Here is a 57,671-nt window from a genome sequence, read left to right on the forward strand (position 1 = left end):
GTGGCGACGATGACCTTGCGCTTCGTGCTCGGCGCAACCGCACGATCCTGCTCGGCAGGCGTAAGGTTGCCATGGAGAGGAAGCAGATCGAATTCGAAGCGTCTGGTCAGCGGCTCACATGCAGTGATTGCGCGTCGAATCTCAACGGCGCCCGGAAGGAAGACCAGCATGTGGCCAGAGCTCTCTCTTGCTACTCGCTCGATGGCATTGGCGACCTGTTGTTCCAACGGTGCCGGTGAGTAGGGAAGATATTGGACGTCGAGTGGGAAGAGACGACCTTCAGACTTCAGCACCGGAGCATCGCCGAGGAAGCGTGCGATGGGCGCGGTATCTAGCGTAGCGGACATGACCAGCAGCTTAAGGTCAGGTCTCGTGGTCTGTTGCAGCCGTCGCAGGAGCGCGAGGGCGAGGTCGGTTTCGAGGTGCCGTTCGTGGAACTCGTCGAGGATCACGAGGGAGACACCACGCAACTCGCGATCCGTGAGCAGACGCCGCGTGAGCACGCCCTCGGTGAGAAAGCGCAAGCGAGTCTTCGGTCCAGCGACCTGCTCGAAGCGCACCTGGTAACCGACGGTCTCGCCCGGCTCCTCACCCAGTTCGTGGGCCACTCGCCGGGCGGCTAGCCGGGCAGCAATGCGTCTCGGTTCCAGTACGAGAATTTCGCCGGAGAGGTGCCTCAGAAGGGCCGGCGGCACACGCGTCGTCTTGCCAGCTCCGGGGGCGGCCTCGAGCACGACATTCTGCGCGCGCGCGAGCGTCGCTACGATCTCATCGAGCAGTGCGTCGATGGGAAGGGAGGGCCTGCGGCTCACAGTGTTATCCGAGTAGCGCGAGCTGTTCGTCGAGGTCCGAGATGAGGTCCTCGATGTCTTCGGCTCCCACCGAGACACGCAGCATGTCTCGCGGAATCTCGCGCTGGGCCAGGTATTCGGGAGGAACGCTCGCGTGGGACATTGTGGCTGGAAGGCTGATGGTCGATGTCACGCTGCCGAAGCTCACGGCAATTTTGAATAGCTTGAGCCCTTCCGCAAGCTGCTTCGCGCGTTCGAACGTGCCGACCCGCACGGCGAGCAGAGCGCCAAAGCCCGGGTACGTGACGCTTGTGACTGAACTGTGTCCGCGAAGGTGTTCCGCGACCGCGGCTGCATTCTTTTGCTGGGCATCCATGCGGAGCTTCAGCGTCTTCAATCCGCGCAGCAAAAGGAAGCTCTCGAAGGGCGCGAGGGCGTTGCCCTCGGCGTTCTGCAGGAAGTAGATCTTCTTCGCGAGCTCCTCGTCCTTCACTACGACAACGCCGGCGGTCACATCGCTGTGCCCGCTCAGGTACTTCGTCGCGGAGTGGATGACGATGTCTACGCCAAGCTCCAGCGGACGCTGCAGGTACGGCGTCATCGCACTCCCGTCCACCGCCATCAACAAGCCGTTCTCGTGCGCGAACGTCGCGAGCGATTTCAGGTCAAGCAGGCGCAGCAGGGGATTGGTTGGCGACTCGACGTAGAGCAACTTTGTCGCAGGAGTAATGGCCGCGCGCAGCCGTTCGACATCGAGGCCCTCGGATAGCTTGACCGTCACACCCACCCGGTCGATGACGCGACCAAATAGCCGAGTGGTGCCGCCGTAGAGATCCCAGTCCGCAAGGATCTCGTCGCCTGTGCTGAGCAGGCGCAACACACACGTGATGGCCGCGACCCCACTGGCGAAGGCGAAGGCACGCGTTCCACCTTCGAGTGCGGCGAGGTGGTCCTCGAGCACTTTGCGCGTGGGATTGCCGCTGCGCGAATATTCGAACGGGCCGGAACTGTCTACATGCTCCTGCTCGAACGTGGCCGTCTGGTAGATCGGCGTGACGACGGGGTGATTCGCATCGCCCGGGGCTGGATCATAATGAAGGAGCCTGGTCCCGAACTTCATCTTGTCAAACGTCACTTCGCGCCCCCGAAGGTCGCCTCGAAGGCCTGCTCGAAGTCGGCGATGAGGTCCTTGGGGGCCTCTAGGCCGACAGATAGGCGAATGAGACGGTCACTGATACCCAAAGCTTCTCGTTGCTCAGTCGTCAAGTCGCAGTGGGAGGCCGTCGCAGGGTTCGTCGCCAGCGTTTCGACGCTGCCGAGGCTCTCGGCACAGGTGCAGAGCTTGAGCGCATCCATGAAGTGCAGCGAGTCCGCTGTGCTGGCATCGAGCTCAAAGGAGAGCATGCCGCCGAAGCCCTTTTGCTGTTGCTCAGCCAGCTTCTTCTGCGAGAAGGAATCGAGGCCAGGATAGTTCACCTTCACCACGCGTGGATGGTCTTCGAGCCACTTCGCGATGATCGCCGCGTGCTTGCAATGTGCCTCAAGGCGGATCGGAAGTGTCTTCACGCCCTGCAGCGCCAGCCATGAGTCGAACGGCGTCTGGATGCTGCCAATGGTCTTGCGAACGAGACGCAGGCGCTCGGTCAGCGTCTCGTCGTGCGTGGCCAACGATCCACCAATAGTTGCGTTGTGGCCGTCGATGTACTTCGTTGTCGACATCATGGAGACGTCGGCGCCGAGTTCCAGAACGTTCTGCAGCAGCGGCGTCAGGAAGGTGTTATCCACCGCAACCAGGATGTTGCCACGGGCGTGGGCCAGATCGGAGATGGCCTTGATATCCGCGATCTTCAGCGTGGGATTCGCCGGGCTCTCCAGAAAGATGAGCCGCGTGTTGGGTTTCAGAGCCGCCTCCACACCGGCAGCTGTGGAGGTGTCCGCATAGTCGTACTCAATGCCGAAGTGGCGCAGCACCTGGTAGAAGAGGCGCATCGTGCCGCCATAGATCACGTCGGATAGGATGACGTGATCGCCGGCTCCCAGCACAGCCATACAGAGCGTGTGAATCGCACTCATGCCGGAGCGGAAGCAGAGCGCGTGCTTGGTGCCTTCGATGGCTGCAATGGCCTGCTCCAAGGCATTGACGGTGGGGTTCGCGCCACGGGAGTAGCCGTACCCTTTGGTGACACCGACGCTCTCATGGATGTAGGTTGCTGTCTGGTGAATCGGGAAAAGGATCGAGTTCGACTGTTTCTCGTAGCTCCGGTTGGAGTGAATGACGAGCGTCGACGGTGCAAAATCTGGCCGATCGGACATCCGGCTCTCCTTCGAACAGGGTGACCGCGGACATACGCCTGGGCTGAACGATTCAGCCTGCGTCGCATGCTCCGAGGGGTCTTTGTTGAGGATACTCTCTTGGGGCGGGTTGAGGCACGATCCTCACTTCGTCGGAGAAGCCATCGGCAACCCCGTGGCGGGAGTGTGCTCCGGATCGGCATCGAGGTTGGGCCGGATCTCGGCTCCGCTTGAGGATGCAGCTGGCACGTGGACGTTCCAGCCATCGACCGTGACGAGCGGCCTTGTGCCCTGTAGCAACGATCCGTCTACGTTGATCGTCACCGTCTCCGTTTCACCAGGGAGCAGTGTGATGTAGTTCTCCGACGCAAAGGCTGGAAGCACCCGCTTGCCGCTGTCCAGCCTACGAAGCTGCACATGCGTCATGAGGGCGATATTCGAGCCGGGGTTGCGGAGGACCACCACAACCTTGCCGTCTTCTCGCCGTGCGAATGTGGTAACGGTGGCCGGGGGCATTTCGTTCAAGCCAGTGAGGTCGTTCGCATCTTTCGTCCCACGCCAATACAGGTTTGTGGAGAGCGACTCGCCATCATGCGACGTGAGCTTCAGCTTGAGGAACACCACGGACGAGCTGCTCGAGGGCAGAGGCAATACGCCCAGATCGACGACCGACGATGGATTCGCCGCGACTTCGAAGCTTCGCTCCTCCAGCTTTTCCCCGGACAGGCTATAGAAGGCAACAGTGGCCTTTGCGTCGGTGAGCAGCGCCGGCAGGTTATTGATCACCTGGAGATGGTCATTGTCCTCGTTCCACTGGATGTGTACGGGTTCGGAGGCCTTCTGCACCGCATACAGAGAGGCATTGGGCTCCAGGTCGTAGTGATAAAGCTGCCATACGAAGCTGGGCTGCGCAGGGTTGCTCATCCAGGTGATCACGCCCGTCTCCGGAGCGAACATTTTCGCGTTGCGGCCTTCGTACATCGCGCGGAAGGCCTCATAGTTCGCAAGCTGTCCCTTGCGCACAAAGTCCGCCAGATTGCGTATTGTGCCGTAGCGCTTCGCAATCTCTGCCGGATAGAGGTCGCCGTGCTGTGCACCGCGTGCCAGGTCATGCTCGGCCCAGTCGTCGTTGATCGTCTCCCAATCCTTCTGGGGCATCATCCCGCGGACAGACTCCAGCGTGGGGATCGAGACGCTGCCGGTTTCCGTCTTGAAGGCCTCCTTGTAGTCATAGAAGGCTTTTGGCGCGCGCCAGTAGTAAGGCCCGCCGGAGTTCACGCCGCGTCCCTCTGTGGAACTTGGCTGATAGAGCCGCGTGGGCTCCAGTTCGGCCATCAGCTTCCGGATTCCCGCGTCGATCGCGGGCGGAGGATAGCCCTCGTTGCGTGCGCACCACAATGCGATCGCCGGATGGTTGCGGTAGCGCAGGATCTTGTCGCGAACATTGGCGAGATAGGAGTCCACATCGTCAGGATTTGGTCCATCGCTCGGGTTCGGCTGGAAGAACTCGTCCCACAGCAGAATGCCGTACTGGTCGCAGAGCTCATAGAAGTCCTCACTGGTGCTCTGGCCCACCCAGTTGCGGATCATGTTCATGTGCGCCAGAGCATGCATGCGGATCTTCGCTTCGAGCCTCGCGTGGGTGTCGCGCTTCAGCGCCTCATCGAAGCCCCAGTCGCCCCCGCGGATAAAGACGCGTACACCGTTCACCGCAATGGTCAGGTTCGGCGAATCGGGCACGCTGTAGGTGATCTTTCGAATGCCGAAGGGGATCGTCGTCTCATCGGAGGTCACTCCATGAGCGCGGAAGACCAAGTGCAGGTGATACATATTCTGCGGGCCGTAGCCGTTCGGCCACCACAGCCGTGGGTTGGTGACATGCAGCGCCTGCGCCTGCGCACTGGAGAGCGACACCGTCTTGCTCGATCCAGCCGCGATGCTGACCGGCAGCGTGAAGCGTGCTCCCTCGAACGTGCCTTCAAGCGTTCCTGTCAGGGTCGTATCGGAATGATTGTGCAGCGTCGTCTTGATCGTAACCTCTGCGCTATCCGTGCGTGGCAGAGGAAGGTCCGTAGTGACAAGCGGGTCTTCGATCTCAATGGGCCCTGTCGCCGACAGCGTCACTTTTTGCCAGATACCGGTGTCGCGGTCGCGGATGCCGGGGATCCAGTCCCAGCCGATGGTTGCAAGGAAGGTCGGTCCATCGCTCGCCGTGATGCCCCCATTCTTGCCGACGCCGTTCGCGATGGTGTGCTCGATGGGGTCGCCAGGGTGAGGTTCGGGTGCCACGAGTACTGCAATCGTCGCGACTCCGCCGGCCCTCACGTGCTTCGTCACGTCGAAATGTCCGCGCCGGAACGCGCCGAGCGTGGTGCCGACTTGCGCTCCGTTTACCCAGATCTGCGCACGGTAGTTGATTCCGTCAAAGTTCAGCCATACATGCCGCTGGGCGTAGGCGACGGGTACTCGAACAGTCGTTCTGTACCACCACGAGGTGCGCGCCAGGGACTCTGGGATGATGTTAGGGCGGTTATTCTCGCCATACAGCGGCTCAGGATAGACACCGTCGCGGACCAGATTGGCGAGCACTGTGCCAGGGACAGTAGCGGAGTGCCATGTGCTTGCGTCGAATCCCGCTCTTGAAATCGCCGCGCCATCGGACACGACTCTGCCCGCATCCGCGAGCTTCCAACCCGCCGCGAGCTCAATCGCGCCGTCCTTCTGCGCAGTGGCGCTTGGGGTGAAGTGGAGGGACAAGAGGACGAGGGCCAACAGGAGAGTCGAGCGTCGCAGCTGTTGTAGGGGCTTCATAGCTATGCGCGCCATCCTAACAGCGTCGGCAGCGTTTCGCTCGCTTGTCCTATCCCGTGCTGTGTAGAATGCCGTGGCGGATCGAAGCGCACCAATCTCCCCCTCAGGTTCAACAAGACCACCGGCGCGGGCGAGGTGCAGGCGGGAATTAATAGCGAGATGCAACAAAGGAGAGAATCATGGTGACTCGAAGGAGTTTTCTGCAGACAGTGGCGACGGGAACGGCAGGGGCGGCGCTCAGTACCTCCGCACGGAGCTATGCGCAGATCATGGGCAGCAATGAGCGCGTAAACTTCGCGGTCATTGGTCTCAACGGGCGCGCCTATGCGCACCTGTCCTCGCTGAAGGCGAACGAGGACAAGGCGCACATCGCATACGTGTGCGATGTCGAAAGCAACATCCTCGCAAAGTACGCAGGCGCTGCGGAAAAGAAGATGGGGTACGCGCCGAAGACCGAAAAGGACTTCCGTAAGATTCTGGCGAACAAGGACGTGGACGCGATCACCATCGCGACGCCCGATCACTGGCACGCTCCCATGGCAATCGCGGGCGTGCAGGCAGGGAAGCATGTGTACGTCGAGAAGCCCTGTAGCCACAACCCTGCCGAGGGCGCCATGCTGGTTGCAGCGCAGAAGAAGACCGGAAAGCTGGTGCAACAAGGGTCACAGCAGCGTTCTTCGCCACACACCATCGAGATCGTAAAGAGGATTCACGCCGGCGAGTTTGGTCGAGCCTATTATGCGAAGGCCTGGTACAGCAACGTGCGTAAGTCGATCGGCATCGGCAAGCCAGCTCCTGTACCTGCCACGCTGGACTGGGATCTGTGGCAGGGGCCCGCGCCGCGCCAGCAGTACAAGGACAATGTCCAGCCCTACAACTGGCACTGGTTCCGCACGTGGGGCACAGGCGAAACGCTAAACAACGGTACTCACGAGGTGGACGTCTGCCGCTGGGCTCTGGATGTCGATTTCCCGAAGAAGGTAAACGCCCTCGGTGGGCGATACCACTTCAAGGACGACTGGCAGTTCTACGACACGCTGGTTACCAACTTCGCATACGACGACAAAATGATCGACTGGGAATGCAAGTGCTGCCAGGGGATGAAGATCTATGGCCGCGACCGCGGTTCGGCCATCATGGGCACGCAAGGCACGGTGATCGTCGATCGTGATGGCTATGAGATCTACGACCTGAACGGCAAAAAGACCAGTGAGTTTCGCGCGAAGAAGGAAGCTACCTCCTCAGCCGACACGATTGGTGCGGACTCGATGACGGACCTGCACTTCGCCAATCTCATCGCCGGGATTCGCACCGGAGAACCGCTGCATGCGCCTGTCAGCATCGGCTATGTCGCTGTGACGATGCTGCAGCTCTCGAACATCGCGTGGGAGGTTGGACGCGAGCTGCACCTCGACTCAAGCGACGGAAAGATTCTCAACGATCCCGAGGCCATGAAGGGCTGGGGTCGGGAGTACGAGAAGGGGTGGGCGCCGCACGTCTAGCGCTTTCTATCGAGCCGCAGAAGGCAGGGCATCGCGTACCCGAAAGGGACCACGTGATGCCCTTTACTTTTCTCTCCTGTGACGCGACTCATTCCATGTTCACGCTAATTGCCTTGACACTCATAAATTCCCTTTGCTACTGTGCTCGCCGATTTCAAAAGGTCTGGGAGGACGTCGTGTGCTCAGACCCGTCTGACCGATTTGTTGCAGCTACAAACGAAGTCAGGCGTATGGGCTGTTGCTATGGAGGGCATTATGTACAGATTTCGCAAACTGGCAGTCTCGGTCCTGGCGTTCGTCATGATCGCCCTACCAGCAGGGCTTCTCGCACAGGCTGTCAGCGGCACCATCGTCGGTACAGTGACGGACCCGACCGGTGCTGCGATTGGCAACGCAAAGATCAGCATCACCCGGGTTGGACAGGACTCCGTCTACAACACGATTACGAACGATAGCGGCAACTTCACGCAGCCGACTCTGCCATCGGGCGTCTACACCGTGACCATCGTCGCCAACGGCTTCAAGAAGGAGAGCCGCGAGAACATCACGGTCGACACCAACGTTACGGTACGCGTGGACGTAGCCATGGCGACCGGAAGCGTGACTGAGACGGTAACGGTAACGGAAGCACCTCCTCAGCTGCAGACAGACCGCGCTGACATCTCTGCGACTATCGAAGCGAAACAGATCGCAGACCTTCCACTCTCCAGCGGCAACAGCTTCCAGTCACTCCTGAATACCGTGCCTGGCATGGCTCCAGTGGTGTTCAACAACTCCCAGTTCTTCAATGCGAACAATGACCTGTCAACAAACGCCAACGGCCAGTCTTCGTACGTGAACCTCTACCAGATCGAAGGCATCGACGACGATCAACGTACAGGCATTCACATCATTCTCGTCCCACCGGCAGCTGCGATTCAGAACGTGGACATTACGACCAATAACTTTGAGGCGGAGTTCGGCCGCGCTGTCGGTACGGTCGTCAACGTCACGTTGAAGTCGGGAACCAACAACTTCCACGGCAACGTCTTCCAGCAGATGGAGAATAATGGTGTCAACGCGCGCAACTACTTTGCCAAGGGCCCCAATGGTCGTCTCGTATACAACTACACGGGCGGTTCGGTCGGGGGACGGATCCTGCGCGACAAGCTATTTTTCTTCGGAGATGTGCTGCGCGTTTCGGACCATGAAGAATCGACACAGACGGCCACTATCCCTTACTACAACGTCGTAAACAATGCGATCGACCTCAGCGCGTATTCCGGTCAGATCTATGATCCGAACACCGGCGACACGGTGGATTGCTCCGGCTCGGCGACCAACAACAGCTGCGGCTCGGGACGTACGGCGTTCGCGAACAACCAGATTCCCCTGACAAATGGGGGCATCAGCACGGTGGGGTTGACTGTCCTGAAAGACCTGGATGCGATTGCGCGTAATCCTGCAATGAACCTTGCGGCCTCGACGTACGCTGCCGGCGCTACCGCCAACAACTTCCAGCAGAACTCGCCGTTCCATAAGGACATCTGGAGCTACGACATCACGTCGGATTACGTCATCAGCACAAAGGATCACCTCCGCGGGCGCTTTAGCCACCAGTTGATCAATACCTACCAGGCGCCGCTGTTCGGCGCGTTCCTGGGCGGACCCGCAAGCAGCGGCTTCGAGGCTACCGGCACAGCGACGGCGTACAGCACGGGAGGCAACTACGATCACACGTTTTCACCCACGCTGTTGACTGAGGTTCGCGTCGGCGTCGCCCATCTGCGGAACTCGGCGACACAGAACGACTATGGCGCGAACGACGCCCGTACGCTGGGAATTCCAGGTAATGGGCCGAACGGAACAGACAACACGCCGACATCGAGCGGCCAGATAGCGATCGTAGTCAATAACAACGCCACGAACTTCGCCCAGCCGCTGATCGGGTACTCGCCGTCGCTTCCATGGCTCCGTGCCGAGTCCAACATCGATGTAGCGAATAACTGGACCAAGATCCTGGGCAACCACACGTTGAAGGCGGGTGCCGATATCCGCCGCGTGCGCGACGATCTTTTGCAGGGCAATAATAACGCGGCGGCCGGGCAGTTCTACTTCAGCGAGAATCAAACTTCGACTCAGGGGGCAGCCTCCTACAAGGGATCGGTGACTGGCCAGGCAAACGATGTGGCCAGCATTTTGTTCGACGTGCCGTATAACGTCGGCCAGGATACGAACAGCACCTTTCCGGCGTACCGGCAGACATGGCTGTTCTTTTTCGTCTCCGATAAATGGCAGGCGACGCCCAAGCTGACAGTCGACTTCGGCTTGCGCTGGGAACTCTATCCGGCGGCGACACCTCGCAAGGCCGGTGGCTTTGTCAACTACGATCCCACGACGAATAACCTCGTAGTCGCCGGCTTGAATGGCAACCCCTCAAACATCGGCATGCAGACGGACTATAAGAATTTTGCGCCGCGCGTTGGCCTCTCCTATCGCGTGCGGGAGAGCACCGTAGTGCGCGCCGGTTTTGGCGTCAGCTACGTGCCGTTCGTCGATAACTCATATGCGTATAACTACCCGATCAAGACCAGCAGCAACTACAACAATGTGCCGACATACGGCGCGGCTCTGAACCCGGCAGGTGGCCTGGTGAACTTCGTCACCGGTGTTCCCGCAACCCCCACGGCGTCGTTCGGGAGCAATGGAACTCTGTTCGAAACCGCAGCAAACGGCACCATTGGTTTGGCGGCCCTATATATTCCGAAAAACTTCATGAATGCGTATGTGGCGTCATGGAACGCGGCGGTTCAGCAGGCGATGGGGCCGGACATGTCGCTGCAGATCGCGTACGTGGCCAACAAAGGTACGCGCATTGACGTGGCACAGAACATCAACCAACCGCGCATCTACGGCCAGTCTGGATCCTACGATCCCCTCTTCCTCGAGTTCGGCAAGTCGGCCGCGGTGACCCAATACTTCCTCGGCTATTCGACCAATTACGAGTCGCTCCAGGTGCAGCTTACCAAGCGGTTTACGCACGGCCTTTCCTTCACGTCCGCATTTACCTGGGGGAAAGCCATGGACTGGGGGACAGGCGCTCAGGATGGCAATGTTCTGTTCTGGGCCGGCCCCCAGCGTCGTAACTATGCCCTTGCGGACTTCGATCGCAGCCGAAACTTCGAACAGACCGTGACCTACGAACTGCCTGCCGGCCACGGTCATCGGTACTTCAGCTCTGGACCCATGCAGTATGTGCTCGGTGGATGGAGGACCTCTGCGGTACTCTCGGGACTGTCTGGCACGCCGTTCACAATCTCAACCTCCAGTCCAACCCCGGGTACAACGCAGACTGTCAACCAGATCGGGCCGTATGCGGTGTCTCATCAGACGATCGGTGGCAATGTGTCCTCGTACCCAACATGGTTCAATCCGGCGGCATTTGCAGCGCCAACGGCCTGCGTCGCCTATTCCACCGCGAATCCAAATGCGTGCGTGCTAGGCAATACCGGTCGCAATCAGTTCCGGGGTCCTGGGTACTTCTACGACAGCCTCTCTCTGTTCAAGGCGTTCCCGATCTGGCGTGAATCGGCTTTGGAACTGCGTGCCGATGCCTTCAACCTGACCAACACCCCAGCATTCGGGAACCCGGGCGCATCCCTGGGGTCGAACCTGGGTAAGATCACCAGCACGCTGGGTTCCGGCGTTGGAAACGTCAACGGTGTCGGCGGTCCACGGGTGCTACAGGCCGGGGTCAAACTCACTTTCTAATGGGAACGGCTATGGTCTGGTCGGTTTCGTTTCTTGCCGAGGATGCATGTGCATCCTCGGCCTCACCGTGTGAGCATAGGAAGGGGAGTGTGGACAATGGGCTTCAACCGGCGGCAGTTTGTGGGAGCGGGAATGGGTGCAGCAGCGACTTGGGCGATGCCACGCGCGTGGGCAGCAGCGGCCCCCTTCCACGTAGGTGTCATCTCCGACGAGATCTCGCAGGACTTCGATCACGCATGCTATGTCATTGCGAAGCAGTTCGGACTGCACTACGTCGAGCTTCGTGAGATGTGGGGCAAGAACCTCCAGACCGTCTCCGACGCGGAGATTGCGGAGGCGAAGAAGATCCTCGCAAAATATGAGCTCAGCGTTACCGACATCGGCAGCCCACTCTATAAGGTCAACTTCCCGGGCGCGCCGCACTCGCAGTATTCCTCCAAGGAGGACATGCATGGCGCCGACGAGAAGAACTTCAAACAGCAGGACGAAGTGCTGGAGCGGTCAATCTCACTGGCGAAGCAGTTCGGTACCGACAAGGTGCGTTGCTTCGACTTCTGGCGGTTGGACGATCAGAAGCCTTATCGAGAGGGCATCAATGATGTGCTCCGCCAGGCTGCAGAGAAGTCAGGCAAACAGGGCATCATGCTGGTGCTTGAGAACGAGTACGCCTGCAATACTGCGACCGGCCGTGAGGCCGCGGCAACGATGACCGCAATGCAAACACCACATCTGGCCCTCAACTGGGATCCAGGCAACGCGGTGATGCGCGGCGAACTCGATGCCTTCCCGGGAGGCTGGGAAGCGATTCCGAAGAACCGCATCCATCATTGCCACGTGAAGAATGCGCAGAAGGATGCCAACGGTAAGATGCAGTGGGCTCCGGTAGATGTCGGCTACATCGACTGGGCTGCGCAGTTCCGCGCACTGAAGGCCGCGGGCTACAAGAATGCGACGAACCTCGAGACCCATTGGAAGGATGGCAAGTCTCCGGAGTCATCCACCATTCGAAGCTGGGAAGGCATGAAGAAGAGTCTCGAGGCTGCGGGCATTACCGTGTAATGAGGTCGCAGTGGGGTAGCTGTCGTTGGCTACACCGCTGCGATCTCGCTGAGCTTTACTGGACGTCGCTCGGCCAGCGAGAGCTGCGCAGCCATCGCCATTACCACCGGCATGCGACCATCGTGCCCATTGACCGAGGTCGGTTTGTCCTCGCGAACTGCCTGGACGAAGCTGCTCAACTCGTTCGTGAAGCTGGCTGTATAACGATCCATAAAGAAGTTCAGTGGGAGATCGCGGTACACCTTGCTCGTCCCGCTGACCACCGCCTCGTTTGGATAACAATTGTCCGTCGCAACCTTGCCGGCTGAGCCAAGAATCTCGACGCGCTGATCGTAGCCGTAGACCGCCTTCCGGCTGTTATCGATGGTGCCGATGACGCCCTTGCGAAAGTGCAGCACCAGCAGCGCCGTGTCGATATCGCCAGCCTCACCGATCGCAGGATCGACTCGCACGCTGCCGGCTGCATAGATGCTTTCCACCTCGTCTCCGATGAGGAAGCGAGCCATATCGAAGTCGTGGATGGTCATGTCCCGGAACATACCGCCTGAGACCTTCACATATTCGATGGGCGGCGGCGCCGGATCACGGCTGATGATGTGTATCAGGCTGGGCGTTCCAATCTCGCCACTCACTACCGCCTCACGCACTCGCGCGAAGTTGGCATCGAAGCGGCGATTGAAGCCGATCTGCAACTTCACGCCTGCGTCCTCGACAGCAGCGAGGGCTCGATCGATTTGGCCGAGCTCTAATGCTATCGGCTTCTCGCAGAAGATGTGTTTGCCCGCCGTTGCGGCCTCGGCAATGAGTTGCGCGTGCGTGTCGGTCGACGAACAGATGAGCACCGCATCGATGTTTGGATCTGCCAGCAACGCAGCGCTTGAGTCCGGCACTGAGGAAATCTCATAGCGGGCCGCGACCTCTTCTGCCGAGGCTCGATAGGCGTCAGTGATGGCGACGACGCGCGCCTGCGGCAACCGGAAGGCGATGGATTCGGCGTGTACGCGGCCGATGCGGCCGGCGCCGATGATTCCGATACGTAGAGGATCTTGATCCAAGGGGCCAGGGCCTTTCTCGTCCTGTTGCTTCGACTGCTATGCGAGCGCAGACTCGACGTCGCGCAAGAACTTGAGGTTCCGAGCAGCACTCTCTCTTGGGGCCCCCATGCCGGGTAGTACATCCTGCTCGACGACGATGTAGCCGGCATATTCGCGGGCGCGAAGCCACTTGAGGAGCGTCGTGAAATCCACCGATCCCTTGCCTAACTCACAGAAGACCCCATGCTGCAGGGACGTGAAGTAATCCCACCGTTCCCGACGAGCGCGCGCGGCAACTTCAGCCGAGCAGTCCTTCGCGTGCACGTACCAGACGCGATCGGCGAAGCGGTTAAGGAACGTCACCATGTCTGCCCCATGCTCACCCGCTCCGAAGACGAAGTGGCCCGTGTCGAAAACCAGACCCAGCAGCTTCGGATCGGTTCGCTCGAGCAGTGCGGCGATCTCCGCAGGCGTCTCCACGTATCCCGCGCAATGATGATGGAAGACGGTGCGTACACCGGTCTCGTTGAGGACTGCCTGTGCGACGTGCTCTGCACCGCGAGCGAACGTATCCCATTCGCTCGCCGAGAGCCCATCCTCTGGGGATATCCGGCCAGCTCGCTGCGTACGTTTCGACACCGTCCCGTTATTGTCGGCGAGCACAAGATACGGCGACGGTGACGTAGCCACAGCGGCGAGCAGCTTCGCGGTCTTGACGGCGTATGAGACGCCAGCCTCCTGCGCAGACTCGTCCTTCAGCGCGACAGGCACAAACGCACCCAGCATCGTGAGGTCACGCCTCGCAAGTTCTTCACGAAGGGGCACGGGCTCTGTTGGCATGAAGCCCCAGTCTCCGAGCTCCGTGCCCGTGTAGCCGCAATTCGCAAGCTCATCGAGCATCTGTGGGAAGCGAATGGGCTCGGCGCTCCTGGCTTCTTCAAACTCCAGAATTCCCCAGGAGCAGGGAGCGTTGCCAATCAGGAAAGGTTTCATTGCTCGTCTTCCGCCCCCGCTGCCACGAAGGGAGTGCTGTTATTGAAGAAACAGCGCTCGCGTTTACGAGCCTCTTCGTAGCTGGCGCGGGCTTGCTGAACGCCAGGCATCGTGGAGACTTCCGGGACGGCCACGTCCCACCATGAGTCGTAGCCTGGTACGCCGCGCGTGCCTTCGGTCTCGATCACCACAACCGTAGAGTGCGTCGAAGCCTTGGCCGCAGTGAGGGCATCCTTGAGCCCTGTAATTGTGGCGACCTTTACGGCCGCGACCCCGAGGCTGCGAGCATTCGCGACGTAGTCCACGATGAAGTTATCGCCATCCAGCGCTCCGGTCTCCGTGCGCTTCTTCACTGTGGTGCCAAAACCTTCCATGCCCAACGAACGGCTGAGGCTGCCGATGGAGCCGAAGCCCTTGTTGTCCACGAGCACGACGATGATCTTGATACCCTCTTGCGCGGCGGTCACGAGCTCGCTTGGCATCATCAGATAGGTTGCATCGCCCACCCAGACGAAGACATCGCGCGTCAGGTCGGCAAGGCGCGCGCCTAGACCGCCGGGGAGCTCATAGCCCATGCAGGAGTAGCCATATTCCATGTGATAGCTGTTGGGCGTGCGTGCGCGCCACAGCTTATGCAGATCACCGGGCTGACTCCCCGCTGCAGAAACGATCATGTCCCGCTCGCCGGCGACATCCCAGATCGCGCCGATCACCGCGCTCTGGGTGGGCTTACCTTCGCTCTCGAGATAGAGCAGACGCTCTTCTTCTTTTTGCCAGTCGGCAAGTAGCACTGCGCACTCCGACGCATAGCTGCTATAGACCGTGTAGTCCGTCAGTGCTGAAGCAAGCTTCTCGAGGCCAATGCGCGCATCAGCCACAAGAGGAAGTGCCGACACTTTATATGCATCGAACTCCGCAACGTTGAGATTGATGAAGCGTACGTCCGGGTTCTGGAATGCTGTCATCGACGCTGTCGTGAAATCTGAATAACGCGTGCCAATGCCAAGGATGACATCCGCCTTCGCAGCGATGCGGTTCGCCGCGAGTGTCCCCGTCGCGCCAATTGCACCAAGGTTTTGCGGATGATCCCATGCGAGCGAACCTTTGCCCGCCTGCGTTTCGCAGATGGGGATGCCAGTCTGCGCGGCGAAAATCGCGAGCTGTTGCGAAGCTTCGCTCATCAGCACGCCACCACCGGCGATGATCAACGGGCGCTTCGCGCTGCCTAAAACATCGATAGCGCGTCGCAGCGATACCGCGTCGGGCTCGGGCCGACGGATCGTCCACACGCGACGCTCGAACATCTCCTCGGGATAGTCGAATGCCTCCGCTTGTACATCCTGTGGTAGCGAAAGCGTGACAGTGCCGCAGTCCGCGGGCGAAGTGAGAACGCGCATCGCCTCCCGCAGAGCGGTGATAATTTGCTCCGGACGAGTAATGCGATCCCAGTAGCGGCTCACGGGCTTGAAGCAATCGTTGACGCTGATGTCCTGCGAGAATGGAGACTCGAGCTGCTGCAGCACCGGCGCGACCTTGCGCGTAGCGAAAATGTCGCCAGGAAGCAGCAATACCGGGAGTCGATTGATCGTTGCCAGCGCGGCACCTGTGATCATGTTGGTCGCCCCGGGCCCGATCGACGAGGTGCAGGCGAACGTCCGCATCCGGTTGCTCGCCTTCGCGTAGCCACACGCGAGATGCACTCCCGACTGTTCATTGCGGACCGGATAATAGCGGAAGTCCGGGTTCTCCTGCAGCGCCTGCGCGACACCGGCGATATTTCCGTGCCCGAAGATGCCGAGCATGCCGGCAAAGAATTGGTGCTGTTGGCCATCGCGCTCGACATACTGATTCTTGAGATAGGCCACCAATGCTTGCGCCGTCGTGAGGCGTCGCGTGCTCATCGCTTACCTCCTGGATACAACGTCTTGGGTGTGTTAAGCGCTGCATCGAAGCCATCGAAGGCAGACTGCGCATCCAGGTCGCCATGGATGATCGAGCCTGCAGCGCGTGCGATGATGACAGGGTCACCCTCGCCAGGGAAGAGCACATTGCGGCCTACCATCGCGCCGCGCACGTTGTAGCCTGCGTCCATGGCACTGCGGAGTTGCTCCAGGAACGGCTGCGGATTCCCAGCGGATTCTCCACCCAGGAGAAGAATGGGCAGCGTGGTGGCGCGAGCCACGGTCGCGAAGTCGTCGGTGTAAGGAAGTTTCAGCCAGAGATTGCGGCTGCAATCGCCGAGCGCGCTGGACACGCCCACAAGTCGCGCCACAGCCTCCGCGCTCTTCGTGACGTGATAGCCCCTTTCGGTCTTCGCGACGGGCAGCGGTTCGAGAAACATCGGCAGGTTGAGGGCATTACACGCCGTAATGGCTGCCGAACATGCCATCATCGTCCTCAACGATGTTGGTTCGTTGAGATCCACACGCATCAGCACCTTTGCGCCATCGAGTTTCCACTGCACGCAGGTTGCCGGCGAGGGGCCTGTCCTCGGGTCATCCAGCTCCCATGCGGAGCCTGCGAGACCGCCGCGATTGAGGCTCGCAATAAGGAGCTTGTTCTCGAGCAGCAATGGCAGATCAGCCTCGCGACGCAAAGCATCCACAAGCAGCAGGTCTTCAAGGACATCCATCGATGCCATGACCCCATCGACGCCATCGATCACCAGCACGCGAAGGACGCGCGCAAGGTACTCACGGCGATCCGCCATCCCAAGTACGTTTGCACCGATGTTCGACACATAACGTGCGGGATGATCCGCCGCGATGATGTTTAGTTTGCCATCCAACGTGAGCTTTTCGCGGCGCTTGCGACGATCGGCCTGTTCGAGTGCGAGCGAAGGCCTCTCTACGCGCGCGTCGATGAGAGCGTGGAGGAGAGTGTCGGGGAAGAAGGTTGTGCTTGAGAAGGTCATTCGAGGACAGGGGTCGCTTTCTGCTCGCGGATCATCGTCTCCACCTCGGCCAGCGTCGGCATCGCCTCCGAGCACGGCACGCGGCTCACAACGATCGCCGCCGCGGCATTGCCGTAGTGCAGGCAGTCTGTTAGCGACTTGCCGTTGATGTAGGCGTAGAGGAAGCCTGAGGCGAAGCCATCGCCAGCGCCTATGGTCGTTGCCACCTGCACGCGGTATGGAGGAAGGTAGGCGTCTCCATGCTTCGTGAGGATGCGCGTTCCTTCGTCCCCGAGCTTGGACACGAGCACCGGAACGCCAATCTTTCGGATCTTCACGATGGCGCGATCGAGATCGTCCTCGCCCGCGGAGAGCTTCAGCTCGCCCTGGTTGCCGATGAGCATGTCGACGTAGGGAAGCGCAAGGCGGATGGCGAGACCGGCTTCTGCGGGACTACGCCACGACATCGAGCGAAAGTCGACGTCGAGTACGACTGTCGCGCCGGAAGTCTTCGCAGACTCCATCGCGCGGTACGCACTCTCGCGCGATGGCGAGGCACACAGAGCCGTGCCATTGAAGACGAACATCTTGGCGGAGCCTGCGAAGCGAAGATCGTCTTCAGTGGCATCGAGCCGCGTGTCTGCAGCATCGTGACGATAGAAGACCTGCGGAAAGCTGTCTGGCGGCGTCACTTCAGTGAGGCATAGCGAAGGCAGGTATCCGGGGGCGGTCTGAACATGCGAGATGTCCACGCCTTCGTTCGCGAGAAAGCCCTTGAGGAAGCCACTGAGTGCGTCGCTGCCGAGACAACTGATCATCCCCACCTGCGCGCCCAGCCGCGACAGGCCAACGGCCATGTTTGCGCTCGAGCCACCAAGGTAACGCGAGAACGTGCGCACCTCGGGAAGGGGCACATTGAACTGATCTGAGTAGAGGTCATAGCCGATGCGGCCAAGAATCACGACGTCCATCCGGGCGACTCCTTACTTCCATGCGGTGCTTCAGGCGGTCGGACGAGATCTATCGGACTAACGGCACGCGAGGATCCTTTTCGGTCCAGTGTTCGCGCACCCAGGCGTGATCGGGATCGTCCGAGGCTGCCATGGAGCGCGCCGATCCCGAGAGGACGTTGAGGTAGTACACGTTGTAGCCATGCCCGGCGGAAACCGGGTGATAACCCTCGGGAACGATCACCAACTCACCGTCGCGTACTGTGATCGTCTCGTCCAAACTTCCGTCGGCGGTGTACACCCGCTGGATGGCAAAGCCGCCAGGCTTCTCGATCTTGTAGTAATAGATCTCATCCAGGTCCACCTCTGCGGGTGGGTTGTGCACGTCATGCTTATGCGGTGGGAAACTCGACCAGTTGCCCGACGGCGTGTAGACCTCGCAGACGAGTAGGCGCTGCGCAGAAAACTGCGGTGGGATGATCGAGTTAATCTGCCGTGTGGCATTGCCTCCGCCGCGGATCTCCACGGCGCAGTCTTCCGGCTTGATGTGGCGCGCAGAGAAGCGCTGCTCCGCCTCGCAGTAGCAGAAGGCTATATCGCAATCAGTCCTCGCGGCGACAGTGTATTCGGTTCCGGGGGGAAGGTAGAGCGCATGCGGCATGCCGCCGAAGACGGTCGTCCGACCGCCGATGCCAGCAAAGCTACCTTCGCTGCTCACGACGTCGCAGGCCCCCCCGAGCATCACCATGCAGAGTTCGCGGCCATGGAGGAGTTCTTGGAAGCAGGCGCCTGGGGCCAGACGGCGCACGGCGAAGGAGATGTGCTCGAAGCCAAAATCGGCCGCGTGATCTGTGAAGGCTTCGGGTTTCAGATGGAGATTCATGTTCACTCGGCCGGAGTTACGTTACCGGTTACGCGGACGACTATAAATGTGCCGCAGGGAAGACTGTCAACTCCATCGTGTGAATTTATGCAGCAAGGTTTCGGGAGGCCGGGCCGAGATACAAAAGACTTCGGGCCAGACCTGATCCCGCAAGCAATCCGTTTTCTATGCGGATCATGAAAGCCCTCATGAACGGCGGCTTGGGCAGAGAGCTCTCGCTATTTGAAAGACGACGGGTTCTTCGGGATGACGAAAGATATACAGCCCGTTGGGTCGTCACCGGTTGTTCGACTCGGGGCTGCCTCTCAGGGTGGCTCCCGTGGTTCGCCGCAGTCCTATGTGCCCTGCACAAGATGCGTAACCGATAGCGCCGATCAAGTCGCGGGGGGCATCAGGCAGAGGTCCTCAGAGGCCTAAGAGGACCCATCCGAAGACAAAGCGTCAGCCGAAGGCTCGTCCTTGTGGGATGATGTCGTCAGGAATCGACATGGCGGTACGGCTCAAGGACATCGCACGCGACCTCGGCATCTCGACGGTCACAGTCTCCAAGGTATTGCGCGGCAACTCCGACGTTGGCGACAAGACGCGCGCACGCGTATTGAAACGCATGAAGGAGCTGAACTATCAGCCCAACATGCTGGCCCGCGGCCTCGCCAGCGGCAAGACCTACACGGTAGGCCTGGTGGTGCCGGACCTTGTGCATCCCTTTTTTGCGGAGTTTGCAAAGTCCCTCTCCGGCGAATTGCGCAAGACGCACCGCGCGCTGCTGCTGGCCTCCAGCGAAGAAGACCCACAGATCGAGATGCAGGAGATTCGCACGCTGTTGCAGCGCGGCGTGGATGTGCTGATCATTGCCTCCTGCCAGGCCAACCTGCGCAACTTCTATGAGCTCGGCGACAACCGTACGCCGTACTTGCTTTTCGACCGCAACTTTCCGCACCTCGCGGCGAACTTCATCGGCAACGATGACGTGGTGGTGGGTGAAATGGCGACGCGCCACCTCATCGAGCTCGGCCGCAAACGCATCGCGCATGTCGGTGCGCGTTACAGCAGCCCGGCGTTCGACCGCCTGCGCGGCTACCGCAATGCCCTCGAGGCTGCGGGGCTGCCAGCAGATGAGGAACTGGTGGTCACCCGCGATCGCGTCGAGGAGGCCGGGGACTTGGTCGGCAACGCCATGATGCGCGATCTGCTGAAGCTCAAATCACGTCCGGACGCAGTCTTCTGCTACAACGACACCACTGCCATCGGAGCAATCGAAGCCGTGCTGGATGCGGGCCTCCGCGTACCGGAAGACGTCGCGATCATCGGCTGCGGCAACCTTCGCTACGCTGGGTACCTTAAGGTTCCGCTGAGCGCCATCGACCAGAACACCGCGGAGCTTGGCAAGCGCGCCGCGCAGTTGGCCGTGGAGCTGGCAGAGAAGCCGCAGGCCGAGCTCAAATGTATGATGATCCCGCCGAAGCTGGTGGCGCGTGAGTCCACCATTGGCAAGCGTCGCAAGCGGACTCCGCTGAACGGATAGCCTTCCCTCCGCTAATCGAGCATGATCGGCACTCCGCCGCGGTCGCTGGAGATATAAGCAGCTTCCACAAGCGCCATCGTCTTGTAGGCGGACTCGAAGTGCGTAGGGAGCTCCTTTGCGGAGCCCTCCACATACGCCTGCAGCGATCCCATCGATCCGATGAAGGCGTCGGGAAACCAGTTGCCGCGGACCGGTACCTCGCGCCAGGGATTGTCCGGCCCGCGTAGCGCGAAGCGCAGGCGGTCGGGCTTGCCCACGGGATAGTCCAGGTTCACTCCCATATCGATGCGGATCGCGCCGTTCGTGCCTTCCCACTGTGCAAAGCTGTGATGAGACTCGGCAGGGAAGTCATGCGCATGGTTCGTGGCGATGAAGACACGCTTATCGTCGCCATAGTCCAGGATCATCGTCGTCTTGGTCGGTGCGAGGTGCTCGCACTGCGGGTTCTTCACGGTCTTTGCGTAGACGCTTCGCGGCTCCCCAAACCAGGACCGCACGAGATCGAGGTAGTGGATCGAGTGGTAGAGGATTTCCAGCCGGGGTGCAGTGGAAAGAAACGTCCATAGGTGCCATGGCGTGTAGGTGCGGACCTGCACCTCCATGTCGTGTAGCCTGCCGAGCACACCGTTTTCTGCCAATGCGACCGCGCCAAGATTGTTCGGCGCGAAGCGGAGCTGGAAGTTCACCGCTGCGATCAGCCCCTTGCTGCGGCACAGATCTCGGATCGCGCGGGCCTCGGCGATCGTCTCTCCCATGGGCTTTTGGATCAGAACGACCGCGCCATCGGGCAGCTGCTGGAGGATGGGGAGCAACTGCGAGGCAGGGACTGCGATGTCGAAGACGCCATCCTTTGGTGCGAAGCGCACCATCTCCCCGAGCGAATCGAAGCTGTGGGGAATGGAGAACCTTGCCGCCACTTCCGTCGCTTTGCCCGGCTGCTGGTCACTGATCGCGATCACCGGAAATCCCGCCTTGGTGTAAGCCGGGAGGTGGGCGGATTGAATGATGCCGCCGGCGCCGACGATGCAGATGGGGCGAGGATTCAGGGGTAAAGGAGGCTGAGCGGCGGAGGCAATCTTCTCCAGGGTCGCGAGGTCTAGTTTGTTCAAAGAGTCCGGCATTGGTGGGTTCTCTGGGAGCCCTCGGCGAGGGCACTCCCATATATACACGCGTTGACCGGAAAAACTAAAGCGCTGCAGTAAGCGCATCGCACCACGTAGACGCGAAGGAAACGCCATTAGCTCACCAAGAGAACCCTCTTTGGTGCGTCTCCACGTTTCATCGGATGAAGATGGTTTGCCAATTCTGCGGGGAAAGCCCATTTGGGCGCGTATCGTAAGGACTGTCGCAAGTTGCGGCCCGCAATGGGTCGCCGGTACATTGATTTGGGCGGCAGTTGGGCCGGGAATCAGTCTGTTTGCGTGATATTCTTATTCGGACACTGAGTGAAGTGGACGAGAGCTTAAAAGAACTAGGAGCAAGAACCTGCCGTGCTGGCACCTGCAAAGAAAACAGACATCATTACGAAGTTTCGCACGCACGATTCGGACACTGGAAGTCCGGAAGTGCAGATCGCGATCCTTTCCGAGCGTATCGGCGAGCTGACCGAGCATTTCAAGACCCACAAGAAGGATCATGGCTCGCGCCGCGGCCTGCTTATGCTGGTCTCCAAGCGCCGTCGCCTGCTGGATTACCTGAAGCGTAACGATCCGGACCGCTACCGCGAAGTGATCGGCAAGCTGGGTATCCGCAAGTAAGGTCACAAGGCGCTCGACCGGCGATTTTGCCGACCTGAGGAGTACAGCCGAGTTGATTTCATCCACCTTTATTCGTCGGAGGGGGCCCCTCGTGGGAACCTCTGCGCATTGCGGCGCTCATCCAGGCGCCGCTGCGGTGAATGTCGTCCACTCCCTGATGCCTCGCGGCGGTCAACTCATCGCGCGCATTTCCTTCCATCCCCCGGCCCCGGCTGATCGCTAGATCGCCGGGGCTTTTGTCGTAAGCGCAACGGAAGCGGAGATTGTCTCCGCGCGCGACGACACCAACCAGTTTCCGAATCGACGACAGAACAAAAGAGCAGAGGAATCACTCCGATGAAGCAGGATGTAATCGTAGAGCTTGCCGGCGGCAAGCAGATCAAGTTTGAGACGGGGCGCATTGCCAAGCAGGCGAGCGGCGCCGCCTACACCACGAGCGGCGACAATGCCGTACTGGCCACAGCGGTGGCTTCCGCTGACCCCAAAGAAGGAATCGACTTCTTCCCCCTCACGGTCGAGTACCGCGAGTTCACCTATGCCGGCGGACGTATCCCTGGCGGTTTCATCAAGCGTGAGGGTCGTCCCAGCGAGAAGGAAGTTCTCACCTCGCGCCAGATCGACCGGCCCATCCGTCCCTTGTTCCCCGAGGGTTTCCGCAACGAGACGCAAGTCGTCGCGTTCGTGTACTCGGCTGACAAGGAAAATGATCCGGACGTCCTGGGCATCAACGGCGCGAGCTGCGCGCTGGCTCTCTCGGACATCCCGTTCCACGGCCCCGTGGGCGCCGTGCGCATCGGCATCGTGAACGACGAGTTCATCGTGAACCCGACCTACGCAGAGCGCCTCGCGTCGACGCTGAACATCATGGTCGTCGGCACCAAGGACGGCATCACGATGATCGAGTCCGGCGCGAAGGAGATCACGGAAGACCGCGTGGTCGACGCGATCGAGTTCGCTCATGAGCAGATCAAGAAGATCTGCGCTGCCATCGAAGACCTGGTCTCCCGGGCCGGCAAGGCCAAGCGCCTTGTCTCTCCCGTGGAGAAGGACGAGATCTACGCCAAGGAGCTTCGCGCCAAGGTCGGTGAGAAGCTGGCCGACGCGCTGAACACCAAGAAATACCCCAAGTTCGACAGCTACGCCAAGGTCAAGGAGATCAAGGACGCGCTCAAGGCTGAGCTGCCGGCCGACGACAAGGACGCTGGCAAGAAGCTCTCGAAGTACTTCGAGCTCCTGCGCGAGGACATCTTCCGCGAGCAGGTCCTCAACGACCGTATCCGCCCCGACCACCGCGCGTTCGATGAGATCCGCCCGATCTCGATCGAGCTGGGCGTCCTCCCCCGTGTGCACGGTTCGGCGCTCTTCACCCGCGGCGAGACGCAGGCCATGGTCTCCGCCACGCTGGGTACCTCCGACGACTCACAGCGCATGGAGAGCTACGAGGGCGAGCAGAAGCGCGCCTTCATGCTGCACTATAACTTCCCGCCGTTCAGCGTTGGCGAGGTTGGCCGTATGACCGGTGTCGGCCGTCGCGAGATTGGTCACGGTGCGCTGGCATGGCGCGCGATCGAGGCAGTGCTTCCTGCGCCTGCGGACAATCCTTATACCCTCCGCGTGGTCTCGGACATCCTCGAGTCCAACGGTTCGTCGTCGATGGCTACGGTCTGCGGCGCTTCGCTTTCGCTGATGTCTGCGGGCATCGCGCTCAAGGGCTCGGTTGCCGGTGTGGCGATGGGCCTGGTGAAGGAGGGCGACAAGTACGCCATCCTTACCGATATCGCAGGCGCCGAAGATCACTACGGCGACATGGACTTCAAGGTGGCCGGCACGCGCAAGGGCATCACCGCCCTGCAGATGGACATCAAGATCATGGGCATCACGCCGCAGATCATGCGTGAGGCGCTCGCTCAGGCGAAGGAAGGCCGTATCTTCCTGCTCGACAAGATGGACGCCGAGATCTCGGGTGCAGCGACGGAGACCAGCAAGTACGCTCCTCGCATCCATACCATGCAGATCCCGACGGATAAGATCCGCGACCTGATCGGGCCTGGCGGCAAGGTCATCCGCGGCATCGTGGAGTCCACCGGCGCCAAGATTGACGTTGAGGATTCCGGTCGTGTCTCGATCGCGAGCTCGGACCCCGAAAACATGGCGAAGGCCATCCAGATGGTCTCCGATATCACGGCGGTGCCCGAAGTCGGCAAGACCTACCTCGGTAAGGTCGTTCGTCTGGCAGAGTTCGGCGCATTCGTCGAGATCTTCCCTGGCACCGACGGCCTGCTGCACGTCTCTGAGATCGCGGAGCATCGCGTCAAGGACGTCAAGGACGAGCTCCGCGAGGGCGATCAGGTCCTCGTCAAGGTGCTCGCCATCGAAGGCAACCGCATCAAACTCAGCCGCAAGGCTGTGCTTCGCGAGCAGCGCGCCAAGCTCGGTCTCCCGGAGGTTCCGGAGCAGGCTGGTAGCGGCGGCGGCGGTCGTGAACGTGAGCGCGTCGAGCGTGGTCCGCAGGCCAAGACGGAGCGTCCCAAGTTTGATGAGACGATCACCATTGACGGTGGAGACGACTTCGACGACGAAGACGATGATGACTTCGAGGGTGATGACGAAGGCGATGCCGAGGAGACGGGTGATGAGCCCGCGACGACTGAAGGCCAGCCTGTCGAAGGTACTGCTGCAGCCGCCGCTGAGGCACAGCGCGTACGCCGCCGCCGTCGCGGTCGCCGCTCCGGCCCCGGTGGTGGTGGCCGTGGCCCAGCACCAGCCGGCGGAACCCGCTAAGATCTACCGCATCCAACCGTGAGCTCTCGGGTTTGCTGTTGGTAAGCGTGAGACTTTGCAATAGGAAAAGCCGCGCCTTCGGGCGCGGCTTTTCATCTTTTGGGTAGGCTGATCGACAGCGGGTTACGTCCTAAGAGGCATGGAACCGGCGTGCGACCTACGACATAAGGTAGACCGGACGTTGCAGAGCGGGAAGGTGGGAGCGATCGATCGAGGGCATATACGCGTAGCTTGGGTGGGACGGTGGTGGCCCTTCGCGGGGCTGTGTCTTCTCGGCTCGATCCGGTGGTTGCTCGACGACCATTGGTCGACTGCGGGATCCACACTGGTCTCACGCTCTGCGGGATCTGGTGTCGCCGCACTGCTGGTTCTGGCGTTCGCGCGGCTGCAAAGACGGCGCTTGAGCTCGTCTTCGCAGGATCATTCGTTCGGACGAAGCGCGCTTGGAGGTTTGCTGATGCTCACGGGCCCAGCCATCTCTCTGGTCCTGCTGCCGCGCGAGATGGACTCTGGTGCGCTGATGATCGCGCTCTCCATCACTCCGGTTGCCGCCGGTGTGGCGTGCGTTGCGCTCGGCGATGCCGGAGAAGTGCTGGCCGGTTTCCTATGGCCCGGGCTCACGGCCATGGCCGGTATGCTGCTGATCCTGCCGCAACCTTCCTTCGCTGATCCCACAGCGGATGTGGCGATGTTTCTTGCGCCCGTGCTGACTGGAGTCGGCGCCGCGCTTCTACCACACCGGAGTCCTAGGATCGAGGATGCCCCGCAGGGCTGGCGCTTTGACTCGGCGACTGTCGCAGCAGCGTTATCTGCGGCGGCACTATTTTTCGGAATCATCGCCCTGGCGCGCTCCGGCGTGGCTGATGTGCGGGCACTCTTCTCGCCCTTGGCGGCCACACTCGATGGCCTGATGGCATGGCTGGCCGTGATCACCGTCCTCAAGCTGGGCGCCATGCGCTTCTCCGCGAACACCGCTCTGGTGCCGCTGGTTGTCCTACTCGAAGGTATCTTCTTGATGCGTCCCGACCTCACCCGGCGCACCGAGATCGGGCTCCTTCTCCTGCTGATCGCCGGGGTCACCCTGCTCATTCGCGGCGAACCGGACGAAGCCGAGGCCTCGATGCTGGACCTCGGTTGAGTCCGGCAGCACGAACACGCGATGCGCTTCTCACAGCCTCGCGGTTACACTTTCGAGAGAATGGCAGTGACGATGTACATCGTGGTCGAGGGCGAAGACCCTGGCTACAACACCTTTGTGAACGGCCGCGCAATCGCACGCTATGAAGGTGCGCTGGAGCGCATGGCGCTTAATCTTGGTGTGAAGCCACTCCTGGAGTTCTTCTCGGCGGACGAGAACTCGATGCAGCTTTTGCTGGAAGAGGGTGCAGGCAATGCCGACCTGCTCGATCGCCTGCCACCTCCACAGTGGTACCGCCCCGAAGACGGCCTCGCGAGCGTCGTGGCGCTTAGGGTAGCCCTTGAGGAGGACATGCACCAGCTGGGCAGCGAAGGCCCCTCGGTGCTGGACGAACTGCTCGAGTACGAAATCGTTCTGAAGAAGACGGCCCAACGCGGGTTGCGTTGGCATCTGGCTGTGAGCTGGAGGTAGTACTCCTGCTGCTCCGGTCAGGGGAGATCATCGACCTGTCAGCGTGGTAGCATCAGGCGGCATTCTTCTGGAGCCCCCTGATGCATCTTTCCCGCCGCCCCTTGTTGATACTGCTTGGCCTGCTTGCCGCGCCTCTCATCGCGTCCGCGGCGCAGAAGCCCATCGCAACGGTCACCCCCGACGGCTCAGGTAAGTTCAAGACCGTCCAGGCGGCTGTTGATTCAGCTACCGATGCCGGGCTCGTTCTGCAGATTTGCTCCCGGGACCTACCGCGAGAAGATCCGGATCACCAAGAGTGGCATCGAGCTGCGCGGTATGGGGAAGAAGCCCGACGATGTCGTGTTGGTTTGGGATGACTCCGCAAAGTCCGCCGGGGGCACGGGCAAGAGCTACAGCGTGCAAGTCACCGGTGACGACTTCCGTGCCGAGAACCTGACTATCCAGAACGATTGGGAGAAAAACGGACGCGTCGATGAGGGCTCGCAGGCTGTGGCCCTGTCCATCAGCGGCGACCGCGAAGTGCTCCGGCATGTCCATCTGCTGGGCTATCAGGACACGCTGTATGCCGCTAGCAATACTTGCCACGCGGAGGCCGATGCGACTGCGGCTCAGGCTTCCGGCAAGCCTTGCCATGCCGCTCGGCAACTCTTCCAGAATTGCTACATCGAAGGTCACGTCGATTTCATCTTCGGCGACGCGAAGGCGGTCTTCGACCACTGCGAGCTACACGGCATGACGCACACCGTCGTCGCTCTTACAGCTCAGAGCCGACTCTATCCGCTTGAAGACTCCGGGTACCTCTTCCTGCACGGCAAGGTCACCGCGGACGTCGCCGTGGACAAGCTATCGTTCGGTCGTCCCTGGCGTGCCTACGCTCGGGTGTACTTCGTGGACACCACGGTGAGCGGCACGGTGATTGAGCCGGAAGGGTGGATCGAGTGGGGCGGGCGCCTCGCGACCAGCGACTACGCAGAGTTCAACACCCGCGACTCGGATGGTTCGGTCGTTATGACTGACAAGCGCCTGCCGCCATCTCGCCAACTGACGAAGGCCGAGGCCGCGAAGCTGACGGTCGACTCCTGGCTTGCAGGGGACGATGGTTGGAAGCCGGACACGAAGTAACCCCAGGCAGGTAGTTCGCGAACGAGAAACGAGCCGCGTCCGGGACGCGGCTCGTTTCTTCTTATCTACGCTTGAAGCTTACTGTGCCGGAGCGCCAGCGCTCGCAATGTTCGCATCGCTGCCGGGCCCGAGGCCCAGCTTGATGATCGCCCGCGAATCGGGCATGATCTTCGTCTGCCAGCCGTTGTCCGACTGCAGCTTCTGCATGGCGGAGATGGAGGCCGCGTCCCACTTGCCTGTCGGCTCGCCGGTCAGGTAGCCATTCTTGATCAGTGCAGTCTGGATCTGGGTGGCACGCTCGGGATCCATAGAGACCTGCGCGAGGTGGCCGTGCGGATTCTTGGTGTCAATCGTAACGCCGTGCGAACCCTTCTTCATGCTGGTGCGGCGGACCGTAGCGCCAGTGTGCGAGCTTGGGCTCTTGGTCGCATGGCTTGCCGTGCGACCGTGTGCAACTGCTGGCTTGGCAGCTGGATGAGCGTGGGGCTTGGCCGCAAGTGCGGGAAGAGAACCGAGGAGGGAAGCAGCGCAAACTATCAGGGGGAGGGAACGACGCATGAATCTTCCTTTGCTGAGGAGATGTGTCGTGCCGATGACGCGTCAGCCAGGGGCCCGGGCACCGGCGAGAAATTCTCGCCGTGAACTTGAGGTTAATAGAAACGCGGTGTGGAGGCAACGGGTAAAGCCGAACTTGGCGCCTCCGTGGCAGGGCCGGCGCCAGCTTTGGGACGGCGTCAGAATTGGCCATCGCGATCTCCAAAGACGACATGCCCGCCGGAGATGGCGCCGGCGGGCGTGGAAGCCATTTCAAGTCTGCATCTTGGAGTCGGCTTATGGCAGCGTTCCACCGACATAGCCATTACCAGCCTCTGGGTGTCTAACATCGCGCACGACGAAAACCACATCGTCACCCGACTTCAGAGAGTTAACCACGGCTTTATAGCTGGCGTCGTCAGTGACGGCGTGCCGGTTGATCTCAGTCACGATCTCGCCGCGACCCAGGTTGATCTCGTCTGCGAACGAGCCAGGACGAACGGTGGTAACCGTGACGCCGCCTTTCACTCCCAGCTTGCTCGCGATCTGGGGTGTAATGGCCTGCACCTTGATCCCAAGCTTGTTTTCACCAGCATCGGACTCGGTGGGCGGCGCGGCTTGATCCGCCGCACTGGTCAGGTCGGTGTAGAGCTTGGTGCGGTCGACGATACCCACGTCGATGGTAAGCCGTTTGCCGTCACGCTGGACGCCCAGCTTGACGGTCGTGCCGGGACGCCGCGCCGAGACGATTGCCACCAACTCATCGCCATTCTTCACGGTCTGGCCGTCTACTGAAACGATGACATCCTGGGGCTGGATTCCAGCCTTCGCCGAGGGCCCGTCGGGAACCACGCTTGACACGAGCACGCCGCCCGAAGCCGAGCCGTACATCCGAGTCACCGCGGAGGACTGCACGCTCTGGAACTGGATGCCGATCGATCCGCGCGTCACCTTGTGATCTGGACTGATCAGCATGTTATACACGCCGATCACGATGTTCGATGGCATGGCGAAGCCGACGCCCTCCGAGCCCATCGACTGGGTGTAAATGGCCGTGTTGACGCCAATGACCTCGCCCGCCATGTTCACGAGCGGGCCACCCGAGTTGCCGGGATTGATGGCGGCGTCGGTCTGAACGAACTTCTGGAACTGCGACTGCGAAACGCCAGTCTCGCTGGCCTCGTCGATGGACCGGTTCTTGGCCGAGACGATGCCGGCAGATACTGTCTGCGAGAGGCCGAACGGGCTTCCGATGGCGAGAACCCAGTCCCCCACCTGAGCCGCGTCCGAATTGCCCAGCTTCACCGTCGGTAGCGGGGTTTTGGTGTCGATCTTGATGACGGCGATGTCGGTGTCGGGGTCGACGCCGACCACCGTGGCAGGGCGGCCAGGATCGCCGGGAATGTCGCTGTCGGGATCGCTGGCCAGCTTCACATAGATATGATCGGCCTTGTCCACGACGTGGTTGTTGGTGATGATGTAGCCGCGAGGATCGACGATAAAGCCCGAACCCAGGGCACGCCGGGGGCCACTATCCGGGCTGCTGTCTTCACCGCCGCCGTTCCCACCGCCGCCAAAGAAGCGGTTGAGGAAGTCCTGCATGTCATTGCCGTTGCCAGCGCTTCCACTGTCGTCATTATTGTTGTTGGGCTGGCCGCGGTGGGCGTGGGGATTCGCCGACTTCTTGGGCAGCGACTCGGTGTTGATGTTCACCACCGCCGGCCCCACCTGCTTCACGATCGACGAGAACCCGTTGGAAAGCTGTACCGGGTTCGGAATCGTCAACGGACGGGCGTCGGTCGAGTCGACCTTCTGGCCACTCGCGCTCACGCGGCCGGTCAATGCGGAGCCCGCGAGGATGCCGACGGTCAGTGCAGACAGCACGGCAAACGTCGTGCTGAGGCGGCCGGAACGGATGTGGCCGAGAAGACGGCCGGGCAGATTCTTCGACGACTGCTGCGATTCCATAGCTTCGTTCATTCCTCGGGTGCGGGAGCTGGCCCGGCACCGGTGCTTCAAGCCTGGGATGACGGATCTGGCGCTACTGACAATAAACACATTGCCTTGCGCTTAGGTAGACGCGTCTGGTGGGGAAAAGATGCGACCGAACTGACGGCCCATGGTTTCCCGTGGGCTTCCACGGCGAGTTGCCGTGCGTTACGTCGTGCTAGCCCCACACAATTAGGATACAAGGGTTTGGAGCTAAGGATTGGCTGCGAAGTTGGCCTGTTCCGGATGCATCTTTGGACCGAGTTGGGCCAAGAGGATCCCCGCGAGGATGAGCCCGGCCCCGAGGAGCGACCGCGGGCCCAACCGCTCGCCCAGAAAGAGCAACGAGGCGAGCCAGGCAAATACCGGTTCCAGCGTGAGGATCAGCGCGGTATGCGTCGCAGGCAGGCGCTGTTGCGCGTAGCTCTGCACCGTGAAGGCGACCGCCGTTCCCAGCAGTGCGGTGATGGCGAGGGCCGCGATAACGGTCGCGTTCAGGTGCAGCACTGGCCGGCCGCCCAGCGGCAGCGTTACGAGCATGGCCAGCGCGCAGAATCCCACCTGCAGCGTACCCAGCGTCCGGGCACCCACTTTTGTCGCAGCCCGCGCGAGAGTCAGCAGATGGAAGGCGAAGGCCACCGCGCAGCCCAACGTCAGCCACTCGCCCAGGCCCAGCCCGCGCACGACATCCGCCCCCGAACCGGCCGGGATCGTCAGCATCGCAAGTCCCAGGAACGCGAGGCCTGCTCCGGCAAAAGCCGCCCATCCGGGTTTGGGATCACCATTGTGCGCGATACCCGGCACGGCACTGAGCAGGGGGACCAACACCACGACGAGTCCGGTGATGAATCCAGACTTCGACGGCGTCGTGTACTTCAGTCCGACGGTCTGGAACTGATAGCCGAGCGTCATCAACAAACCTGCTGCAAGGCCATAAGCCAGCGCGGGCCGGCCTGCGCGACGAAACAGGCCACGTAAGCTCGCATGGTTGATTGCAGCCAGCACCAGCGCTGCCAAGGCCATACGCGTAAGGTTGAACGCCAACGGGGTGGCGTACGCCAGAGCTGCCTTTACGACCGGAAACGTAGCGCCCCACACCAGCACGACGCCGACCAGCAGCAGATGGGCGGTCAGTTCATGCGAGCGGCCAGAGCGGCTGGTCTCAGAGCTCAATGCGCGACTCCGGCACCCTGCGGAGCGACCGACTGCGACGCGATATAAACCGTGTTGCCGCCCACCACCGTCCGCAGCACCCTCGTATGCAGGATCTCCTGGAGCGATGCCTTGGTAAGGTCGTGATCGAGGACAACCATGTCGGCAAGGAAGCCCGGCTCAAACCTTCCCTTCGTCTTGTCGCGGAACTCCGCATAGGCCGAAGCCTGCGTGTACGCGTAGATCGCCTGCTGGATCGTGAGGCGCTCCTGCGGCTCGAAGGTCTGCGTCCCCGCCTCGTTCTGACGTGTGATTGCCGAGTACAGCCCTCGCATGGGATCGATAGATTCGACAGGGTAGTCCGTGCCGAAAGCGAGCGTCACACCATGGTCCAGAAAGCTCTTCCACGCATAGGCATACTTCACCCGTTCCGGCCCCAGTCGCTGTCCGGCCCACGCCATATCCGTCAGTAAATGCGACGGCTGCATGGAGGCGATGACACCTAGATCGTGGAAGCGCTGGAAGGCATCTGGCAGCACCACCTGCGCGTGCTCGATGCGGAAGCGGAAGTCGCGAGGCGTGGGCGGAGCCAGAGCCCTGGTCACAACTTCCGCGTCGGGGTTCTTTGGCAATGGCGGTGTGTTCGCAGGCGCACCAGCCTGCTCGGCCGCCGCGAAGGCATCCAGGGCCATCTCATTGGCCCGGTCCCCGATCGCGTGGAAGCCCAGCTGGAAGCCTTGCGCCGCACGTTCCGCCGCCAGCGCGTTGAGCTTGTCCTGCTCGTAGCGTGGGATGCCTCCGTTGTTTGCCTCATCCGTGTATGGAGCGGCGAGCGCCGCGGTCCTCGATCCCAGCGAACCATCCATGAAGGCTTTCAGCTGCGTGAGATGCAGCAGGGGATCGTTCGAGTCATGGCTCGCGCGCCGTTGCTCCAACGCGCCCAGTGGTGTGTCGAAGGCCATCCACTCCGCGAAGCGCAGCGGTAGCTTGTGCTCCTTCTCCATCGCCTCCAGCACCAGCCAGTCGTCCCAGTCGGAGAAATCCTGCACCGAGGTGACTCCGTGCGATAGAGCGTCTTCGATCGCAAGCTCCAAGGCTTTGCGACGCGTGGCAAAGTCCGGTGGAGGGATCTTCGCCTCGACTGCCGCTCGTGCTGGGCCCTCACGCAGAATTCCCGTCGGATGGCCTTGTGCATCGCGATCAATCTTGCCACCCTTAGGATCAGGGGTGCTGTCGTCGATGCCGGCGATCCTCAATGCCACGGTATTTACTACGGCGATGTGGCCGTCCGTGCGCTCGAGGTATGCAGGATGGTCGCCGGTGACCGCATCAAGATCTTGACGCGTGGGGAGCGTCTTAGACGCCCACGTAGTGTGGTCCCAGCCGCCACCCCGCACCCACACCCCAGGCGCAAGATGAGCGACATAGGTACGAATCTTGTCTTGCATTGCCGCCAGTGACGGAACGTTATCGAGATCTACGGTTAGCTTCTGCTGTCCTGCGCCGGCCATGTGCGTGTGGGCATCGTTGAAACCCGGCATGGCGAAGGCGCCTTGCAGGTCGATCACCTTCGTGTTCGGCCCCTTGTGCGCGAGCACATGCTCATCGCTACCTGCAGCGAGAACCTCGCCGGCAAAGACGGCAAGACCGCTCACCCGCGCTGGAACTACCGAGCGATCGTCCTCGCGCAGATGGGCGCCGGTAAGCATATTGCCGTGTACGAAGATGACGTCGGCCTGCGGGCCAGACTGTGCGAGGCCGCTGGAAGTTAAAGCGAATGCAGCCGCCACGGTCGCCACGGAGAACAGGGAATAGGTCTTCACAGGAAGACAGTGTACCGGCCGCCCGGAGCGGACGGGCAGCCGGTACAAGCCATAAGGCCTTATTGCTGCGTCAGCTCTGTCTGCTTGGACATCTGCGCCGTGCGTTCCAGCTTGTCCCAGTTGAAGGGCTTCCCATCGATTGCGCGCTTCATCGTCTTCAACAGCACCCAGGAGAACAGTTGGCGGTACGTGAATCGCTGTACCCAGATGTGTACCAGCAGCCAGCCGTCACCGCGGCTCGCGGGATGCTTGCGCTCCAGAGCAAACGCCAGCGCAGAAGCGGTGAAGTCGATCAGCATGAACGCGCCGAAGAACGTTAGCAGCTTCACAAGATCCGCGTTCGAGGCAGCCTCGGGATGAAAGTGCTTGTCGATGAAGTAGTGCACGATGCCCGCCACGAACATCAGGTCGATCAGCGGCGAGACCAGCGGCAGGATGATCTGGAAGATGACAATGTTGGGCAGTGCGAACAGCCCCATCGCGCGGCGATTGCGGATGGCCGCACGGTGCTTCCATACCGCCTGCAGGATTCCGAACGACCAGCGGAATCGCTGCCGCGCGAGCTGATTCGCCGTGACCGGCGCCTCAGTGAATGCCAGCGCCTGATCCTCATAGATCACTGCATACTTCTGCTCCAGCAGATTCATGGTGAGGTCGGCATCCTCGGCGACCGTGTCGGGGTGGTAGCAGCCGCCGGCTTTCACGGCTGCGGTGCGCCAGGCTCCAATCGCTCCTGGCACCACCATCACCACGTCGAAGAGATCGAGCGCGCGGCGTTCGAAGTTCTGGCTCGTGATGTACTCGAGTGCTTGCCAGCGGGTCCACAGGTTCACCCGGTTGCCCACTTTGGCGTTGCCCGCGACCGCGCCAATGTTGGGGTTTGCGAAATGGCAGACGAGGCGGCTGATCGCATCGTGCGCGATGACGCCATCGGCATCGATGCCGACGTACACCTCTTCGTCGACGAAGCCGAGGGCGTAGTTCAACGCCTCGGCCTTGCCGCCGTTCGGCTTGGTCAGCAGCGTAACCTTGCCTTCGGCAATCTCCTTCGCATAGGTGGTGGCTACGATCTCGGAGGTGGCATCCTTGGAGCCATCGTCGATAACGAGGATGCGGATGTTCTTGTAGTTCGACATCATCACCGAGCGCACCGTGCGTGCGATGACCTTCTCTTCGTTATAGGCGGGGATCAGCACTGCAACCCGCGGTTGGTAATCCGGGGTCGAGAAGTCCTTGCGCTTGCGGAACCGGTCGATGATGGCGCACAGGCCGATGATCACCAGCCGCATGCTCATCAGCAGGTCTCCAACGAAGAAGACATCGATGACGAAGTGGTTGAAGAAGCCGATGAAGAAGAACGCAACCGAGTCGATGGCTGCCTGGTACCGCTGGTGCGGCTTGAGCGGAGGCATCACCTCATCGCGCGTTTTGCCGATGAGTTCAGAGACCGGAACAATCTCGTACCCATGTGAGCGCAGCGCCTGGATCAGCACTGGCAACGCAGCTACAGTGGCGGAGCGATCGCCGCCGCCGTCATGCATCAGCAGGATCGATCCACGTGTCCAGGGTTTCTGGTCGAATACGCTGATCTGCTGAAATACCGAATCGACGATTTCCTGCGGACTCTTCTTTGGGTGCTCGTTCCAGTCGTCCGTGTCAATCTTGTCGCCGACGATGACATAGCCGAGCAGGTTTTCAATGCGATCGACCGGCGCCGCCTGGTCGTTGGTATCGGGCTCCTGGTCAATGGAGTACGGGGGCCGGAAGTACACCGGATTGACCCCTAACTTCGCCGCGAAGAGACGCTCGGTGATGTTGAGCTGCAGATCCACCTGACGGTCGGAGATTTCGCTGATGTCCGGGTGCGTGAAGGTGTGGTTGCCAATCTCATGGCCTTCGCGGAACACGCGCTGCATCACGCTGACGTGATCCTCGGCCTCCTCGCCGATCATGAAGAACGTGCCCTTCACGTTGTACTGCTTCAGGATGTCGAGGATCTTGGGTGTCCAGGTTGGATCCGGACCGTCGTCGAAGGTGATGGCGATCTTCTTCGGATGGTAGCCATACTGCGTCAGCGTGTACGGCAGCGGGTAGGAATCCATCTTCTCCGAAACCACACTGAGGTACGGCTGAGGAATCGTCGCGTCATCGTCCATCACAATCGTGCGATGGCCGTTGCGAGGGCGTCCGGTTACACGCAGGATGTCGCCGTCGCCCTCGGTGTCCACGTCGAGTCCCGGTGAGATGTCAGCGAGGTCCTTGCTGGGGTCCGCCTTCAGGGGCTTATCCCAGATGTGCCACAGGGTTTCGTCTTCTGATCCGAGTCGCCAGAGTGCGAACGTTTCGAGCCCAAGCGCGCGGGCCACGCGCATCTGGTTCAACGCGGTAACAGCATCGAGGAACCATACCTCGTGCCGGATGTGCGCGTCTTCGTCGTCATAGGCGAAGTGCGGATTCAGCGAAGCGTCGTCGAGCTCAATCTGCGCCTCGGAGTCGGAGGCAGCCTGCCAGGCGTCCTGCGGCGTCAGCATGGACGCGCCCAGCGGCGTAGGCTTCTCAGCGGGCGCGGGCTTGCGGCGCTTGTGTTTGGGATCGACCGGTGGCGGCAGGTGCATCTGGCTCGTCCAGTCGTAGCCATAGCTGCCGATGGAGCAGATCAGCTTCTCGCGCGGCACAATCTTCATCGCCGACTTGAGGTTGCTCTCGAACCAATCTTGCCCAGCGATCGCGCCAGCATCCGTGCCGTACTGGTGCTGGCCGTAATTCATCAGCACGACGCCGTCCGCATTGGCCGAAAGCAGCGCGAGGTTGTAGTCCGCGTCCTCGACCGGAACGGTGACGTAGAGCCGCAGATTGCGTTGGTGAAAGTCCGCGTAGAGCGCCTGCACCAGCGCATTAAAGCCCGGTTGAGCCTCAGCAGGGATGTCCTGAAATCCGAGCGTAAGGCCACGGTAGAGCGTGTTGGTCTTCAGAAACGCATCGATTTGGCTGATGAAGGTCGCGCGGGCGTTGGGATCGTTGAGAAAGGCTCCCAGCGACGACTCGAAGTTCCCGGTGGAAAAGTTGTAGTTGTTCACCAGGGGGAAGATTTCGGTGTCTTCCTTCGCCCCCAGGATCGTTTTTGCAACCTTATTCTCGCGATCCACGCCGTGCACGCCGGCACTGTCCACCACGGCGAACGGCACATTGTCCGAGTTGTAGGCAGTCAGCGTTCCATCGCTCGAGAGGACATGCAGCCACTCGGGGAAAAGAAGATCGATCTGCCGGACGTGCGCCTTCAGCGACGCATAGCTGGCCGGATCCGCGTCGGTGTAAAAGGCGGCTCTCAATCCCTCGCCCGCATTCAGAACGACGTCGGAAGGCTTGAGATCGCTCTTGCGGTGCGCGCTATGGTTCAGCTTCTCGTTGCGCCGCACTTCAGGCGCCGGCGGGGTGTAGATTGCGCGGTACTTCTTGGTCGCAGAGCGAAGATCCAGCCCCTGCAACGGCCTCGTGCGCAAAACGCCAATGACAAACAGGACTCCCAGCACTGAGAGAAACAGCGCGAAGGCATCGAACACTTTCCGCAGACGCTTCCAGCGCTTGCGTTGCGGATCGTAAAAGACTTGCTTGTTCATTCAGAGGAATTATCTCAGGCGGCGGGTCGGTTCCCTTGAGTTGTTGATGGCATTGGAACCGCTTCGACCAACGGCCAGTATGATGCAGGGGAATGAGCGCGGGGTTACAACGGCGATTTCCGGTGGTGTCGGTGGTTTGCGCCTTGCTGGCCGGGCTGGGAGTGCGAGCCGCCTTCTTGCACTGGCGCCCTGAGGTCAGCGGCGACACGCTAGTCTACAGCGAGATCGCGCAGAACGTCCTCAAGTATCATCTCTACGGCCGGACCAACGGCACGCTCCATGCGACGTGGATCCGCCTCCCTGGCTATCCACTCTTCCTTGCCGGTTGCTTCTTGCTCTTCGACATGGAGAGTGACAACCCGGTCCTGTGGGTCAATGTCGTCCTGGACCTTCTCACGTGCCTGCTGATTGGAGCGCTCGCTCAGCGGCTGGGAGGGAGGCGTGTTGGCTTGATCGCGTTGTGGCTGGCGGCGCTATGTCCGTTTACGGCGAACTACTGTGCCGCGGCACTGACCGAGACCCCAAGCCTGCTCTGCGTGGCGCTGGCGTTCTATGGTTTGGCCCGATACCTGGCTGTGGACCCTCAGGATCGTCGCGCCGCCTATCTATGGGCGGCTATCGTTGGCGCGGCGTTATCTTTCGCAGTTCTTCTTCGGCCGGAGCAGGGTTTATTGAGCGCAGCGGTCGTGCCGGCCATGCTCTGGGCGGGATGGCGTTCGCGGATCGAACAGACAGGGTCAGGCTTCCGGCGAGCTTTGCGAACTGCAGGCCCGGCCGTGCTGGCCTGCATGATCGTTGCGCTTCCATTGCTGGCCTGGGGCGTGCGAAACGACCTCGTCATGGGCCGATTCCAGCCTCTGGCGCCGAAATCGGCCACCGATCCCGGCGAGCCGGTGCCAACGGGTTTCAACCACTGGTATCGGACCTGGGGCATCGACTTCAAATCGACGTATGACATCTATTGGAACTACGACGGTGCGCCTCTGGCGTTCCGCGATGTGCCGCCTCGCGCGATGGACGACGCACAGCAGCGCGCGCAGACGGAACAGGCATTCGCCGACTACAACACCGTTCAGTTCGCCCGTCCGCAGTTCGAGGCACAGTTCGAACGCATCGCCGAGGAGCGCGAGCACGCCCATCCGGTGCGGTCGTTTCTCCTGCTTCCCATGGCCCGTGTCGCCAACATGTGGCTGCGCCCTCGCACGGAGCTGATGAGTGTTCCGCTGAACTGGTGGGCGTGGCGCGCCCATCCTAAAGCGTCTGCTCTTGAAGCGGGCTACGCGTTGCTGAATCTCGCCTTCCTGGTATTGGCCGCAGGCGGCATCTGGTCGCAGAGGCGCGACATGGAGCCTGTCCGCTGGGCCATGCTGGGCTTCCTCCTGCTGCGTTCGGCGTTGTTGCTAACGCTGGACAACTCCGAGCCACGCTACACGCTGGAGTGCTTTCCTGTGCTAATCGTCTTCGCTGCGCTGGCCCTACGCGGAAGATTAGCGAAGGTTTCGCCCGACGCTGGTGTTTAGTGCGCCACCGTCTTCGTGCTCTTGTCGGTCTTCATCGCAAAAGCGCCCATATCGATCTTGGAGTTCATCTTGATGTTCGAATACGTGGCCGTGCGGTAGTCGCCTTCGGGCATATGGAATATCTGCTTCAACGAGACGCCGCGGGTGAGGTCGATCCATAGCGTGACCTTGTCGAAGTTGGCTGCGACCTTCGGGTCCTTCGGGATCAGTTCCAGCTTCTCGGTCTTCACGCCGTCGATGGTCTCGGGGCCGTCGTCGGTCACGTTCCAGTTAGCGACGAGGTCTTTGCCGCTTCCACCGAAGCCCAGCGTCAGGAAGCTGTCGGTCTGGCTTCCCGTGGCTTTGAACTCCTCGATCTGGTTTTGGGCAGGGTAGTAAACCTTCAGTACATTGTTCGAGAACTGGATCACCTGCGGCTTCGCGCTCGATCCCTGCTCGCTGAAGACCGCGCCCATGCTGGTCTGGCCTCCCTTGCGCGCAACATAGATTGCCCCGTTCTCCACGGTCGAGACGGAGTGAATCACCTTCGCGTAGAACTCCTGGTGCACATCCGCCCGCACGCTTTGGAAGCTGGCGCTGGCCTTGTCCATCTGGGCGAGGACGCTCTGGAGCTGACCCTGGGCGTGGGCTGCGGATGACATCGTCACAGCAAACAAAGTGCAGACAATCGAACGAAGACGCATGATCAGACTTGCTCCTTGCGCGCAGATGACAGGCTGCGCGTACCCGGGCCCCGAAGGTGAAGCCCGCTGAGAGTTAGATGGCGTTTTCAGGAAAATGTCGTCCTGAGTTATGGCGACCGAGAAGCTCTAGCTGGGCGACCGAAGGACTGTAGCGTCGTAAGCGACCAGCATCCCGTGGGTATTGAGGACAGGCTGATAGCCCGTAAGCGTGACAGGAGCGCCGGCGAGGGGCTGGATCACACGGAGAAGCTCGGCACGGATTGCCGCATCATCGGTTGCATGGTGAAGGGCCTCTTTGCGAACCTCGTAGACAAATTTTGCCTGCGATCCTTCCACCCCTGCCGGGCGCACGAGAACTTCATTGGTGGCGAAGAGTGTGTCCGGCGCGGGCTTGTCCTTGTAGTCGATGAAGCGCGGCGTGATGAAGATAAACGCCAGAATCAGCGTCACCATCACGTCGTAGTGGAAGCTGCCACGCGGGTAGGTCCAGAAGATGTAGCGCTTGATCAGCCCCATTACGCTGTGCCTCCACGCTTTCGGCCGAAGGTCTCCGGCTCGATGACTGTCTGGCCGCCCATGTACGGCACCAGCGCCTCCGGCACCATTACCGAGCCATCTGCCTGCTGGTAGTTCTCAAGGATTGCGAGATACGTGCGGCCCACCGCCAGTCCGCTGCCGTTGAGCGTATGCACCAGCTCGGCCTTCTTGGCTCCCGCGGGGCGATAGCGGATATTCGCGCGCCTCGCCTGGAAGGCCTCGAAGTTCGAGCACGAGCTGATCTCGCGGTACGTGTTCTGCCCAGGCAGCCACACCTCAAGGTCATACGTCTTGGCGGATGCGAAGCCCATGTCACCGGTGCACAACAACATGCGGCGGTAGGGAAGTCCCAGCCGCTCGAGCACCGACTCCGCGTGAGTGGTCAGCTTCTCATGCTCGTCGTAGCTGGTTTCCGGCGTGGCGAACTTTACCAGCTCGACCTTCTGAAACTGATGCTGACGGACCATGCCGCGGACATCCTTGCCGTAGCTGCCGGCCTCGCTGCGGAAGCACGAAGTGTACGCACAGAAGCTGATCGGACCGTTGCTCAGGTCGATTGTCTCGTCGCGGAAGAGATTGGTGACGGGCACTTCTGCCGTGGGGATCATCCACAAATTGCGTTGATAAGAAAGCACCCCACGAGGCACGGTTAGTTGGAACCAATCGGCAGACTCCAGTTCAATTACGACTCCGAGTGGCGCAATTTCCTTGACAATAAAAGTGCCGTTTTGTCCTTGTGCGAAGACCCTCTCGCCAATTTGGGGAAGATGATTTCTATCCTGCTCGAAGCTATCCGTTGGGATCTTGAATAGATCTTCTTCAAACTTCGGTAGTTGCCCTGTGCCAAACAGAGAGTCAGAGTTGACCATTACCGGCGGCATCACCTCGGCATAGCCATTCTCGCGGGTGTGCAGGTCGAGCATGAAGTTTGCAAGCGCACGCTCTAGCCGCGCTCCAGCGCCGAATTGCACCACGAACCGAGAACCGGAGATCTTGGCCGCACGCTCGAAGTCCAGGATGCCAAGTGCCTCGCCGAGAGCAATGTGATCCTTGGGCTCGAAGTCGAACTTTCTCGGCTCGCCCCACGTCTTTTCGATCTTGTTTTCGTGCTCGCTGGAGCCGACAGGAACGCTGTCGCTGGGCAGGTTGGGGATCGCCTCCAGGAGCGTGCGCATCTTGGCATCCGCGGCGTTGGCCGCAGCCTCCAGCGACTCCAGCTTGTCCTTGAGCGACGCCGTCTCCAGGGAGATCGCAGCAACGTCCTTGCCTTCACGCTTCAGCTGCCCGAACTGCTGCGAAAGTGCGTTGCGCTGGGCCTTAACTGTCTCGGACTCGGTGATGGCCGCGCGGCGCTCGCGGTCGAACGCCGCGAAGCCCGCCAGCAGATCAGGGTCGGTGCCGCGCTGGCGCAGCTTTTCTTCCACAAGCGGGAGGTTCGCCCGCACAAAGGCTAAATCGAGCATACGAAATTATTCTAGCTTGGGTGAAAGCTCTGGCTACAGAACCGCCAGAGATAGCTGTGTAGTTTCATCGAGGAACTGCCAATGCGTCTGCCTTACGTCGTCGCGATCGCGAGCGTCGTCTTTGTGTGCTTCGTCGCCGTCCCGCCAAGTCATTCACAGAGTCCGATACAGTCGTCGGCTTCTCCCTCAGGCGCGGCGCCCATTCGCGCAGTGATGGCCATCAAGGCAATCACTGCCGATCCGGTGCTGCACGACTACTGGAATGGCCTTCGTCTAAGCCTGCTCAAGAGCTGGGAACCATTGCTCTCGAAAGCGGTCAACCCGGCGACGAACAGAAGCGGCGATTCCACCATTCGCGTCACCGTCCATTCGGACGGCGAGATTCGGTCGATGATACTGATCTCGTCATCGCACGACGATGATCTCAACCGCTCCTGCTGGGGCGCCATCACGAGCCTTGGCCAGCTTCCGGCGCTCCCCGGAACTTTTAGCGGTACGGAGGCGACCTTCGAGGTTCGATTCACATTGAACGAGCCCGATGCCACGCCGCACCGATGACTGTACAGTGCCCATCACCTGCCGCATACAATGAGACATGTGATGAGTGAATCGAAAGACCTGAAAGCAGTGAAGCGCGCCCTCCTCTCCGTTACCGACAAGACCGGCCTCGTGGAGTTTGCCGCGACCCTTGCCAGGCATGGCGTAGAGCTGGTCTCGACCGGCGGAACGGCAAAGGCCCTGCGCGACGCCGGCTTGAGCGTGCAGGACATCTCGGAGCTGACGGGCTTTCCCGAGATGCTCGATGGCCGCGTGAAGACGCTGCACCCGAAGGTCCACGGCGGCCTTCTGCACCGCCGCAGCGACCCGGCCCACGTGGCCGCGGTCAATGAACACCAGATCCTGCCCATCGACATGGTCGTCGTCAATCTCTACGCCTTCGAGCAGACGGCAGCGAAGCCCGGCGTCAAGTTCGAGGAACTGATCGAGAACATCGACATCGGCGGTCCGTCGATGCTGCGTTCGGCGGCCAAGAACTTCGAGGACGTGGCCGTGGTGCCCGACCCGAAGGACTACGCTGACCTAGCCGCCGAACTGGACGCGAACTCGGGCTCCTTGAGCGCTGCGACGCGCTGGAAGCTTGCCCGCAAAGCCTTTGCGACGACCGCGGCCTATGATTCTGCCATCGCCACCACGCTGGACAGCTTGCCAGCCGATCCCGGCAGCATTGAAAAGACCGCCGACCTGCCCTCGACCCTTCGCATCGTGGCCCCGCGCAAGAGTTCGCTGCGTTACGGCGAAAATCCTCATCAGGCAGCCGCGCTCTACAGCGACGGGACGGCCCTGGGAATCGCGAATGCGATGCAGTTGCAGGGCAAGGAGCTCAGCTACAACAATCTTGTCGATCTCGATGCGTGCTGGGCGCTGGCTTCGGAGTTCGAGGCGACGGCGGTCGCGATCATCAAGCACACCAACCCGTGCGGCGTGGGGCAGGGAACCACCGTTGCGGAAGCCTACGCCCGTGCGCTCGAGGCGGATCCAGTCTCGGCCTTTGGTGGCGTGATCGGCGTGAATCGCATCGTGGACGGCGCAGCGGCTACGGAAATGGTCAAGCTGTTCGTCGAGGCCATTGTCGCCCCGGGCTTCACAGACGAAGCGAAAGCAGCCTTTGCCGCCAAGAAGAACCTCCGTCTCCTGGAGCTAAAGCCTGCCCCAATCGCCGACCGCATCAAGCAGATTTCAGGCGGTTTCCTCGTTCAAAACGAGGATTTCCACCCCGTGACGGCTGCAGACGTGAAGATTGTCACCGAGCGTCACCCGACCAAAGACGAGCTTGAGGCGATGCTATTCGCTTGGAAGGTTTGCAAGCACGTGAAGTCCAACGCCATCGTCTACGCTCGTCTGAAGGATGGCTTCGGCCAGTCGGTGGGTATCGGTGCGGGTCAGATGAGTCGCGTGGATGCCGCCCGTTTCGGCGCGATGAAGGCTGCGCTGCCTCTGGAGGGCACGGTCGCCGCGTCGGACGCCTTCTTCCCGTTCCCCGACGGTCTCGAGACCGTTGCGAACGCTGGGGCAACGGCGGTGATCCAGCCTGGAGGCTCGGTCCGAGACGCGGAGGTGATCGAGGCGGCGAACAAGCTCGGTGTGGCGATGGTGCTCACGGGCGTGCGCCACTTCCGCCACGGCTGAGTCCATGTGCCCAGGAACCGGGCACCGGAATGCGCTTCAATCCGTTTCCGCTGAGAGAAATACCTAATTGGCGGAAGGTTGTCGTCAGCCAGCATCCCTGCCCGATGGTGTACCGTCTAAAGAACAGCGAGTGCCGCATGCGAGCCCTGCCGGCTGGCGGCCCTTCGTCCGGTGCGCCGGTGCGGAGTCTGCCGGTAGCGTCTGCGGTGTCCCTGCTGGACAGGACCCCATCGATGACCCTTCCCCTCCGTGCGCCGCGACCCGCCTTCTCTCTTTTCCAGCCGATCATGGTGGGCGGATGCCTGCTGCTGGCTGCTTGCCTTGCCTCCGCGCCAACGGCGCAGGCGCAGGTCGCGCCTGCCGATGCTCCCAACCACACCTCGTCCTACTACCACTACGGGCTGGCGAGGATGTACGAAGACCAGGCCGCCGCCACTGGACGGCAGGACCTCGCGACTCAGGCGATCGAGCAGTACAAGCTTGCGCTGGACGCGGATCCCGACTCCCGCACATTGCAGGATGGCCTGGCGAATCTCTACTTCCGACTGGGGCGCATTCGCGAAGCGGTCTCCGCAGCGCAGGATCAGGTAAACAAGCACCCCGAGGACGTTGACGCCCACCAGCTTCTGGGCCGCGTCTTCCTCCGTTCGCTTGGTGACGGACAGGGCGCTCAGTCTGCCCAGATGCTGGCTGCAGCGATCAAGGAGTACGAGACGATCGCGAAGCTGAAGCCCAAAGACCTCGAGACGCACGTCCTGCTGGGCCAACTGTATGGCCTCAATCACGACACGCTTAAGGCGGAGGGGGAGTTCAAGGCAGCGCAGGAGATCGACGGATCGAACGAGGATGTCGTCTTGAACCTTGCGCGGCTCTATTCCGAACAGGGCGAAAACGACAAGGCAGCTCAGCTGATCGCCACGGTGCCCGAAGACGATCGCAGCGTGCGGATGGACTTCGCACTCGCGGGCCTTTACGACCAGCTCCACCAACCGAAGAAGGCGGTAGAAGCCTACAAAGCCGCGCTGAGCCAGGATCCGGACAACACGGACGCCAAGCGGGGTCTCGCCCAGGCGCTTCTCTCGTCCGGTCAGAATGACGATGCCGCAAAGGTCTACGCCGACATTCTGAAGTCGAACCCCGAGGACGCGCAGGCTCTGATCCGCGAAGCCGATGTGCAGCGGCAAAACGGTCACTACGAGCAGGCGCTCGCGACCCTCAAGAAGGCGCAGGCCATCGCCAGCGACAACCTCGAACTCAACTACAACCTGGCGCTGGTCTATGACGCGCTGGGACGCTACGACGAGGCCGCCGCGACCCTGAAGCAGATGCTGAAGGCTACGGTCTCCCCGGATGGAAAGTACGCCGATCAGGATGCGAACAATCGTTCGCTCTTCCTCGATCGTCTCGGGATCGTGAGCCGCGAGTCCGGCAACACCGACGCCGCTGTGGAGGCCTACCGTCAGATGGTCGCTTTGGGCGGTGACTACCGCGCCCGTGGCTACGATGGCATCGTGTCGGCCTATCGCGATGCGCACCAGTGGAACAAGGCCCTGGCTGCCGCGGCCGAAGCCGCGACGGCCCTGCCAGACAACCATGATGTCCAGCTCACCTACGCCAGCCAATTGGCCGATACGGGTAAGCTGGACGAAGCACTTAAGCTCGCCAATGCGCAGCTCAATGGCACACCCTCGGATCGCGAGGTCTACTTCACGATCGCGGACATCAACTCTCGCGCACGGCACTTTAAGGACGCCGAGGCCGCGCTGAGCAAGGTGGAGACGTTATCAACCAAGCCTTCGGAGAAGGTCTTCCTCAGCGACTACCGCGCGAACCTGGCGGAGAAACAGAAGCTCTACGATCAGGCCGAGTTGGACTACCGCAAGGGCCTGGCCATCGATCCCAACAATGCCTCTATCGCCAACGACTACGGCTACATGCTCGCTGATCGTGGCAAGCAGCTGGACGAAGCGATCACGATGCTCAAGAAGGCAGTCGATTACGATCCGCAGAATGGTGCCTTTCTCGACTCGCTGGCATGGGCCTACTTCAAGCAGGGCCAATACGCACTCGCCGAGGACTACGAGCGTAAGGCAGTTCTTCGCCTGGGAACCGATCCTACGCTGCATGATCACCTGGGCGAGATCTATGCGCGTAGCGGCAAGCTGCAGCAGGCCATTGCCGAGTGGCAAAAGGCACTGGACTTCTACTCAACCTCACTGCTCCCCGAGGCCGACCCCGCTGACGTGGCCAAGGTGCAGAAGAAGCTTGAAGGTGCACGTGTGCGCCAGGCCCACGCCGTCAACCCAGGCAAGTAAATCGCTTCGACAGGTAGGCACAGGGTGGGCTCAGGCCCGCCCTGTTTGCTTTTCGCACGAGGCATGATCCTGGGCCGACTCCTTCGCCAAGGCTCAACTAAACTCAAAGGAAGCATGAGCAAGCATCTCTATCACTGCAGCGTCCATGGCGAAGAGGCGCTCCGGCTCTCGGTGCGCGAATTTCCAGCTCCGGCCGGGGACGTCCGTTACGCCTTCGAGCGCGATCGCGAGCGGGTTGTACACTCTCGGGCCTTCCGCCGCCTTGCGGGCAAGACGCAGGTCTTCACCAGCCGGGCTTCGGACCACTTCCGCAGCCGGCTCACGCACACCATCGAGGTGGCGCAGGTGGCGCGCCGCGTGGCTGCCGTGCTCAATCTCAATCTCGATCTCACCGAGACGCTGGCGCTGGTGCATGATATCGGGCATCCGCCCTTCGGCCACGCCGGCGAGCGCGCTCTCGATCGCTGCCTGCAGCAGCATGGCTTGCGCTTCGATCACAATTTTCATGCGCTCCGCATCGTCGAGCGCTTCGAGCAGCGCTATGCAGGCCATCGCGGCCTCAACCTGACGCTGGGCACGCGCGAAGGCATCATCAAGCACTCACGGGACTACTCTCCAGCCGCGCATCCTGAGCTTGCCGAGTACTTCCTGGGGCAGCGTCCTCCATTGGAGGCGCAGTTGATCGACCTTGCGGACGAGATCGCCTATCTCACTGCGGATCTCGACGACGGCGTCGAGTCGGGACTGCTTGAGATCGGCCACATCCGCGAGCACGTCAGCATCCTGAACCGCTCCTATGCCGCGGTCGAGAAGGCGCATCCCGGAGCAGAGGAGCGTTACATCTTCCACGATGCTTTGCAGGCGATGCAGAAGACGCTGGCTGTGGATTTGATCGAGTCGATCGCTGCCAGGGTGGCGGAGAGCGGAGCGGAGACGCTCGAGGACATACGCAATCTTCCGGAGCGGATCGCTGTGTTCTCAGCGCAGGCTGAGGCCGAGCGGCTCGAAGAGAAGAAGTATCTCTACGACACGCTGTATACCTGCGAGGCGCTGGAGCAGGAGCATCGCAAGGCCGAGGAGGTCGTGACGGAGCTCTTTGAATTCTGGATGGCGTATCCCGAGGAACTGCCCGGCAGCTATCTCCCCGACATCGAGAGCGAGGGACTGCCGCGCACCATCGCCGACTACATTGCAGGCATGACGGACAACTTCATCCTGATGCAGTTCGCGAGCGTGCGCCGCTTCGTGCGCTCCGGCCGACTCTTTTAGCTTCAGCGGCTTCTTACCGGCTCTTCGCAGCCTGCTTCAACTTCTCCAGTGCGAACGGAGACATCTTGCTGAGCGACAGCACGAACTCGGCGGCGCCCATGCGTGCGGCCTCCTTGGGCATGCCGTAGACTACGCAGCTTTCCTCATCCTGTGCGATGGTGGTGGCTCCGCTTTGGCGCATGGCAAGCATGCCGCGTGCTCCATCCGACCCCATCCCTGTAAGGAGCACGCCGACAGCATGCTTCTTGAGCACTTCGGCGACCGAGGTGAACAGCACATCCACTGAAGGCCTGCTGAAGCACACCGGAGGTCCCTGCATCACGCGGACGCGTGGGATGCGCGATCCCGCTTCTACGATCATGTGGAAGTCGCCCGGAGCGATCAGCGCGCGGCCGGGGAGCAGCTCGTCGCCGTTCACGGCCTCCTTCACCTGGAAGGCGCACTCCTGATTGAGACGCTCTGCGAAATGCTTGGTGAAGACCGGCGGCATGTGCTGCACGATTACGATCGGCGGCACGTCTGCTGGTAACGACCCAAGGAATTCGGTGAGGGCAGGTGGCCCTCCGGTCGAGGCTCCGATCGCGAGCACCGTGCCGGGAGCGCATGAGGTGACGGGGAGCGTGTCTGACGCAGGAGTCAACCGGACGGGCATCAGCCCGGCCTGCGCGGGTCGCGTATCGTCGCGACGGGTCCGAATGTGCGCCGCCGCAGCCGAGCGAATCTTGTTGCCGAGGATCAGCTTAAGATCGCCAACGGAGTTGGGGCCGTCGGGCTTGGCAAGGATCTCCACCGCACCGGCGCGAAGGGCCTCCAGTGTCGTGTTCGAGTTCGTTGCTGCCAGCGACGTGATCATCACCACGGGCATGGGGCGGAACTGCATCAGCTTCTTGAGGAACGCGAGCCCATTCATCCGCGGCATCTCGATATCAAGCGTGATGACGTCGGGATTGAGCTGCAGGATCTTGTCGCGGGCAACGTAAGGGTCAGCCGCCGTGCCCACAACCTCGATCTGCTTCTCGTCAGCGAGTGCCGCGGTCAACAACTTGCGCACGAGCGCGGAGTCGTCGACGATCAGCACGCGAATGGGGCCACCTGGGATCATTCCGCCCTCAGACTGCAGGAAGCCGATAGCAGGCCTCCCTCCACTTCCATCAACACACACGTTGCGTTGTCGCCGGTCCGGCCCAGGCTCTCGTGATGATCAAGAATGCAGATCTGCGGCGCGGTAAGCGCGCAGTAGCGTTCCGGGACCAGGGCGCTCAGCGTCGAGCCGGCGACCATGTTGGTCAGCTCGCAGGCCAGTTCCTCCTGCCGGGTCAACGTAGGCTCGTCCTCACCATAAAAGGACATGCACAAGAGCCGAAGAGCCGCGCGGTCGACCGCAATGCTAAAGGTGCCCTCAGCAGCACCGCTGCACCGCAGCCTGCAAACGATGGGGTTGTCATGCAGCTTGCCCTCCGTTGTAGCGACTGTCACCTCGGAGAAGAACATCGTCTCCAGGACATTGCTCGAAGATGCGAGGAGCGCTTGATCCATATCAGTCGTTGTCATCGGAGGCCTCCCACATCAGACGTGCTACTTCGAGTTCGAGCGCTTCAGGTGAGAAGGGCTTGGCGATATATCCTTTGGCTCCGAGAGACTGCATCTGCGCTTTTCGCTCTGCGCTCGAATCGGTGGAGACGATGATGACCGGAATCTTGCGGCTGGTTTCGCTCTTGGCGAGCTCACCGACGAACACGGCGCCATCCATGACCGGCATGTTGATGTCGCTGAAGATGACATCGACCTGTTGTTTTTCCAGCTTCTCGAGCGCGTCGAGGCCGTTTTCGGCTTCAACGACAGTTCCGATATCCATGCTCGTCATTGAGAGCGCACGGCGGAGGAAGTTCCGCATGGCCTTCGAATCGTCGACTATGAGAATGTCACGCACATTGGGCTCCTTTCTTGGCTGCTTCTGTTGAGGGTGCCCCCAGGACAACTTCGAATCGTCCGGCTGTTCTGAGGAAGATCTGTCCGGTGGCCAACTCCATGCGTACCGTTCGGGAGCTTTCTCCGCCGGTCTCTTCATGGCGTACCAGGACACCGGCCCGCCACAGAATCTTCTTGGCGGCAAGCTGGTTTCGCTTGCCGATGTTGAAGTATTCGCTGGACATCACCTGTGCTCCCCCAGCCACGGTCACGATCAGCCGCTGCTTGCTCGCACCCATTCGGTAGGCGCGATGGAAGAGTTCGGGGATGCCGGTGTCGGCAAACATAAAGGGGTTGCGCTGCGCCTTCTCGGCATCGATGGTGGAATCGGGCAGGAGATAGTGCAACAGGCCTCCTACCTTGGTTACTGGGTCATAGACAGCGATGGCGATACAGGAGCCCAAAGCATATGTAATGATGGTTGCTTGCGGGTCTTGGCTTAGCTGACAATCCCCGATCCCGACGACAAGTTGACTCACGCAGCGCTCCTTCGTGCCGGTCCTGAAGAACTAAGAGTTCCCGGCCTGCGATAGATGGCCGGACGCACATATTCCAGCGAATGCTTGATGCGATTCAGGCTCTCGGAGTGCCCGATAAAGAGATATCCGCCCGGCTCGAGCTGCTGCGCAAGGTTGCTGACCACCTGCTCCTGCGTTGCAGCGTTGAAATAGATCATCACGTTTCGGCAGAAGATCAGCGGGAACAGAGTTGTCATTCCCTGCAGAGGCTCGTTGAGGTTCATGCGGCGGAACTGCACCATCGAGCGGATCTCAGGCTTCACGCGGAATTGCTCTTCCATCTTCCCCCTGCCGCGCAGGAAGTAGCGCTGCATCGTGGGCATGGGGATGCCCTTCATGTGATCCAGCGAGTAAGTCGCCCCTTGAGCCCTTTCCAGAATGCGGGTAGAGATGTCGGACGCCAGGATCTTGAGCGCAGGTCCGCGACCGTCGAAGTAGTCCTTTACCGAAAACGCGATCGTGTAGGGCTCTTCACCGCTGGAGCAGGCCGCGCTCCAGATATCGATCTGCGAACGATTGGCCAATGCCGGCAGGATCGTGGAGTGCAGAAAGTCGAAGTGTTGCTGCTCGCGGAAGAAGCTCGTGTGATTCGTGGTGAGCGAGTCGATCATCGTCACGAGTGCCTGCTCGGTTTTGTCGCCGACCACGTGATCGTAATATGCCGCGTAGCTGGCAATACCGAGCTTGCGCATGATCTTTCCCAGGCGCGAAGCCACGAGCTCCTCTTTGCCGGGTTCAATGTCAAGCCCGCAATAGTCGAAGGCGAGCTTGCGGATGCGATCAAAGTCGCGTGGCGTCAGCGACGAGCGGGTGGGAGTGACCTGGAGTGGGGCGACGAGGGTGCTCATGCGGCAAGGTCCTCGAATCCGTTCTGCGAGAAGATGCCGGCGACGTCAAGGATAAGGCCGATGCGACCGTCGCCAAGGATTGCCGAACCAGCAAGCCCACGAACATTCTTGAAGGCCTCATCGAGACTTTTGATGACCACCTCCTGGCGGCCCAGCAGGTCGTCGACGAAGAGGCAGAAGCGCTTTCCGGCGAAGTCGCACACTACCAGCAGACCGTCCGTGATGTTCTCGCTCTTGGGCTCGATGTAGAACCGTTTGTGCAGACGCACCAGGGGCAGCAGGGTTCCGCGCATCAGAATCATCTCGTCCTGGCCCTGCACCGTGAACAGCATGTCGGCGGTTGGACGGCACATCTCCCGTACGCTGAACAGCGGGATGATGTAGCGGTGATCGCCGACCACGATCACCAGGCCCTCGATGATCGCGAGCGTGAGGGGCAGGTGGATGTAGAAGGTTGTGCCATGGCCGAGTACCGACTCGATTTCGATGCGTCCGCGCAGGTGTTCTACGTGCTGCCGGACGACGTCCATGCCAACGCCACGGCCGCTGATATCGGTGATCTTCTCTGCTGTAGAGAAGCCCGGAGCAAAGATGAGGTGGAAGATCTCCTGCTCGGACATGGGTTGGTTTTCGTCGACCAGGCCACGCTCGATTGCCTTGCGCCGAATCCTCTCCGGGTCGAGTCCACGGCCATCATCCGAAATCGACACCACGATCTGTCCTGCCTCGTGCTCGGCGGAGATGCATAGCGTGGCCGTCTCCGCCTTGCCCGCTGCGATACGATCCAGCGGTGGTTCGATACCGTGGTCCAATGCGTTCCGGATCATATGGAGGAGTGGGTCGGCAAGTTCTTCGGCAATGGTCTTGTCGAGCTCGGTCGCTTCGCCCTTCAGCTCCAGGTTGACCTTCTTACCGTTGCGGCGCGAGAGATCGCGCACCATCTTGGCATTCTTCTGGAACAGCGGACCGATGGGCATCATGCGCATGCTCATCGCGCAACGCTGTACTTCGGTGGTGATGCGAGCGAGCTGGGCCAGCTCTCCGGCCATGCGTGCCTCGACCGTCGCTGAGGCGCGGGAGAGGTTCATCAGGATCGACTGCGCGATCACCATCTCGCCGACCATGTCCATCAGCTTGTCCAGCTTGGAGGTCTCGACCCGCACCGAGGTGCTCGCGACGTCGGTGCGTGTCGGCTCTGGCGGGGGGGCTGCGGCAGCAGGCGCGGCTTTGACGGGAGGCGCGGGAGCCGCAACTGGGGCTTGCAGCGTGATCGCCTTGGGCGCTGCGACCTCCTGGGCAATCACGGCTGGTTCTTTGGCCGGGAGCTCTGGGCGGACAGAAGCGGCAATCTGCTCGTCTTCCTCATCCTGGTCCAGGGTGAACGCCACAGCCTCTTCGGCCTCAGGCTCTTCCTCTTCGGTCTCTGGCTCCACTTCAACCACGGGTAGTGCAATCGAGGGCTCGGCGACGGCAACCGCAACGGGCGCCGATTCAGGAGTTGCTTCGGATGCAGCCTTGGCGGTAGCAACGGCCCTGCGTCCGGAAAGTACTTCTTCATTCAGATGGCGCACCGACGCGAGCAGAGTAGCGTTGTCTCGCACGGCCGGAAGAGCAGAGCCGGCCAGTCGTGCCTGCACGACCGAGACCTCTTCCTTCAGATACTCAGCTGCTTCCAGCACCAGATCGACGATCTGTGAGTCTACGGAGACGCGCGCGTTCCGGGCGTGGTCCAGCAGCGTCTCCACTTCGTGTGCCACTGCCTGAACCCCACCGAGACCGAGAAAGCCGGCGAGACCCTTGATCGAATGGAACGAGCGAAAGACCGCATGGATCGCGTCGGTGAGGGTGGGTTCTTTCTCCAGCTGCAGAATGAGTTCCTCGATGGACACCAGGTGCTCGTCTGCTTCGAGAACAAAGTCGTTGAGCAGCTCGGCGTCTTCCTCGAACGCGCCGTGAACTACTGCCTCAGCGACAGCAGGAGGTGGTGCTGGGGGGGAGAGAATAGCCTGCAGGGTAGAAGCGCCTGTGCGGGCCTCATCGTCGTCGAGTTTCTTCGCCTTGGCGAGCTTTACCAGCCGCTCGAGTTCCGCGACCAGCTCGGGTGCGCTGGTCTTGCGCGCCTCTTCGAGGATCGACGTGATCGTCTTGGCGCGGAAGGCCGCGGCACCCTTCAGCATGACCTGCAGGGCCAGATCGTCGATCGACTGCAAGATCGCAGCGCTCTCCGGATTTGATTGCGTTTCCATCATCCTCGCCTGGGGCATCCTTTGCTTGGGTAAAGCTATGGCCGTTGAACCGCGCCGTTAGTTCGAGAAGTTCAGGCCGACCACGGAGTCCGTGCGGAAGACCTCATGAATGTCGAGCAGAAGCTTCACCTTGTTGTGCACCTTGGCGATGCCCTTGAGGTACGGAGTGGGGTTGCCATTGCCGAAGTCGGGGCTCTCTTCGATGTCTTCCTGTGCGATCGTGAGCACTTCGCTGACGCCGTCGGCGATGGCGCCGATGAGGCGGTCACCATTGGCTCCCCGCGTGCGCACCACGATGATGCAAGTGCGGTAGGTGTACTCCTGTGGCGTGAGCAGAAACTTGAGCGACAGATCGACGACAGGGATCACCTGGCCGCGGAGGTTGATGACGCCTTTGATGTGAGAGGGCATCTTCGGTACTGCAGTGACTTCCTGCATGCCGATGATTTCCTTGATAGCCAGTACCTGAATTCCAAACTCCTCTTTACCGAGCGAGAAGATCAGGTGCTTGTCGGCGGAGCCGCGATGTGCAGCGGCAGCGCTTGAGCCTGTGGTTTGAGTCGTTTGAATCTCCATAATCACCTCATGGTTGGTAGGGTCGGAGTGAACTTTGCGCTGGTTGAAGGTCAACGGGCAGCGGATTGACTATCGGCTGTCGAGGGGGTCTGCATTAGTGCAAATCCATTCCTCGACACATCTGTGGTTCCGAAAAACGGGCGCTGGAGAATTCCTAAAACTCAGTGAAACTCGAGTTGTCATCGTCATCCATTGGGAAGTACGCCGAGCTCGAAGGTGAGGCTGCGGCCGGTCGAAGCTGGGCTGCGGGCTTCAGCATCGACCCTGCAGGCTTCAGCAGTGGCTTCACCGCGGCGGGCGTGAACCTCGCCTTTGGCTTGTGATGCACCGTCGAAGGGGAGATTCGCATCGGCTTCCTGTCTTCGGAGGCGGCGCTTCCTACCATCGCCCCCAGGGCATTTGCCGCGTGGGTCAGGGCATCGGACTGGGCGGTCAGTTCCGCAGCGGCAGCAGCACTCTCCTCGGCGTTGGCGGCGCTCTTCTGCGTGCCCTGTTCCATCTTCTGGATAGCAGTTCGGATCTGGTCAACGCCTCGGCCTTGTTCTTCGCTCGAGGTGCAGATCTCCTCAACGATCTTTCGCATTTCGCCAAAGACAATGTTCACCTTCTGCCCGGCTTCCACCAGGGACCCGATCTTGGCTTTGCCCATGTCCGAGTTGCTGAGCGAAGCCTCGATGAGGGTGCTGATCTCTGCGGCTGCGGCGGAGCAACGCTGTGCGAGGTTCCGCACCTCCTCGGCAACGACCGCGAAGCCCATGCCGGCCTCGCCAGCGCGTGCGGCTTCCACCGCGGCATTCAAGGCGAGGATGTTCGTCTGGAAGGCGATCTTGTCGATCACCTGCAACGTCTTGGCGATCTGGCTGCTCGATTCGCCGATGGCATTCATCGCCTCGACGCTCTCCGCAACAGCGGCGTTGGTCAGTTCCGTACTCTGTACCGCCTGCGCGACAAGGCCACTGGCGTTGTGGGAGTTCTCGACATTGCGCCGTGCCATCGAATTGACCTGCTCTGCCGAAGCTGACGTTTCCTCGATCATGGCCGCCTGCTCGGAGCTCTCGCGGGCTAGGGACTGGCTCGAGGAAGAAACCTCGTTGGCCGCCTGCGAGACCTGCGAGGCGCCGTCATTGAGTTCCGTCACAACTTGGCGAAGGTGACTGTCCAGGCCGCGGATCACAAAGATCACCACGACGCCGACGATGCCACCGAGCACGAACAGTACCAGGATGATCCAATAGGAGTGCGTAATGCTCTGCTGGGCCTCGTCGTTGACCTTGCTCATGACCCCGTGCTCGTAGTCGAGGAGGTCGGTGCCCGCGTCGTCCACCTTCTTCAGCGCAGCGCGCAGCTCGGTGTTGTAAACGGTGTAGGACTCATCGGCCTCTCCGGCGCGCGCCGCGGCGAGGAAATGGAGGTAGATGGCCTCGCTGTCGTGTTCCGCCGCCTCAACCGCCTCCACCTTCCGTTTACCGCCCTCGCTCAGACCCTGGGCGCGCATGTCGGCGATCGCCTTGTTTATGTCCGCCTGGTCCTTGGCGTAGTCAGTGACGTAGCCCTCCACCGCGGCCAGGTCGTGTGACGCCGTCCGCATCTGTATCGCTCGGGCCAGGGAGAGGAACTCCGCGCCGGTGCCGTTGATCTGGCCGGAGTCGTAGAGCTTGGTCGACATGGAGACGCCGAGTTGCTCCGTCGAGGTGCCCAGGCTACGCAGCGCAAAGACAGAGCTAACGCCGAGCGCCAGGAGGAAGGCGGCCATCACGCCGTAGCTGGCGAAGAGCTTCTGCTTAATCGTCAGAGATGAAAAATTCATAGGTTAGATTTCCTTCGGTCGGCTCCCGGCTGTGCTCGTAGGACGCTACGTGAATACCGCCGTGCGAAGCATGTATCGGTTCGTTGGGCCGTTCGATTGAATGCAAAGACGAAGCATTTGGAATTTCTTGCTCCTTCGGTGAAACAGGTGCGCAAGATTCCCGAAATGAATAGGTTCCGCGCGGCATTGCAACCCAGGACACGAAGTCTCCCCAAAAGGTTGGAGCCTTGTCTCCACAACAGACGGTCGGATATCGAAATGCGACACGGCAATACAATCCGCACTGCTGCAGAGTCGAACGCGAACACTCAACTGAGTCCAGCGATGTGCCGATAGGAAGCATACGCTCATCGTGGCCGACGCGACCTCCCCGTCAGCACGCGATGCTCATGAGGCCCTTGAATGGACATTCTTCTCGTAGACGACAGCAAAACCATGCGCATGATCGTGCAGCGCGCCATCCGCCAGGCGGGCTTCCGCGGCCTGACCATCGTCGAAGCGGAGAACGGACGCGACGCCCTTCAGAAGCTCGCCGGCGAAAAGCCGCGCCTGATCCTCTCCGACTGGAATATGCCGGAGATGAATGGCATCGACTTTCTGGTGCAGGTCCGGGCGGCCGCCGGTGCGATGCCTTTCGGCTTCATCACATCGGAGAACACTCCCGAGATCCGGGAGCGCGCCATGGCATCCGGAGCGAACTTCCTCATCACCAAACCGTTCAGCCCGGAAGATGTGCAGGAAGCGCTCTCCCCGATTCTCGATTAGGACCCTAACCATGGCAGATACCGTTGGATTTCACCTCGCGAAGCTCCTCACCGACCTCGTCGGTCGCAAGGTAACCTTTCTTCCTCTTCCCACCCAGATTGACCAGCCTGGCAAACACGTCTTTGGCGTCTATCAGCTGCTTCCGTGGGACATCTCCATCGTGACCCGCTGCGATCTCGCGCTGCTTGGTTCTCTGGCCGGGCTACTGGTCGGTCTTCCCGATCCCGCGGTCAAGGAACGCCTCGCATCCGGCGCACTCGACGAGTTGCTTCGCGACGCAGGCGGCGAGGTTCTGAACATCGCCTCCGCCGCCGTGACCAGCGAAGGGCGGGCCATCTTCCAGAAGATGGTCTTCGACCGCACGTTGGTCGATGGCCCTGCGGATGAGGTTCTCCGCAAGCCGTTCCACAGGAGCTTTTACAACGTGCAGGTGGAAGGCTATCAGGGCGGAAAATTTGCGGTCTTCGGGGCGAAGATTCCGATCAATGCTGGCTGAGCGGGCGAGCAGTAACCGACGCCCAGAGCCGCAGCCCTCGCATGAGAGCTCCTGCGCACGCCGCAGCGACTGCAGCACCGCGGGATTGCAGCACCGCTGGATTCACCGCCTGATGCTGGAATCGCCTTGCTCTTCAGCCGATAGAACACAGAACAGAAGGTTTGCGGTCCGGGGCTGCTTCGGACATAGGACCTTCGCAACGCGAGGGTAGGGGCTCGAATGTTCTCCATCATCGGGACGATCTTGGTGCTTGGCTGCGTGATCGGCGGCTTCATGCTCGAGCATGGCCAGCTAAAGGTGCTCGTTCAGCCCAACGAACTCATCATCATCGCAGGCGCAGCGATTGGCACACTGGTGACAGCCAACCCCCTGCACATTCTCAAGAGCATCATAAGCGCCGTCATTGACGTGCTGAAGGGCTCTCCGTATAGCAAACAGCGCTACACCGAGACGCTGAAGATGCTCTTCGACCTTCTCACCAAGGCTCGCAAGGAAGGCGCCATCGCCATTGAGGGCGATGTCGAGGAGCCAGATAAGAGCCAGACCTTCGCCAAATACCCTGCCTTTCTCAAAGATCACCACGTCCGCGACTTTGTCTGCGATACGCTGCGCATGGCCATTACCGGAGGCGTCAGCGCCTTCGACCTCGACCAGATGATGGAGGTCGACATGGACACGCACCATCTTGAGGCCAGCATGCCCAGCCAGGCATTACAGACCGTCGGAGATGCTCTTCCTGGTCTCGGAATCGTGGCTGCTGTGCTCGGTATCGTCGTCACCATGGGCGCCCTGGGCGGGCCGCCCGAAGAGATTGGCAAGAAGGTAGCCGCGGCCCTCGTGGGAACCTTCCTGGGAATTCTGCTTTGCTATGGCATCGTCGCTCCCATCGCCTCCCTTATGGGCAAGAACGTTGACGAGGAGCACTGTTACTATCACGTGCTGCGTGTCGTCATGCTGGCCTTCATCAAGGGAACCTCTCCCATCATGGCCGTCGAAATTGGCCGGCGTGCTGTGCCCGGCCACAGTCGGCCCACCTTCAAAGAGGTCGAATCAGCCTGCCGTAACAAGGGCGGAGCAGCCTAGGAAGGGCGAAGCTCGCTCCCGAAGGCGGAAAGACGTATGGCCGACGAACAACCCATCATCGTCATCAAGAAGAAAGCGGCTCACGCCGGCCATCACGGCGGCGCGTGGAAGGTGGCCTACGCCGACTTTGTGACCGCGATGATGGCATTTTTCATGGTGATGTGGCTGATGAATACCTCCAAACCCGTCCAGGAGGCTGTCAGCGGCTACTTCCGCGATCCCAGTGGCACTGCCTCCAAGAAGGGCGGTTCGGAGGATGGCCGAGGCTCGGCGACCATAACCCCACTGAGGAAGGAAGACTTCACGAAGATCAAGGAGCAACTCATGGGGCAGCTCCAAAAGATGGCGAACTTCGACAAGCTCAAGAACCAAGTCTCGATTACCTTGACCGACGAGGGCCTGAAGATCGAGATGATGGAGAACTCCAAGGGTGTCTTCTTCGAAAATGGCGATGCGAAGCCCACTCCCATTTTGGGAGATCTACTTCGCGTCCTCTCCGCCGAGGTAGGAAAACTCCCCAACC

The 57,671-nt window shown here is 61.0% G+C and carries 45 protein-coding genes (2 of these 45 cut by a window edge); 18 read left to right on the plus strand and 27 right to left on the minus strand.

The annotated features are described in order from the left end of the window. The 4 genes from hrpB to AC5E6W_RS10760 all read right to left on the minus strand — a co-directional run. Window positions 1-812, minus strand: the start of a protein-coding gene (gene hrpB / locus AC5E6W_RS10745) for an ATP-dependent helicase HrpB (RefSeq protein WP_491752290.1). Its footprint begins 1,513 nt before the window's first position; only the first 812 of its 2,325 coding nucleotides appear in the window; the start codon lies at window positions 810-812; its stop codon lies off the left edge, out of view. 4 nt (window positions 813-816) lie between these two features. Beyond that, the gene (locus AC5E6W_RS10750; protein WP_491752291.1) at window positions 817-1,911 is read right to left on the minus strand and encodes a trans-sulfuration enzyme family protein; all 1,095 of its coding nucleotides are present in this window, start codon (window positions 1,909-1,911) and stop codon (window positions 817-819) included. An 11-nt stretch (window positions 1,912-1,922) separates the two neighbouring features. After that, window positions 1,923-3,104, minus strand: a complete 1,182-nt coding sequence (locus AC5E6W_RS10755) for a trans-sulfuration enzyme family protein (RefSeq protein ID WP_491752292.1) — start codon at window positions 3,102-3,104, stop codon at window positions 1,923-1,925. 123 nt (window positions 3,105-3,227) lie between these two features. Beyond that, complete coding sequence (locus AC5E6W_RS10760; protein ID WP_491752293.1) at window positions 3,228-5,894, minus strand: glycoside hydrolase family 2 protein; 2,667 nt, start codon at window positions 5,892-5,894, stop codon at window positions 3,228-3,230. A 179-nt stretch (window positions 5,895-6,073) separates the two neighbouring features. Between AC5E6W_RS10760 and AC5E6W_RS10765 the strand changes: the two genes are divergently transcribed. From AC5E6W_RS10765 to AC5E6W_RS10775, 3 genes are all read left to right on the plus strand, one after another. Next, complete coding sequence (locus AC5E6W_RS10765; RefSeq protein WP_491752294.1) at window positions 6,074-7,396, plus strand: Gfo/Idh/MocA family protein; 1,323 nt, start codon at window positions 6,074-6,076, stop codon at window positions 7,394-7,396. A gap of 255 nt (window positions 7,397-7,651) precedes the next feature. Next, entirely contained in the window at window positions 7,652-11,146 is a 3,495-nt protein-coding gene (locus tag AC5E6W_RS10770; protein WP_491752295.1) for an outer membrane beta-barrel protein, read from the plus strand. A gap of 96 nt (window positions 11,147-11,242) precedes the next feature. Further along, a complete protein-coding gene (locus tag AC5E6W_RS10775; RefSeq protein WP_491752494.1) occupies window positions 11,243-12,205 on the plus strand; it encodes a sugar phosphate isomerase/epimerase family protein in 963 nt (320 codons plus the stop codon). A 29-nt stretch (window positions 12,206-12,234) separates the two neighbouring features. Here the strand turns inward: AC5E6W_RS10775 and iolG are convergent, their stop codons facing one another. From iolG to iolB, 6 genes are read right to left on the minus strand one after another with little or no spacing between them, the layout of a single operon-like run. Continuing rightward, a complete protein-coding gene (iolG, locus tag AC5E6W_RS10780) occupies window positions 12,235-13,260 on the minus strand; it encodes an inositol 2-dehydrogenase (RefSeq protein ID WP_491752296.1) in 1,026 nt (341 codons plus the stop codon). A 36-nt stretch (window positions 13,261-13,296) separates the two neighbouring features. Continuing rightward, entirely contained in the window at window positions 13,297-14,232 is a 936-nt protein-coding gene (locus tag AC5E6W_RS10785; protein WP_491752297.1) for a TIM barrel protein, read from the minus strand. Further along, a complete protein-coding gene (gene iolD / locus AC5E6W_RS10790; RefSeq protein ID WP_491752298.1) occupies window positions 14,229-16,133 on the minus strand; it encodes a 3D-(3,5/4)-trihydroxycyclohexane-1,2-dione acylhydrolase (decyclizing) in 1,905 nt (634 codons plus the stop codon). Before iolD ends, AC5E6W_RS10785 begins: the two co-directional genes overlap by 4 nt. Next, on the minus strand, window positions 16,130-17,146 hold the full coding sequence (locus AC5E6W_RS10795; protein WP_491752299.1) for a class I fructose-bisphosphate aldolase: 1,017 nt from the start codon (window positions 17,144-17,146) through the stop codon (window positions 16,130-16,132). Before AC5E6W_RS10795 ends, iolD begins: the two co-directional genes overlap by 4 nt. Further along, entirely contained in the window at window positions 17,143-18,096 is a 954-nt protein-coding gene (iolC, locus tag AC5E6W_RS10800) for a 5-dehydro-2-deoxygluconokinase (RefSeq protein WP_491752300.1), read from the minus strand. Before iolC ends, AC5E6W_RS10795 begins: the two co-directional genes overlap by 4 nt. A gap of 49 nt (window positions 18,097-18,145) precedes the next feature. Next, window positions 18,146-18,958: a 5-deoxy-glucuronate isomerase gene (iolB, locus tag AC5E6W_RS10805; RefSeq protein ID WP_491752301.1), complete on the minus strand. Its 813-nt coding sequence runs from the start codon at window positions 18,956-18,958 to the stop codon at window positions 18,146-18,148. A 487-nt stretch (window positions 18,959-19,445) separates the two neighbouring features. Between iolB and AC5E6W_RS10810 the strand changes: the two genes are divergently transcribed. Beyond that, entirely contained in the window at window positions 19,446-20,483 is a 1,038-nt protein-coding gene (locus tag AC5E6W_RS10810; RefSeq protein WP_491752302.1) for a LacI family DNA-binding transcriptional regulator, read from the plus strand. A gap of 11 nt (window positions 20,484-20,494) precedes the next feature. Here the strand turns inward: AC5E6W_RS10810 and AC5E6W_RS10815 are convergent, their stop codons facing one another. Further along, window positions 20,495-21,604, minus strand: coding sequence for a Gfo/Idh/MocA family protein (locus tag AC5E6W_RS10815; protein ID WP_491752303.1), 1,110 nt, complete (start codon window positions 21,602-21,604; stop codon window positions 20,495-20,497). A gap of 369 nt (window positions 21,605-21,973) precedes the next feature. Here AC5E6W_RS10815 and rpsO point away from each other — a divergent pair, with 369 nt between their 5' ends. From rpsO to AC5E6W_RS10840, 5 genes are all read left to right on the plus strand, one after another. Next, window positions 21,974-22,240: a 30S ribosomal protein S15 gene (gene rpsO / locus AC5E6W_RS10820; RefSeq protein ID WP_103931495.1), complete on the plus strand. Its 267-nt coding sequence runs from the start codon at window positions 21,974-21,976 to the stop codon at window positions 22,238-22,240. Window positions 22,241-22,576: 336 nt separating this feature from the next. Beyond that, window positions 22,577-25,021, plus strand: coding sequence for a polyribonucleotide nucleotidyltransferase (pnp, locus tag AC5E6W_RS10825; RefSeq protein WP_491752304.1), 2,445 nt, complete (start codon window positions 22,577-22,579; stop codon window positions 25,019-25,021). 457 nt (window positions 25,022-25,478) lie between these two features. Next, window positions 25,479-26,159 (plus strand): hypothetical protein, encoded by a 681-nt coding sequence (locus AC5E6W_RS10830; RefSeq protein ID WP_491752305.1) that lies wholly within the window; start codon window positions 25,479-25,481, stop codon window positions 26,157-26,159. Window positions 26,160-26,219: 60 nt separating this feature from the next. Further along, entirely contained in the window at window positions 26,220-26,630 is a 411-nt protein-coding gene (locus AC5E6W_RS10835) for a hypothetical protein (protein ID WP_491752306.1), read from the plus strand. Between the two features lie 216 nt (window positions 26,631-26,846). Further along, complete coding sequence (locus tag AC5E6W_RS10840; RefSeq protein ID WP_491752307.1) at window positions 26,847-27,752, plus strand: pectinesterase family protein; 906 nt, start codon at window positions 26,847-26,849, stop codon at window positions 27,750-27,752. A 78-nt stretch (window positions 27,753-27,830) separates the two neighbouring features. Here AC5E6W_RS10840 and AC5E6W_RS10845 read toward each other — a convergent pair whose 3' ends face one another. The 5 genes from AC5E6W_RS10845 to AC5E6W_RS10865 all read right to left on the minus strand — a co-directional run bounded on the left by AC5E6W_RS10845 (window position 27,831) and on the right by AC5E6W_RS10865 (window position 36,867). Then, complete coding sequence (locus tag AC5E6W_RS10845) at window positions 27,831-28,310, minus strand: peptidoglycan-binding domain-containing protein (protein WP_491752308.1); 480 nt, start codon at window positions 28,308-28,310, stop codon at window positions 27,831-27,833. A gap of 273 nt (window positions 28,311-28,583) precedes the next feature. Then, a complete protein-coding gene (locus AC5E6W_RS10850) occupies window positions 28,584-30,254 on the minus strand; it encodes a trypsin-like peptidase domain-containing protein (protein ID WP_491752309.1) in 1,671 nt (556 codons plus the stop codon). Between the two features lie 234 nt (window positions 30,255-30,488). Beyond that, window positions 30,489-31,448, minus strand: coding sequence for a DMT family transporter (locus AC5E6W_RS10855; protein ID WP_491752310.1), 960 nt, complete (start codon window positions 31,446-31,448; stop codon window positions 30,489-30,491). After that, a complete protein-coding gene (locus tag AC5E6W_RS10860) occupies window positions 31,445-33,250 on the minus strand; it encodes an amidohydrolase (protein ID WP_491752311.1) in 1,806 nt (601 codons plus the stop codon). The genes AC5E6W_RS10855 and AC5E6W_RS10860 overlap by 4 nt, the downstream gene beginning before the upstream one ends. A gap of 59 nt (window positions 33,251-33,309) precedes the next feature. Next, the gene (locus tag AC5E6W_RS10865; RefSeq protein ID WP_491752312.1) at window positions 33,310-36,867 is read right to left on the minus strand and encodes a trifunctional glycoside hydrolase family 18/polysaccharide deacetylase/glycosyltransferase family 2 protein; all 3,558 of its coding nucleotides are present in this window, start codon (window positions 36,865-36,867) and stop codon (window positions 33,310-33,312) included. A gap of 92 nt (window positions 36,868-36,959) precedes the next feature. Here AC5E6W_RS10865 and AC5E6W_RS10870 point away from each other — a divergent pair, with 92 nt between their 5' ends. Further along, window positions 36,960-38,387, plus strand: a complete 1,428-nt coding sequence (locus AC5E6W_RS10870; RefSeq protein ID WP_491752313.1) for a glycosyltransferase family 39 protein — start codon at window positions 36,960-36,962, stop codon at window positions 38,385-38,387. On the opposite strand, the gene AC5E6W_RS10875 is transcribed toward AC5E6W_RS10870, so the two are convergent. The 3 genes from AC5E6W_RS10875 to serS all read right to left on the minus strand — a co-directional run bounded on the left by AC5E6W_RS10875 (window position 38,384) and on the right by serS (window position 41,070). Further along, window positions 38,384-39,070: a LolA family protein gene (locus AC5E6W_RS10875; protein ID WP_491752314.1), complete on the minus strand. Its 687-nt coding sequence runs from the start codon at window positions 39,068-39,070 to the stop codon at window positions 38,384-38,386. The genes AC5E6W_RS10870 and AC5E6W_RS10875 overlap by 4 nt on opposite strands. A gap of 126 nt (window positions 39,071-39,196) precedes the next feature. Continuing rightward, window positions 39,197-39,586 (minus strand): hypothetical protein, encoded by a 390-nt coding sequence (locus AC5E6W_RS10880; RefSeq protein WP_491752315.1) that lies wholly within the window; start codon window positions 39,584-39,586, stop codon window positions 39,197-39,199. Beyond that, window positions 39,586-41,070, minus strand: a complete 1,485-nt coding sequence (gene serS / locus AC5E6W_RS10885) for a serine--tRNA ligase (protein ID WP_491752316.1) — start codon at window positions 41,068-41,070, stop codon at window positions 39,586-39,588. Before serS ends, AC5E6W_RS10880 begins: the two co-directional genes overlap by 1 nt. An 81-nt stretch (window positions 41,071-41,151) precedes the next feature. Between serS and AC5E6W_RS10890 the strand changes: the two genes are divergently transcribed. From AC5E6W_RS10890 to dgt, 4 genes are all read left to right on the plus strand, one after another. Continuing rightward, window positions 41,152-41,628 (plus strand): energy transducer TonB family protein, encoded by a 477-nt coding sequence (locus AC5E6W_RS10890; protein ID WP_491752317.1) that lies wholly within the window; start codon window positions 41,152-41,154, stop codon window positions 41,626-41,628. Between the two features lie 42 nt (window positions 41,629-41,670). Next, entirely contained in the window at window positions 41,671-43,257 is a 1,587-nt protein-coding gene (gene purH, locus AC5E6W_RS10895) for a bifunctional phosphoribosylaminoimidazolecarboxamide formyltransferase/IMP cyclohydrolase (RefSeq protein WP_491752318.1), read from the plus strand. A 233-nt stretch (window positions 43,258-43,490) separates the two neighbouring features. Further along, entirely contained in the window at window positions 43,491-45,572 is a 2,082-nt protein-coding gene (locus AC5E6W_RS10900; protein ID WP_491752319.1) for a tetratricopeptide repeat protein, read from the plus strand. Window positions 45,573-45,686: 114 nt separating this feature from the next. Next, window positions 45,687-46,841, plus strand: a complete 1,155-nt coding sequence (dgt, locus tag AC5E6W_RS10905; protein WP_491752320.1) for a dGTP triphosphohydrolase — start codon at window positions 45,687-45,689, stop codon at window positions 46,839-46,841. Between the two features lie 13 nt (window positions 46,842-46,854). Here the strand turns inward: dgt and AC5E6W_RS10910 are convergent, their stop codons facing one another. From AC5E6W_RS10910 to AC5E6W_RS10945, 8 genes are all read right to left on the minus strand, one after another. Further along, complete coding sequence (locus AC5E6W_RS10910; RefSeq protein ID WP_491752321.1) at window positions 46,855-47,943, minus strand: protein-glutamate methylesterase/protein-glutamine glutaminase; 1,089 nt, start codon at window positions 47,941-47,943, stop codon at window positions 46,855-46,857. Next, window positions 47,940-48,392, minus strand: coding sequence for a chemotaxis protein CheX (locus tag AC5E6W_RS10915; protein WP_491752322.1), 453 nt, complete (start codon window positions 48,390-48,392; stop codon window positions 47,940-47,942). Before AC5E6W_RS10915 ends, AC5E6W_RS10910 begins: the two co-directional genes overlap by 4 nt. Next, window positions 48,379-48,771 (minus strand): response regulator, encoded by a 393-nt coding sequence (locus AC5E6W_RS10920; protein WP_491752323.1) that lies wholly within the window; start codon window positions 48,769-48,771, stop codon window positions 48,379-48,381. Before AC5E6W_RS10920 ends, AC5E6W_RS10915 begins: the two co-directional genes overlap by 14 nt. After that, window positions 48,764-49,288, minus strand: a complete 525-nt coding sequence (locus AC5E6W_RS10925) for a chemotaxis protein CheD (protein ID WP_491752324.1) — start codon at window positions 49,286-49,288, stop codon at window positions 48,764-48,766. Before AC5E6W_RS10925 ends, AC5E6W_RS10920 begins: the two co-directional genes overlap by 8 nt. Then, complete coding sequence (locus AC5E6W_RS10930; protein ID WP_491752325.1) at window positions 49,285-50,175, minus strand: CheR family methyltransferase; 891 nt, start codon at window positions 50,173-50,175, stop codon at window positions 49,285-49,287. Before AC5E6W_RS10930 ends, AC5E6W_RS10925 begins: the two co-directional genes overlap by 4 nt. After that, the gene (locus AC5E6W_RS10935; RefSeq protein WP_491752326.1) at window positions 50,172-52,424 is read right to left on the minus strand and encodes a chemotaxis protein CheA; all 2,253 of its coding nucleotides are present in this window, start codon (window positions 52,422-52,424) and stop codon (window positions 50,172-50,174) included. The genes AC5E6W_RS10930 and AC5E6W_RS10935 overlap by 4 nt, the downstream gene beginning before the upstream one ends. Before the next feature lie 54 nt (window positions 52,425-52,478). Next, window positions 52,479-52,997, minus strand: coding sequence for a chemotaxis protein CheW (locus AC5E6W_RS10940; RefSeq protein WP_491752327.1), 519 nt, complete (start codon window positions 52,995-52,997; stop codon window positions 52,479-52,481). A gap of 154 nt (window positions 52,998-53,151) precedes the next feature. Continuing rightward, window positions 53,152-54,804, minus strand: coding sequence for a methyl-accepting chemotaxis protein (locus AC5E6W_RS10945; protein ID WP_491752328.1), 1,653 nt, complete (start codon window positions 54,802-54,804; stop codon window positions 53,152-53,154). A gap of 402 nt (window positions 54,805-55,206) precedes the next feature. On the opposite strand from AC5E6W_RS10945, the gene AC5E6W_RS10950 reads away from it, so the two are divergent. The 4 genes from AC5E6W_RS10950 to AC5E6W_RS10965 all read left to right on the plus strand — a co-directional run. Continuing rightward, a complete protein-coding gene (locus AC5E6W_RS10950) occupies window positions 55,207-55,569 on the plus strand; it encodes a response regulator (RefSeq protein WP_491752329.1) in 363 nt (120 codons plus the stop codon). A 10-nt stretch (window positions 55,570-55,579) separates the two neighbouring features. Further along, window positions 55,580-56,065 carry a hypothetical protein gene (locus tag AC5E6W_RS10955; RefSeq protein ID WP_491752330.1) on the plus strand — a complete coding sequence of 162 codons (486 nt, stop codon included), beginning with the start codon at window positions 55,580-55,582 and terminating at the stop codon, window positions 56,063-56,065. A gap of 219 nt (window positions 56,066-56,284) precedes the next feature. Continuing rightward, entirely contained in the window at window positions 56,285-57,148 is an 864-nt protein-coding gene (motA, locus tag AC5E6W_RS10960) for a flagellar motor stator protein MotA (protein WP_491752331.1), read from the plus strand. Window positions 57,149-57,184: 36 nt separating this feature from the next. Further along, window positions 57,185-57,671 carry the 5' portion of a flagellar motor protein MotB gene (locus AC5E6W_RS10965; protein ID WP_491752332.1) on the plus strand. The gene runs 422 nt beyond the window's last position, so only the first 487 of its 909 coding nucleotides appear in the window; it begins with the start codon at window positions 57,185-57,187; its stop codon lies off the right edge, out of view.

This window comes from Bryocella sp. (genome assembly GCF_058498515.1).

What these genes read in the sequence shown, in the direction of transcription:
- iolD (WP_491752298.1), bottom strand. Translation starts at nt 16,133, where the DNA reads ATGAGCACGCGACGCCTCACGACGGCGCAAGCATTGGTGGCCTATCTC.
- serS (WP_491752316.1), bottom strand. Translation starts at nt 41,070, where the DNA reads ATGCTCGATTTAGCCTTTGTGCGGGCGAACCTCCCGCTTGTGGAAGAA.
- motA (WP_491752331.1), top strand. Translation starts at nt 56,285, where the DNA reads ATGTTCTCCATCATCGGGACGATCTTGGTGCTTGGCTGCGTGATCGGC.
- AC5E6W_RS10765 (WP_491752294.1), top strand. Translation starts at nt 6,074, where the DNA reads ATGGTGACTCGAAGGAGTTTTCTGCAGACAGTGGCGACGGGAACGGCA.
- AC5E6W_RS10810 (WP_491752302.1), top strand. Translation starts at nt 19,446, where the DNA reads ATGGCGGTACGGCTCAAGGACATCGCACGCGACCTCGGCATCTCGACG.
- AC5E6W_RS10870 (WP_491752313.1), top strand. Translation starts at nt 36,960, where the DNA reads ATGAGCGCGGGGTTACAACGGCGATTTCCGGTGGTGTCGGTGGTTTGC.
- AC5E6W_RS10760 (WP_491752293.1), bottom strand. Translation starts at nt 5,894, where the DNA reads ATGAAGCCCCTACAACAGCTGCGACGCTCGACTCTCCTGTTGGCCCTC.
- AC5E6W_RS10935 (WP_491752326.1), bottom strand. Translation starts at nt 52,424, where the DNA reads ATGATGGAAACGCAATCAAATCCGGAGAGCGCTGCGATCTTGCAGTCG.
- AC5E6W_RS10930 (WP_491752325.1), bottom strand. Translation starts at nt 50,175, where the DNA reads ATGAGCACCCTCGTCGCCCCACTCCAGGTCACTCCCACCCGCTCGTCG.
- AC5E6W_RS10830 (WP_491752305.1), top strand. Translation starts at nt 25,479, where the DNA reads ATGCTCACGGGCCCAGCCATCTCTCTGGTCCTGCTGCCGCGCGAGATG.
- AC5E6W_RS10950 (WP_491752329.1), top strand. Translation starts at nt 55,207, where the DNA reads ATGGACATTCTTCTCGTAGACGACAGCAAAACCATGCGCATGATCGTG.
- iolB (WP_491752301.1), bottom strand. Translation starts at nt 18,958, where the DNA reads ATGAATCTCCATCTGAAACCCGAAGCCTTCACAGATCACGCGGCCGAT.
- AC5E6W_RS10945 (WP_491752328.1), bottom strand. Translation starts at nt 54,804, where the DNA reads ATGAATTTTTCATCTCTGACGATTAAGCAGAAGCTCTTCGCCAGCTAC.
- purH (WP_491752318.1), top strand. Translation starts at nt 41,671, where the DNA reads ATGAGTGAATCGAAAGACCTGAAAGCAGTGAAGCGCGCCCTCCTCTCC.
- AC5E6W_RS10910 (WP_491752321.1), bottom strand. Translation starts at nt 47,943, where the DNA reads ATGATCCCAGGTGGCCCCATTCGCGTGCTGATCGTCGACGACTCCGCG.
- AC5E6W_RS10900 (WP_491752319.1), top strand. Translation starts at nt 43,491, where the DNA reads ATGACCCTTCCCCTCCGTGCGCCGCGACCCGCCTTCTCTCTTTTCCAG.
- AC5E6W_RS10755 (WP_491752292.1), bottom strand. Translation starts at nt 3,104, where the DNA reads ATGTCCGATCGGCCAGATTTTGCACCGTCGACGCTCGTCATTCACTCC.
- dgt (WP_491752320.1), top strand. Translation starts at nt 45,687, where the DNA reads ATGAGCAAGCATCTCTATCACTGCAGCGTCCATGGCGAAGAGGCGCTC.
- AC5E6W_RS10835 (WP_491752306.1), top strand. Translation starts at nt 26,220, where the DNA reads ATGGCAGTGACGATGTACATCGTGGTCGAGGGCGAAGACCCTGGCTAC.
- AC5E6W_RS10785 (WP_491752297.1), bottom strand. Translation starts at nt 14,232, where the DNA reads ATGAAACCTTTCCTGATTGGCAACGCTCCCTGCTCCTGGGGAATTCTG.
- AC5E6W_RS10865 (WP_491752312.1), bottom strand. Translation starts at nt 36,867, where the DNA reads ATGAACAAGCAAGTCTTTTACGATCCGCAACGCAAGCGCTGGAAGCGT.
- iolC (WP_491752300.1), bottom strand. Translation starts at nt 18,096, where the DNA reads ATGGACGTCGTGATTCTTGGCCGCATCGGCTATGACCTCTACTCAGAT.
- AC5E6W_RS10940 (WP_491752327.1), bottom strand. Translation starts at nt 52,997, where the DNA reads ATGGAGATTCAAACGACTCAAACCACAGGCTCAAGCGCTGCCGCTGCA.
- AC5E6W_RS10880 (WP_491752315.1), bottom strand. Translation starts at nt 39,586, where the DNA reads ATGGGGCTGATCAAGCGCTACATCTTCTGGACCTACCCGCGTGGCAGC.
- AC5E6W_RS10750 (WP_491752291.1), bottom strand. Translation starts at nt 1,911, where the DNA reads ATGAAGTTCGGGACCAGGCTCCTTCATTATGATCCAGCCCCGGGCGAT.
- AC5E6W_RS10795 (WP_491752299.1), bottom strand. Translation starts at nt 17,146, where the DNA reads ATGACCTTCTCAAGCACAACCTTCTTCCCCGACACTCTCCTCCACGCT.
- AC5E6W_RS10955 (WP_491752330.1), top strand. Translation starts at nt 55,580, where the DNA reads ATGGCAGATACCGTTGGATTTCACCTCGCGAAGCTCCTCACCGACCTC.
- AC5E6W_RS10915 (WP_491752322.1), bottom strand. Translation starts at nt 48,392, where the DNA reads ATGACAACGACTGATATGGATCAAGCGCTCCTCGCATCTTCGAGCAAT.
- AC5E6W_RS10890 (WP_491752317.1), top strand. Translation starts at nt 41,152, where the DNA reads ATGCGTCTGCCTTACGTCGTCGCGATCGCGAGCGTCGTCTTTGTGTGC.
- AC5E6W_RS10770 (WP_491752295.1), top strand. Translation starts at nt 7,652, where the DNA reads ATGTACAGATTTCGCAAACTGGCAGTCTCGGTCCTGGCGTTCGTCATG.
- AC5E6W_RS10815 (WP_491752303.1), bottom strand. Translation starts at nt 21,604, where the DNA reads ATGCCGGACTCTTTGAACAAACTAGACCTCGCGACCCTGGAGAAGATT.
- AC5E6W_RS10850 (WP_491752309.1), bottom strand. Translation starts at nt 30,254, where the DNA reads ATGGAATCGCAGCAGTCGTCGAAGAATCTGCCCGGCCGTCTTCTCGGC.
- AC5E6W_RS10775 (WP_491752494.1), top strand. Translation starts at nt 11,243, where the DNA reads ATGGGCTTCAACCGGCGGCAGTTTGTGGGAGCGGGAATGGGTGCAGCA.
- AC5E6W_RS10875 (WP_491752314.1), bottom strand. Translation starts at nt 39,070, where the DNA reads ATGCGTCTTCGTTCGATTGTCTGCACTTTGTTTGCTGTGACGATGTCA.
- pnp (WP_491752304.1), top strand. Translation starts at nt 22,577, where the DNA reads ATGAAGCAGGATGTAATCGTAGAGCTTGCCGGCGGCAAGCAGATCAAG.
- AC5E6W_RS10845 (WP_491752308.1), bottom strand. Translation starts at nt 28,310, where the DNA reads ATGCGTCGTTCCCTCCCCCTGATAGTTTGCGCTGCTTCCCTCCTCGGT.